At 45.6% G+C, this 56,217-nt stretch carries 58 protein-coding genes and 2 pseudogenes (2 of these 60 running past the window's edge); 21 read left to right on the forward strand and 39 right to left on the reverse strand.

The genetic code is table 11. From position 1 onward, the window contains the following. Nucleotides 1-686, forward strand: partial view of a helix-turn-helix domain-containing protein gene (locus tag R7M92_RS03220; protein WP_005373973.1) — the 3' portion only. It extends 265 nt beyond the left edge of the window; only the last 686 of its 951 coding nucleotides appear in the window; the start codon falls outside the window, past its left edge; its stop codon occupies nucleotides 684-686. A 44-nt stretch (nucleotides 687-730) separates the two neighbouring features. On the opposite strand, the gene R7M92_RS03225 is transcribed toward R7M92_RS03220, so the two are convergent. After that, complete coding sequence (locus tag R7M92_RS03225; RefSeq protein WP_005373975.1) at nucleotides 731-1,258, reverse strand: TetR/AcrR family transcriptional regulator; 528 nt, start codon at nucleotides 1,256-1,258, stop codon at nucleotides 731-733. Between the two features lie 122 nt (nucleotides 1,259-1,380). Here R7M92_RS03225 and R7M92_RS03230 point away from each other — a divergent pair, with 122 nt between their 5' ends. Beyond that, on the forward strand, nucleotides 1,381-1,602 hold the full coding sequence (locus R7M92_RS03230; RefSeq protein ID WP_017635120.1) for a hypothetical protein: 222 nt from the start codon (nucleotides 1,381-1,383) through the stop codon (nucleotides 1,600-1,602). A gap of 98 nt (nucleotides 1,603-1,700) precedes the next feature. Here the strand turns inward: R7M92_RS03230 and R7M92_RS03235 are convergent, their stop codons facing one another. Next, nucleotides 1,701-2,072: a VOC family protein gene (locus tag R7M92_RS03235; RefSeq protein WP_318132680.1), complete on the reverse strand. Its 372-nt coding sequence runs from the start codon at nucleotides 2,070-2,072 to the stop codon at nucleotides 1,701-1,703. A 59-nt stretch (nucleotides 2,073-2,131) separates the two neighbouring features. Then, entirely contained in the window at nucleotides 2,132-3,022 is an 891-nt protein-coding gene (locus R7M92_RS03240) for a LysR family transcriptional regulator (RefSeq protein WP_171344258.1), read from the reverse strand. A gap of 109 nt (nucleotides 3,023-3,131) precedes the next feature. Here R7M92_RS03240 and R7M92_RS03245 point away from each other — a divergent pair, with 109 nt between their 5' ends. Next, entirely contained in the window at nucleotides 3,132-3,743 is a 612-nt protein-coding gene (locus R7M92_RS03245) for a LysE family translocator (protein WP_213917179.1), read from the forward strand. A 131-nt stretch (nucleotides 3,744-3,874) separates the two neighbouring features. On the opposite strand, the gene R7M92_RS03250 is transcribed toward R7M92_RS03245, so the two are convergent. From R7M92_RS03250 to R7M92_RS03260, 3 genes are all read right to left on the reverse strand, one after another. Further along, on the reverse strand, nucleotides 3,875-4,084 hold the full coding sequence (locus R7M92_RS03250; protein ID WP_005373984.1) for a hypothetical protein: 210 nt from the start codon (nucleotides 4,082-4,084) through the stop codon (nucleotides 3,875-3,877). A gap of 105 nt (nucleotides 4,085-4,189) precedes the next feature. After that, nucleotides 4,190-5,788: a chaperonin GroEL gene (gene groL, locus R7M92_RS03255; protein WP_005388702.1), complete on the reverse strand. Its 1,599-nt coding sequence runs from the start codon at nucleotides 5,786-5,788 to the stop codon at nucleotides 4,190-4,192. Nucleotides 5,789-5,821: 33 nt separating this feature from the next. Further along, entirely contained in the window at nucleotides 5,822-6,112 is a 291-nt protein-coding gene (locus R7M92_RS03260; RefSeq protein WP_005373989.1) for a co-chaperone GroES, read from the reverse strand. Nucleotides 6,113-6,379: 267 nt separating this feature from the next. Here R7M92_RS03260 and R7M92_RS03265 point away from each other — a divergent pair, with 267 nt between their 5' ends. Then, a complete protein-coding gene (locus R7M92_RS03265) occupies nucleotides 6,380-6,730 on the forward strand; it encodes a rhodanese-like domain-containing protein (protein WP_064354509.1) in 351 nt (116 codons plus the stop codon). A gap of 93 nt (nucleotides 6,731-6,823) precedes the next feature. Here R7M92_RS03265 and R7M92_RS03270 read toward each other — a convergent pair whose 3' ends face one another. The 4 genes from R7M92_RS03270 to R7M92_RS03285 form a co-directional block, all read right to left on the reverse strand. Further along, nucleotides 6,824-7,222: a GFA family protein gene (locus R7M92_RS03270; RefSeq protein WP_005388696.1), complete on the reverse strand. Its 399-nt coding sequence runs from the start codon at nucleotides 7,220-7,222 to the stop codon at nucleotides 6,824-6,826. A gap of 252 nt (nucleotides 7,223-7,474) precedes the next feature. Then, nucleotides 7,475-7,738, reverse strand: coding sequence for a DUF3012 domain-containing protein (locus R7M92_RS03275; protein WP_005373992.1), 264 nt, complete (start codon nucleotides 7,736-7,738; stop codon nucleotides 7,475-7,477). Between the two features lie 194 nt (nucleotides 7,739-7,932). Then, nucleotides 7,933-8,952 carry a type 2 isopentenyl-diphosphate Delta-isomerase gene (gene fni / locus R7M92_RS03280; RefSeq protein WP_171344260.1) on the reverse strand — a complete coding sequence of 340 codons (1,020 nt, stop codon included), beginning with the start codon at nucleotides 8,950-8,952 and terminating at the stop codon, nucleotides 7,933-7,935. A gap of 238 nt (nucleotides 8,953-9,190) precedes the next feature. Next, complete coding sequence (locus R7M92_RS03285; protein ID WP_171344261.1) at nucleotides 9,191-10,990, reverse strand: cation:proton antiporter; 1,800 nt, start codon at nucleotides 10,988-10,990, stop codon at nucleotides 9,191-9,193. Nucleotides 10,991-11,430: 440 nt separating this feature from the next. Here R7M92_RS03285 and R7M92_RS03290 point away from each other — a divergent pair, with 440 nt between their 5' ends. Next, nucleotides 11,431-14,094: a DUF2339 domain-containing protein gene (locus R7M92_RS03290; protein ID WP_411974273.1), complete on the forward strand. Its 2,664-nt coding sequence runs from the start codon at nucleotides 11,431-11,433 to the stop codon at nucleotides 14,092-14,094. Between the two features lie 88 nt (nucleotides 14,095-14,182). On the opposite strand, the gene R7M92_RS03295 is transcribed toward R7M92_RS03290, so the two are convergent. Genes R7M92_RS03295 through flgB form a run of 12 tightly spaced genes read right to left on the reverse strand, consistent with a single transcriptional unit; the run spans nucleotide 14,183 to nucleotide 24,174 of the window. Next, nucleotides 14,183-15,223, reverse strand: coding sequence for a flagellin (locus tag R7M92_RS03295; RefSeq protein WP_318132686.1), 1,041 nt, complete (start codon nucleotides 15,221-15,223; stop codon nucleotides 14,183-14,185). Between the two features lie 18 nt (nucleotides 15,224-15,241). Beyond that, on the reverse strand, nucleotides 15,242-16,141 hold the full coding sequence (flgL, locus tag R7M92_RS03300) for a flagellar hook-associated protein FlgL (protein WP_005373998.1): 900 nt from the start codon (nucleotides 16,139-16,141) through the stop codon (nucleotides 15,242-15,244). Between the two features lie 13 nt (nucleotides 16,142-16,154). Continuing rightward, a complete protein-coding gene (flgK, locus tag R7M92_RS03305; RefSeq protein ID WP_318132688.1) occupies nucleotides 16,155-17,528 on the reverse strand; it encodes a flagellar hook-associated protein FlgK in 1,374 nt (457 codons plus the stop codon). Next, nucleotides 17,529-18,077, reverse strand: coding sequence for a rod-binding protein (locus tag R7M92_RS03310; protein ID WP_005384422.1), 549 nt, complete (start codon nucleotides 18,075-18,077; stop codon nucleotides 17,529-17,531). A gap of 11 nt (nucleotides 18,078-18,088) precedes the next feature. Further along, nucleotides 18,089-19,225 (reverse strand): flagellar basal body P-ring protein FlgI, encoded by a 1,137-nt coding sequence (locus R7M92_RS03315; RefSeq protein ID WP_411974274.1) that lies wholly within the window; start codon nucleotides 19,223-19,225, stop codon nucleotides 18,089-18,091. Further along, nucleotides 19,210-19,881 (reverse strand): flagellar basal body L-ring protein FlgH, encoded by a 672-nt coding sequence (gene flgH, locus R7M92_RS03320; RefSeq protein WP_017635111.1) that lies wholly within the window; start codon nucleotides 19,879-19,881, stop codon nucleotides 19,210-19,212. The genes R7M92_RS03315 and flgH overlap by 16 nt, the downstream gene beginning before the upstream one ends. Before the next feature lie 32 nt (nucleotides 19,882-19,913). Further along, a complete protein-coding gene (flgG, locus tag R7M92_RS03325) occupies nucleotides 19,914-20,699 on the reverse strand; it encodes a flagellar basal-body rod protein FlgG (protein ID WP_005374008.1) in 786 nt (261 codons plus the stop codon). Nucleotides 20,700-20,723: 24 nt separating this feature from the next. Beyond that, nucleotides 20,724-21,455 (reverse strand): flagellar basal-body rod protein FlgF, encoded by a 732-nt coding sequence (gene flgF / locus R7M92_RS03330; RefSeq protein WP_005374009.1) that lies wholly within the window; start codon nucleotides 21,453-21,455, stop codon nucleotides 20,724-20,726. Nucleotides 21,456-21,467: 12 nt separating this feature from the next. Continuing rightward, entirely contained in the window at nucleotides 21,468-22,664 is a 1,197-nt protein-coding gene (gene flgE, locus R7M92_RS03335; RefSeq protein ID WP_318132692.1) for a flagellar hook protein FlgE, read from the reverse strand. A gap of 27 nt (nucleotides 22,665-22,691) precedes the next feature. Continuing rightward, a complete protein-coding gene (gene flgD / locus R7M92_RS03340; RefSeq protein ID WP_005384410.1) occupies nucleotides 22,692-23,375 on the reverse strand; it encodes a flagellar hook assembly protein FlgD in 684 nt (227 codons plus the stop codon). Beyond that, nucleotides 23,375-23,809, reverse strand: a complete 435-nt coding sequence (flgC, locus tag R7M92_RS03345; protein ID WP_005374012.1) for a flagellar basal body rod protein FlgC — start codon at nucleotides 23,807-23,809, stop codon at nucleotides 23,375-23,377. The genes flgD and flgC overlap by 1 nt, the downstream gene beginning before the upstream one ends. A 2-nt stretch (nucleotides 23,810-23,811) precedes the next feature. Continuing rightward, complete coding sequence (gene flgB / locus R7M92_RS03350; RefSeq protein ID WP_005374013.1) at nucleotides 23,812-24,174, reverse strand: flagellar basal body rod protein FlgB; 363 nt, start codon at nucleotides 24,172-24,174, stop codon at nucleotides 23,812-23,814. A 77-nt stretch (nucleotides 24,175-24,251) separates the two neighbouring features. Here flgB and flgA point away from each other — a divergent pair, with 77 nt between their 5' ends. The 4 genes from flgA to R7M92_RS03370 all read left to right on the forward strand — a co-directional run bounded on the left by flgA (nucleotide 24,252) and on the right by R7M92_RS03370 (nucleotide 26,652). After that, nucleotides 24,252-25,049 (forward strand): flagellar basal body P-ring formation chaperone FlgA, encoded by a 798-nt coding sequence (gene flgA / locus R7M92_RS03355; protein ID WP_005384406.1) that lies wholly within the window; start codon nucleotides 24,252-24,254, stop codon nucleotides 25,047-25,049. A 136-nt stretch (nucleotides 25,050-25,185) separates the two neighbouring features. Then, nucleotides 25,186-25,467 carry a flagellar biosynthesis anti-sigma factor FlgM gene (flgM, locus tag R7M92_RS03360; RefSeq protein WP_005374016.1) on the forward strand — a complete coding sequence of 94 codons (282 nt, stop codon included), beginning with the start codon at nucleotides 25,186-25,188 and terminating at the stop codon, nucleotides 25,465-25,467. Between the two features lie 20 nt (nucleotides 25,468-25,487). Next, on the forward strand, nucleotides 25,488-25,925 hold the full coding sequence (gene flgN / locus R7M92_RS03365) for a flagellar export chaperone FlgN (protein ID WP_005374018.1): 438 nt from the start codon (nucleotides 25,488-25,490) through the stop codon (nucleotides 25,923-25,925). Then, nucleotides 25,906-26,652, forward strand: coding sequence for a lytic transglycosylase domain-containing protein (locus R7M92_RS03370; protein WP_318132694.1), 747 nt, complete (start codon nucleotides 25,906-25,908; stop codon nucleotides 26,650-26,652). Before flgN ends, R7M92_RS03370 begins: the two co-directional genes overlap by 20 nt. A 435-nt stretch (nucleotides 26,653-27,087) precedes the next feature. On the opposite strand, the gene R7M92_RS03375 is transcribed toward R7M92_RS03370, so the two are convergent. Then, on the reverse strand, nucleotides 27,088-27,606 hold the full coding sequence (locus tag R7M92_RS03375) for an NUDIX hydrolase (protein WP_005374021.1): 519 nt from the start codon (nucleotides 27,604-27,606) through the stop codon (nucleotides 27,088-27,090). A gap of 277 nt (nucleotides 27,607-27,883) precedes the next feature. Here R7M92_RS03375 and R7M92_RS03380 point away from each other — a divergent pair, with 277 nt between their 5' ends. Next, on the forward strand, nucleotides 27,884-28,150 hold the full coding sequence (locus R7M92_RS03380; protein ID WP_005374023.1) for a DUF333 domain-containing protein: 267 nt from the start codon (nucleotides 27,884-27,886) through the stop codon (nucleotides 28,148-28,150). Between the two features lie 249 nt (nucleotides 28,151-28,399). Continuing rightward, nucleotides 28,400-29,056 carry a hypothetical protein gene (locus tag R7M92_RS03385; RefSeq protein WP_005374025.1) on the forward strand — a complete coding sequence of 219 codons (657 nt, stop codon included), beginning with the start codon at nucleotides 28,400-28,402 and terminating at the stop codon, nucleotides 29,054-29,056. On the opposite strand, the gene R7M92_RS03390 is transcribed toward R7M92_RS03385, so the two are convergent. Beyond that, complete coding sequence (locus R7M92_RS03390; protein WP_318132696.1) at nucleotides 29,046-29,888, reverse strand: YdcF family protein; 843 nt, start codon at nucleotides 29,886-29,888, stop codon at nucleotides 29,046-29,048. The two genes, R7M92_RS03385 and R7M92_RS03390, sit on opposite strands and share 11 nt — an antisense overlap. A gap of 131 nt (nucleotides 29,889-30,019) precedes the next feature. On the opposite strand from R7M92_RS03390, the gene R7M92_RS03395 reads away from it, so the two are divergent. After that, nucleotides 30,020-31,390: an L-serine ammonia-lyase gene (locus tag R7M92_RS03395; protein ID WP_017819764.1), complete on the forward strand. Its 1,371-nt coding sequence runs from the start codon at nucleotides 30,020-30,022 to the stop codon at nucleotides 31,388-31,390. Nucleotides 31,391-31,511: 121 nt separating this feature from the next. Here the strand turns inward: R7M92_RS03395 and R7M92_RS03400 are convergent, their stop codons facing one another. Beyond that, nucleotides 31,512-31,748: a hypothetical protein gene (locus R7M92_RS03400; protein ID WP_005374030.1), complete on the reverse strand. Its 237-nt coding sequence runs from the start codon at nucleotides 31,746-31,748 to the stop codon at nucleotides 31,512-31,514. 248 nt (nucleotides 31,749-31,996) lie between these two features. On the opposite strand from R7M92_RS03400, the gene R7M92_RS03405 reads away from it, so the two are divergent. Then, nucleotides 31,997-32,872: a LysR family transcriptional regulator gene (locus tag R7M92_RS03405; RefSeq protein ID WP_258497979.1), complete on the forward strand. Its 876-nt coding sequence runs from the start codon at nucleotides 31,997-31,999 to the stop codon at nucleotides 32,870-32,872. 68 nt (nucleotides 32,873-32,940) lie between these two features. Here R7M92_RS03405 and R7M92_RS03410 read toward each other — a convergent pair whose 3' ends face one another. The 8 genes and pseudogenes from R7M92_RS03410 to R7M92_RS03445 all read right to left on the reverse strand — a co-directional run bounded on the left by R7M92_RS03410 (nucleotide 32,941) and on the right by R7M92_RS03445 (nucleotide 41,678). Continuing rightward, a complete protein-coding gene (locus R7M92_RS03410; protein ID WP_318132698.1) occupies nucleotides 32,941-33,810 on the reverse strand; it encodes a LysR substrate-binding domain-containing protein in 870 nt (289 codons plus the stop codon). A gap of 200 nt (nucleotides 33,811-34,010) precedes the next feature. After that, nucleotides 34,011-34,991, reverse strand: coding sequence for an OmpA family protein (locus R7M92_RS03415; RefSeq protein WP_262658190.1), 981 nt, complete (start codon nucleotides 34,989-34,991; stop codon nucleotides 34,011-34,013). Between the two features lie 455 nt (nucleotides 34,992-35,446). After that, nucleotides 35,447-36,571 (reverse strand): M14-type cytosolic carboxypeptidase, encoded by a 1,125-nt coding sequence (locus R7M92_RS03420; RefSeq protein WP_318132700.1) that lies wholly within the window; start codon nucleotides 36,569-36,571, stop codon nucleotides 35,447-35,449. Nucleotides 36,572-36,684: 113 nt separating this feature from the next. Further along, on the reverse strand, nucleotides 36,685-38,085 hold the full coding sequence (locus tag R7M92_RS03425; RefSeq protein WP_318132703.1) for an FAD-dependent oxidoreductase: 1,401 nt from the start codon (nucleotides 38,083-38,085) through the stop codon (nucleotides 36,685-36,687). Between the two features lie 116 nt (nucleotides 38,086-38,201). Next, nucleotides 38,202-38,949, reverse strand: a pseudogene (locus tag R7M92_RS03430) (IS5 family transposase). 122 nt (nucleotides 38,950-39,071) lie between these two features. Further along, on the reverse strand, nucleotides 39,072-40,610 hold the full coding sequence (locus tag R7M92_RS03435; protein WP_318132705.1) for a hypothetical protein: 1,539 nt from the start codon (nucleotides 40,608-40,610) through the stop codon (nucleotides 39,072-39,074). Nucleotides 40,611-40,775: 165 nt separating this feature from the next. After that, a pseudogene (locus tag R7M92_RS03440) lies at nucleotides 40,776-41,110 on the reverse strand (transposase); the annotation flags it as partial. Nucleotides 41,111-41,318: 208 nt separating this feature from the next. Beyond that, nucleotides 41,319-41,678: a DUF3316 domain-containing protein gene (locus R7M92_RS03445; protein ID WP_318132706.1), complete on the reverse strand. Its 360-nt coding sequence runs from the start codon at nucleotides 41,676-41,678 to the stop codon at nucleotides 41,319-41,321. A gap of 412 nt (nucleotides 41,679-42,090) precedes the next feature. Between R7M92_RS03445 and R7M92_RS03450 the strand changes: the two genes are divergently transcribed. Continuing rightward, nucleotides 42,091-43,017 carry a VirK/YbjX family protein gene (locus R7M92_RS03450; protein ID WP_005384371.1) on the forward strand — a complete coding sequence of 309 codons (927 nt, stop codon included), beginning with the start codon at nucleotides 42,091-42,093 and terminating at the stop codon, nucleotides 43,015-43,017. A 12-nt stretch (nucleotides 43,018-43,029) separates the two neighbouring features. Further along, a complete protein-coding gene (locus R7M92_RS03455) occupies nucleotides 43,030-43,581 on the forward strand; it encodes an outer membrane beta-barrel protein (protein WP_005374044.1) in 552 nt (183 codons plus the stop codon). Nucleotides 43,582-43,649: 68 nt separating this feature from the next. Here the strand turns inward: R7M92_RS03455 and R7M92_RS03460 are convergent, their stop codons facing one another. The 5 genes from R7M92_RS03460 to R7M92_RS03480 form a co-directional block, all read right to left on the reverse strand. After that, nucleotides 43,650-44,555: an EamA family transporter gene (locus R7M92_RS03460; RefSeq protein ID WP_149192178.1), complete on the reverse strand. Its 906-nt coding sequence runs from the start codon at nucleotides 44,553-44,555 to the stop codon at nucleotides 43,650-43,652. 66 nt (nucleotides 44,556-44,621) lie between these two features. Next, on the reverse strand, nucleotides 44,622-45,326 hold the full coding sequence (gene phnR, locus R7M92_RS03465) for a phosphonate utilization transcriptional regulator PhnR (RefSeq protein WP_005442366.1): 705 nt from the start codon (nucleotides 45,324-45,326) through the stop codon (nucleotides 44,622-44,624). A 9-nt stretch (nucleotides 45,327-45,335) separates the two neighbouring features. Then, nucleotides 45,336-47,060 carry a putative 2-aminoethylphosphonate ABC transporter permease subunit gene (locus tag R7M92_RS03470; protein WP_005442364.1) on the reverse strand — a complete coding sequence of 575 codons (1,725 nt, stop codon included), beginning with the start codon at nucleotides 47,058-47,060 and terminating at the stop codon, nucleotides 45,336-45,338. 8 nt (nucleotides 47,061-47,068) lie between these two features. Next, nucleotides 47,069-48,175, reverse strand: coding sequence for a putative 2-aminoethylphosphonate ABC transporter ATP-binding protein (locus R7M92_RS03475; RefSeq protein WP_318132708.1), 1,107 nt, complete (start codon nucleotides 48,173-48,175; stop codon nucleotides 47,069-47,071). 688 nt (nucleotides 48,176-48,863) lie between these two features. Beyond that, complete coding sequence (locus R7M92_RS03480; RefSeq protein WP_005384363.1) at nucleotides 48,864-49,874, reverse strand: putative 2-aminoethylphosphonate ABC transporter substrate-binding protein; 1,011 nt, start codon at nucleotides 49,872-49,874, stop codon at nucleotides 48,864-48,866. 265 nt (nucleotides 49,875-50,139) lie between these two features. Here R7M92_RS03480 and phnW point away from each other — a divergent pair, with 265 nt between their 5' ends. The 3 genes from phnW (at nucleotide 50,140) to phnX (ending at nucleotide 53,555) form a co-directional block, all read left to right on the forward strand. Further along, nucleotides 50,140-51,243 (forward strand): 2-aminoethylphosphonate--pyruvate transaminase, encoded by a 1,104-nt coding sequence (phnW, locus tag R7M92_RS03485; RefSeq protein ID WP_318132710.1) that lies wholly within the window; start codon nucleotides 50,140-50,142, stop codon nucleotides 51,241-51,243. 26 nt (nucleotides 51,244-51,269) lie between these two features. Then, entirely contained in the window at nucleotides 51,270-52,649 is a 1,380-nt protein-coding gene (locus tag R7M92_RS03490) for an aspartate aminotransferase family protein (protein WP_318132712.1), read from the forward strand. 90 nt (nucleotides 52,650-52,739) lie between these two features. Beyond that, nucleotides 52,740-53,555 carry a phosphonoacetaldehyde hydrolase gene (gene phnX / locus R7M92_RS03495; protein WP_025768032.1) on the forward strand — a complete coding sequence of 272 codons (816 nt, stop codon included), beginning with the start codon at nucleotides 52,740-52,742 and terminating at the stop codon, nucleotides 53,553-53,555. An 85-nt stretch (nucleotides 53,556-53,640) separates the two neighbouring features. Here phnX and R7M92_RS03500 read toward each other — a convergent pair whose 3' ends face one another. Beyond that, nucleotides 53,641-54,669 carry a LacI family DNA-binding transcriptional regulator gene (locus R7M92_RS03500; RefSeq protein WP_206955053.1) on the reverse strand — a complete coding sequence of 343 codons (1,029 nt, stop codon included), beginning with the start codon at nucleotides 54,667-54,669 and terminating at the stop codon, nucleotides 53,641-53,643. Between the two features lie 248 nt (nucleotides 54,670-54,917). On the opposite strand from R7M92_RS03500, the gene R7M92_RS03505 reads away from it, so the two are divergent. The 3 genes in view from R7M92_RS03505 to R7M92_RS03515 are tightly spaced (at most 59 nt apart) and all read left to right on the forward strand, a layout consistent with a single transcriptional unit that may run on beyond the window. Next, nucleotides 54,918-55,361, forward strand: coding sequence for a PTS sugar transporter subunit IIA (locus R7M92_RS03505; RefSeq protein ID WP_005384357.1), 444 nt, complete (start codon nucleotides 54,918-54,920; stop codon nucleotides 55,359-55,361). Between the two features lie 59 nt (nucleotides 55,362-55,420). Then, complete coding sequence (locus tag R7M92_RS03510; RefSeq protein ID WP_005374080.1) at nucleotides 55,421-55,708, forward strand: PTS sugar transporter subunit IIB; 288 nt, start codon at nucleotides 55,421-55,423, stop codon at nucleotides 55,706-55,708. A gap of 9 nt (nucleotides 55,709-55,717) precedes the next feature. Next, nucleotides 55,718-56,217: the 5' portion of a PTS ascorbate transporter subunit IIC gene (locus tag R7M92_RS03515; RefSeq protein WP_005384349.1), read on the forward strand. The gene runs 757 nt beyond the window's last position; the window shows 500 of its 1,257 coding nt (coding positions 1-500); its start codon is at nucleotides 55,718-55,720; the stop codon falls past the right edge of the window.

Genomic DNA, 56,217 nt, shown 5'->3' on the forward strand with positions numbered 1-56,217 from the left:
TAAATCACAGTCAGTTTAATTCAAGCCAACTTTTGCTTAGGCAAGGTGGCGCTGATTTTGAGTTAATGACACCGGAGCAGTTTTCTATCTATGGAATAGTGCTCGACAAAAACTTCGTTCACATCATAGAAAATCAACTTGAGCTTGGGAGTATCCAAAACAACACATTACACTTAACGGGTTTGACGGAAAAACACATTCAACAACTTAAATACTACTTAGGCACGTTACTTGGTTCCGCCGAGCCAAGATGGTCTGAAACCACACATCAAGCAATCTTAAAAGATATTGTGCTGGAGTTGTTCTCACTCAGTTCACTACACACGAGCCATCCGATATCAATCTCTCATCGTCAACACGTGATGCACCGTATAAAACAACAGCTACAGGATCTAGACTACCGTACACCGATAACCGTCAGTGAACTGTGTGACGCAGTACACGTCAGTCGTCGCACACTACAGTACACCTTTGAACATTGCTGTAATACTTCCCCAAAGCAGTTCATACATCGAATGCGCCTGAATCAAGTACGTAGAGTGCTACAAAGCCCTGAAGATAATCGAACAATTGCAGAAATCGCTTTTGACTTTGGTTTTTTCCATCTCGGGCAGTTCAGTCAAAGCTACAAGCGGCTATTTGGTGAGACGCCAACTGAAACGAGAAAATGGGAGCCCAGCAAATAAAATGACAGGCAGTATATTCTTTCAGATCCTGCGTTGGGGCCATGTTATGCAGTCGCAATGATTTGCTGAAACTTAGCATGAAGCTCTTCAAGTGCCGCTTCAACATCCGGTTCTGCACGGCTCAAGTGCGAGATTAACGTCATAAAATAGCAGTCAAAAATCAGCGGTATTTTTCCCTCAAGGACGGAGCTTCCGTTTACAGATTGAAACAAAGCTTGGTTAAACGACTGATAATAATCCAAATCCCAAATCACCTCTTTCAACAAAGCTCGGCTCAGCTCAACGTTCGCAAAATAGTAGCGATAGTATTTCTCCGTCAGCGCCAAACCAATGTCGATATCGGTTTTACCTTCCACACTGACTAGCGTTTCTTGGCTGATCTGTTGCAGTTGCGCCAGCATCCCTTCGCGCAAAATCGACAGTTTAGTCGGGAAATGGCTGAACACTGTGCCATCGGCTACTCCTGCTTCTCTCGCTATCTGCCTTGTGGTCGTCATGTCATAGCCATTTTGAGCAAAAGATGCCCATGCGGCTTTTAGAATTTTATCTCTGGTTTGTTGTCGCTTCGTCATTGATGTGTCTGCTTAATGAGCCTGAAAGGATCATACCTTGCGTGGTTGAGATTGACAAATTGAGCGCGCTCATTTATAAAATTGAGCATGCTCATTTTATATAAAAACAAAAGGAATCGCTCATGTACGTATTAAACAAACTAGGCCAAGGATTGATTTTCTTCCCGACCATCTTCTGCTTTTCGTATATTTTAAGACCGATATTAATGGTCATCCTTATTCCAGGAGGACTCGCACTTTTGGCGTTAATCGGTGGCGCAGAAGTCAGAGCGGAACTCAAAGCCATGCTGCTTGAGGAGTTTTTTGGCGTTAGCCCATCGCACACCACCTCGAAAAAGGCGTGAGTGCGCTACAAACGTTGGCAAGGCTAAGTAAAAAAGAAAACGCGCAGATATCGAGATCTCAATACCTGCGCGTAGATGCGGTGAAAATAAGACTGGCGTTAGTCAGTATTCATGTTCTGGCCAATTCGCCATAAAACGCCACTAGGGTCAAACAAACAACATTCGCGCATGCCCCAAGGTTGCTCGACTAGCTCTGTCAAACGCGAACCAAATTCCTCATGACCCACTTTGGATAAGTGCTGATGCCAACTTTCTGCGTCTTCTACGAGCAAGTGCATCATGAAGTTATTGCCGTGTTCTGGCTCATAAAAATTCTGTAAAAGAAACGCGCAGCTACGTTGAGAGAAGTATGCTACATCACCGAAGTCCGACGCCATTTCAAAGCCAATCGCCTCATAAAAGCGTTTTGATAGCGCGTAATCTTTCGCCGGAACAAATGATTTGATTTCAACAATATTGAGGTTTTCCATTTCCAATTTCCTAAGCCTTTTTCCATAAAACTGACTGACGTAATCTCGCTCTATGCCTTCTATTCGCCTTGCGTAATCTGCTGTGATGACAGTGGCACACACTCTGCCATTTGCGTTTGTAACCATGTGATAAATTTATGTTCGAGTTCTGTACGCTTTTTATCTTGACTCAATAAAACGTAATTGCAACTTGATGGAGAAAACCCAAATGGTGCGACCAAATTACCACGCTTAATATCGTCCATGACAAAAGGATACGATCCCATTGCGACGCCTAAGCCGTCCACCGCTGCTTGTATGCAAAAATAAAAATGCGCGAATGATTGCTGAGTGTTGCCGTTGAAAGTTTCACAACGTGTTGATTGCTGCCAATCCGCCCAAGCATTCGGTCTGGTTTGGCTATTCAACAATCGAGCTGCTTTCAAATTGTCTTTAATGGATTGCCAATACTCAGGAGAAAATACCGGCCCCACCCACTCTTCCACAAGAACGGTTTTGTCGTAATCGTGATGCTGCGCAAAATCGTCTCGACGAATCGCCATCGAAAGCCCAGTTGATCCTAATGTTACCGGGCCACCAGCCGTCGACAAACGAACATCAGCACGGTGTTCATCATTAAACGCGGCCAACCTTGGCATCAACCAGCGCATGGTTAATGTCGGTTCACAAGACACTTCAAGATGCTGATGCTTCTCTTGCATAAGCGTATTCACGCCTGTTTCTAGCGTTTGGAATGCCGTTTCTGTGTATGTCTTGAGTAATTCGCCTTCTGCCGTCAACACGACTTTCCTGCCCTCTTTGAAGAACAAAGGTTGAGACAGATATTGCTCAAGTTGCTTGATCTGCTTACTCACGGCTCCGTGGGTAATGTTCAGTTTGTCAGCCGCTTCAGTGTAGCTTGAAGAACTCGCCGCAACGTGGAAGACATAAAAAGATTTCAGGTGACGCATCTGTGAGTTTTTCTCACCAATATGGGAATGTTTTTCGATTATAGTCAGTAATAAAGACGCCTACAATTCCGCTACATCCCAGACTTCATCATTCAAACAGGAAATCGATATGGAATTTGTAACTCTTGCGTTATTAGGTGTGCTTATTGTTATTAGCCCTGGCGCAGACTTTGTTTTGGTATTAAGAAATAGCTTAAATCAAGGACGAAAAGCAGGCGTATACAGTGCGATTGGTATCAGCATGGCGATAAGCATCCACATCGCTTACTCCATGCTGGGGATCAGTTACTTAATTTCACAAAATGAATGGTTGTTTAATCTCGTGCGCTATCTTGGGGCCGCTTATCTTGTCTACCTTGGGATTAAAGGAATATTCTCCTCGCAACCTGCATCAAACTCAGAAACCGTTCAACAGAGCGAGTATTCAATGTGGCGATTTTTCATGCAGGGATTTCTGTGTAATTTACTCAATCCCAAGACGATGCTGTTTTTTCTGAGTATTTTTAGCCAAGTGATTTCTCCCGACTCTAATCAGCAACACATCGCCTTTTTTTACGGGATTTATATGATTGCGCTGCATGGTATTTGGTTTTCTATCGTTGCTGTTTTATTCACGTCATCCCAGCTACAAGCTTTCTTGTTGAAGATTAAGCATCGACTCAATCAAGCATGTGGGGCGGGATTAATCATTTTCGGCGCAATGCTGGGCTTAAAGGTGTAGTGCGCTTGCGGTCCGATTATCCCAATTCAAATTGATCATTGAACAAGTGGCAGTAATCAATTAAAAATCTACATTATCAATACTTTAAATTAGAAAAAAACAGCCAACGTACGCTGGCTGTTTCGATACAGTTAATGGATGACCCGAGCGTCCCCTTTAAATAACTGAGACAGATCGATAGTGAATATCGTCACCGTCGGACGTTTAGGCAGAGCATTTTCGATCGAAAACTCTGGCCCAGCTGGAACGAGGGGGAAGTGAATAGCAGTCGGCCACGTTGACGAAGCTTCATTACCGCCCGGCTCAGATATTGAGAAAGAAAACGCAGGTAAACGGGTCATAACACTTACCTCAAATGACTGATTAGCGGGCTCAAGCGAGCCCGCTTAGGTTTTGCAATGTTATTGTTATTTTAACGCTTACTTAATCACTAACGGTTGATGACGTTAGATATCAAGTTCTTTGTCTTCAACGTGGTTGGTGATCATCGCTTCAGTGGTGATCATCAAGCCAGCAACAGACGCTGCGAATTGAAGCGCTGAACGTGTTACTTTCGCAGGGTCCAAGATGCCCATTTCGATCATGTTGCCGTATTCACCTGTTGCAGCGTTGTAACCGTAATCGGCATCACCCGCTTTAACAGCGTTCGCCACAACAGAAGCTTCGTCACCTGCGTTAGTTGCGATTTGACGAAGAGGCTCTTCCATTGCACGTAGCGCAACTCGGATACCCACGTTTTGGTCATCATTGTCGCCTTTTAGATCCGCCAATTCTTTCGCGATCTTAGTTAGGGCAACACCACCACCAGCAACAATACCTTCTTCAACCGCTGCGCGAGTAGCGTGTAGTGCATCGTCCACGCGATCTTTCTTCTCTTTCATCTCAACTTCGGTTGCAGCGCCGATCTTGATCACCGCTACGCCGCCAGAAAGCTTCGCAACACGTTGTTGAAGCTTGTCTTTATCGTATTGAGAGGTGGTTGTTTCGATTTGTTTTTCAATCGAAGCCACACGATCAGCAATCGCGCTTGCTTCTGCTGCGCCACCCACAATGGTTGTTGTGTCTTTGGTAATGGTCACTTTCTTCGCACTACCTAGTTGCTCTAACGTTGCTTTTTCGAGCTCTAGGCCGATTTCTTCAGAGATGACCGTACCAGCAGTTAGTACCGCAATGTCTTCCATCATCGCTTTACGGTTGTCACCAAAGCCAGGCGCTTTCACCGCAGTCGCACGCACGATGCCGCGCATGTTGTTCACAACCAATGTCGCTAGCGCTTCACCTTCGATGTCTTCAGCAATGATCAATAGCGAGCGAGAAGATTTCGCCACTTCTTCTAATACAGGCAATAGCTCGCGGATGCTACTGACTTTTTTGTCCACCAATAGGATGTAAGGGTTGTCTAGCTCTACGCTGCCATTTTCTTGGTTAGTGATGAAGTATGGCGACAAGTAACCGCGGTCGAATTGCATACCTTCAACCACAGACAATTCGTTGTTTAGACCTTGGCCTTCTTCCACCGTAATCACGCCATTGCGACCCACTTTTTCCATCGCTTCTGCAATGATTTCACCGATCGCGCGATCGCTGTTTGCAGAAATGCTACCCACTTGGGTGATGGATTCTTTGTCGCTGCATGGCTTAGACATTTCACGTAGTTTCTCAACCGCCGCTTCAGTGGCTTTGTCGATACCACGTTTTAGGTCCATTGGGTTCATGCCAGAGGCTACCGCTTTAAGACCTTCATTGATGAAAGATTGCGCCAGTACGGTAGCCGTCGTTGTACCGTCCCCCGCTTCATCATTCGCTTTGGACGCCACTTGTTTCACCATTTGTGCGCCCATGTTTTCGAACTTATCTTTCAGTTCGATTTCTTTCGCTACAGACACGCCATCTTTGGTGATGGTTGGCGCGCCGTAAGATTTATCAAGCACAACGTTGCGGCCTTTCGGGCCTAGTGTCACTTTTACTGCGTCCGCCAGTAAGTTCACACCTTTCAGCATTTTTTGACGTGCGTCATTAGCAAATAATACGTCTTTTGCAGCCATGGTTATCTCCTCAAAAAACTACTACAAAAATAATTACTCAACGATTGCTAACACATCAGATTCGGACAGAATTAAGTATTCTGCGCCGTCAATTTTCTCGGTTTTCACGCCGTAACCGTCATTGAAAATGATTTGGTCGCCCACTTTGACTTCCATCGCAGCGCGTTCGCCATTTTCAAGACGTTTACCTAAACCAACAGCAATGACTTTCCCGCGGTTTGATTTTTTCACCGACTGAGAAGTTAAAACGATTCCCCCTTCAGATTTATTTTCCACCTCTTGTCTTTCAACAATTAGCTTGTCATTTAAAGGACGAATTTTCATTTTTAAGTGCCTCCTACTTGGAACCAAAAATAAAAGACAAAATAAACATCAAGATGGATTTGCGAGTCGACAGCTCGCTTTCGATGAAAATAATAAGGTCGAAAAATTAGAGTTCAAGAGGTGAATTTGATAAAAATTTTTTATTAAATTAAATAAAATTTTCTATCGAATTATCGCATTCACAACTACTTAGCATCTCTTTATGATGGAAAATATGCTCAATCAAATCTAGAGTGGTTACGTACTCTTAAAAAGGATAATCAAACAATGAAAAAGGCCGTATCTCTATTTCTTGCAACGTTGTGCGTTGGCTTCCTCTCCCCCAACGTGTCGGCTTCTGAACGCGCTGAACAAGGGTGGCAATTGATTGACAAGGGCGCGATGATTGTCGATGTGCGTACGCCGCAAGAGTTTTCTGAAGGGCATTTGGATAATGCCGTCAACTTCCCTTTATCTGAACTTGATAAACATTTTCAAGACGTCGATAAAGATCAAGCTATCGTGTTGTACTGTCGCAGTGGTAACCGCTCTGGCAAAGCGTATCAATACTTACAATCGCAAGGCTTTACGAATCTGCACAATGCAGGTGGCTTTGAAGAACTACAAGACGCCAAATAGTCGTCTCCGTTCTAATATACAAAGTAAAAGCACAGAGCGCGTCGCAAGCGTATTGTAACGCGCTCTGTTTCTAAATACTTATCTACAACAACTCTATTTTGGCCCTGCATCAAATTGAGTCAGGTTATCCGATATCTCGAGCCACGGCGCTTTCGACGCGACAAAAATATGGAAATCGGGCTTGTGAGAAGGTGTGTCATCCAAGATACCAAGGCGAATATTGACGATCCCATTGTTCTTTTTCGAATACAGACTTGATCCGCAGTGGCGACAAAAGCATAGCATGGTATTTTCGCTTTTCTGATAAGTTTGAATATCTTCTTTCCCTTGGATAATAAGCAGTTTATCCAACGCAATACCACCGGCAGATGAATAGTCAGAACCTGTGAACTTGCGGCATTCAGAGCAATGGCAATTTCCCATGTACTTGAATTCATCTGCCACTTCCAACTTTACCTTGCCGCACAGACATGAGCCTTTCAGTACTTCCATTTGAATTCCTTTTTGTTATGAATCTAATTGAATTAGATGGCTATCTCGACACCATGCCACTGCAATACGAAAAATTAAAGACAGGCAATACAGGTTTTCAAAAATGAAACGAAAATGTAAAACATTCCATTCAGAGGGAAGTGCGCTCGACACGTGAAAAATCGAGCTATTTTAGATACAAAAACACCAAGCAATAACGCTTGGTGTTTACCTCACAGAATGTCGCCTCAGAAAAGGCGCTTTCCGCTGTGCTTAAAAAATGCAGTGTTTAGTAAAGCTGGTCGCTTCGTTTGCAGTCCAGTCACCTTTCGGCTTATCTTTCAGGTTTTCACACCATTGCTCGCTGCCGACACCATCTTGCAGAACACAATGCTTTGCAAAGTCTACCGCGTTGTCTGCTGTCCATTCTGTTTTTGGCTTATCGCGCATGTCGTTACACCAGCCTTCAGTGCCCACTTCATCACTACAAGCGGTCAAAGCAGAAGCCGCCAACATCAGCATGACTAGTTTTTTCATAAATTTAAGGTTCCAGTTGCAAACAATAGTAAAATTAAACTCAATCTCTTCAACACATGCCCATTCAAGTGTCTGAATAAAGGCGTCACTAGCTGAAGTGACTTTTGTATCAACTATAACGAAATTATCAGTCTACGTGTTAAGACACCGAAAAATTATTGAGCGACTCTGTGTAAAGCGCGCCATTCTAAAAGCTATAGGCAGCGCGCTTTTGTTAGCTCACCAACCTTAAAAGAGCCAGTACCAAAGCACGCTAAACGCAGCTCTAATGCCATTTGTTCAAAGTGATCGACGACAGACTGCGTGCTGATCGTCGCAGCTTTTAATACTGCACCTGCTTGCCCAATGAGATTAGCACCCAGATGAATGGCTTTCGCCGCTTCAAGCCCATTACGAACACCTCCCGAGGCGATCAACGGTAATGTAGGATGCAGTGCGCGGATTTGAGCCAAACATGTTGCCGTCGGGACACCCCAATCGCGGAAAAGCTCGGCTGCACGCTGCATTCTCGGATTATCTTGGCAATACCCTTCAACCGCACTCCAGCTTGTACCACCCGCGCCCGCAACGTCAATTGCATCCACACCAGCATCAATTAATCGCTGCGCAACGTGTCCGCTAATACCAAAACCGACTTCTTTGATAATGATAGGAACCTTCACGCGAGATTTAAGCATCTCAATTGCCTGGAAAACACCAACCCAATTGTGGTCGCCATTTTTCTGAAACGCTTCCTGCATTGGATTAACGTGCACAAACAAGGCATCTGCTTGAATCGCCTCAACCGCACGTTGCGCATTATCGAGTTTACCTTTATCGAGCAATTGAGCGGCTCCAAGATTGGAATACAACGGTACTTCTTTCGCCAACTCACGAATGGTTTTACCCAAGCCCGAATGCTGACTTTCTTCTAAGCTAATCCGTTGCGAGCCGACGCCCATGGCAATACCTAATTCACTTGCGGCTTCAGCCAAACGACAATTGATCGTTTCTGCGTCTTTTGCTCCGCCAGTCATCGAGCTAATCAAAAATGGTAGCGCTAATTGATGACCAAGAAACTCTGTCGATAAATCGATCGCGTGAAAGTCACATTCTGGCAGCGCACAGTGTTCAAACTCGACAGACTCAAAACCCGCCGTTTTATGCTTCATGCTCATATCATGATGTAAAACAGCATCTAGGTGTAAATCTTTTCGGTTAGTTTGCGGAGCCATAATGTCACCCTAAAGTAAAATAGTCGCGCAGTATTGCGATCCTTATCAGTAACGTCAATGCGAATTTTGTGAATTTGCCGGATTACTTTTCCGAAACGAGTAATGAATCTCGACTCCCCCTGACATTATAAGAAAAGAAACTCGCTTTCCGTTTTCAACAAGCCGGCAAGTTTCTCTTCAAATTGAGATAATCAGCGTATGATACCCATGATGCAAATGGATCACATTGCTTTGTGGTTTACTTTACGCTGTCCGACAGAATTAGCGACACAACAGTGCTTGTCGTCGTTGGTTCAAACTGTTCGGGATCATCACAGAATTGAATTTTTCCTTTTTCTTCTACATGGAACAGCGGTACAACTGAACTACCTTTGTGATGCGCTAAATAGTCTTGATACGTGAAGTTATCGCTCAATTTCGTGTGTTTAACCTCTGCACCACGACTTAACATACTGGCTAGCTGGGTATAGCTTACATTGCCGCCCATCAGCAATTTACCATGGTACTCCTGAGCCACGGAGTGCTTCTCGCTGCCATTGCCGTTGGTTTTCACTTTTTGTAAGCAGTGAACTTTATCTTCCCCAAACTCGTCGACGAATTGCATGCAAGCCATAATGTTGAAATGCTGATCGGGCGTTAATGCAACCACTTGTCCAACTCCTATCAAGTTCAAGTTGTCGTCCGCGTGACTAGAAATAGGGTTGCCGTAATAGTAATCCAATCCCAACATACGAACCTGACTGATGTACTCCCAGTTTGAGTCAGTCATTAATACGCGACGGTCATAACGCGCCAGCGCCTGCCCTATCTCTCTTGCAACTCGGTTAGCACCAATCAACAAGAAGCCGCGTGGTGCTGGCTCTGCGACGCCCAATGTCAGCGCTATAGGACGTGCCGTCGCACTTTGTAACACGACCGTTCCTATGATCACCATGAAGGTCATAGGGACCAGTAAAATCGCTTCATCAATGCCGTATTCAGTCAATTTGATCGCGAAAAGAGACGAAATCGAAGCTGCAACAATACCGCGCGGTGCAACCCAAGACAAAAACAGCTTATCTTTAAGACGCAAGTTGCTGCGGAAGGTTGAAAGAAAAATCGATAACGGACGCGACACTAACTGCATAAATACAAACAACAATAACGCACCGCTACCTAGCGCAGCAAAATCATCCAGACTGATTCGAGCCGCAAGGAAGATGAACAATCCGGTGATCAGTAAAATGGTTAAATGCTCTTTAAAGTGCAGAATTTGCTGAATATTGATGTCTTTAGCGTTTGCGAGCCACATACCCATTACGGTGACGGTTAGTAACCCAGCTTCAGACTCAATGTGGTTAGAGACCGAAAATACACCTAGAACCACCATCAAAACCGCAAATGGCTGCAAATATTCCGGTAGCCAAGAACGACGCATGATCGTCGCAACTGCATAGCCTGAGGCCGCACCTAGCATGACACCGACAGCAATGATCGTCCCAAACACTTCGACGCTATTTATCGCACTGTGAGATACGATAAACTCGTAAACCATCACAACAAAAAGCGCACCGAGCGGGTCAATCAAAATCCCTTCCCAGCGCAAAATGTTAGCAAGCGTACTGTTAGGTCTTACGGTTCGTAGAAGTGGTACGATGACCGTCGGCCCTGTTACTACGGTTAAGCTGCCGAACAACATGGCAAGCTCCCAAGTAAAGCCGAGGAAATAGTGTGTTGCGATACTGGTCGCTGCCCACGAAATGATCGCCCCGATGGAAACAATGCTCCATACCGAACCACTCACGCCACGAATTTCTTTAAAATTTAAGGTCAAACTGCCTTCAAATAAAATCACTGCCACCGCTAAAGAGACCAACGGAAAGAGCAAATTACCTAATATCTCATCAGGGTTTAACCACTGCATAAATGGCCCGACGATCAGCCCTGCCAACAACAAAAATAAAATCGCTGGCAAACGCAATCGCCAAGCTAACCATTGGCAACCTAAACCAATAACCCCAACCGCTGACAGCACCAGCGCTTCATTACCCACTTGCATCAATAATTACCTGTTTTTGTCTTTTTTCGCGTGAATGCGCTATACCCGAATACATTCAGCCTTACGGTCAAATAGAAACAACCGAACGTGCAAATCAAACGACTGACCTTCGATGACATCGCTACGAAACGCACATGTTTGAAGTCATTTGGCGATCGCATCAGAACTATGAATATAGTTGACCCCCAATGACTTAACGACTCATTTTTGTTCATCAGGTTTTAAAGTGGCACACAAGTGTGCGACTTTGTCGAATTCATCATTACGCATTGAGTTTCATTATGTAGAATGATTTCTAAAGAAAGCGCGGAACCTAGCACTATATGAGGCTAAGGCATAGAGCATGAACTAAGCTTTAGCGTAAGTGCTCAAAGTTAAGAATCGTGTGTCACGCGACGTACGCAAGGAGAAATGGATTGTACGTAATACTAGCACTGTTCATGGCGTGTCTCGCCATCCTCATCGGAGTGAAAGCCGCCAACCGAGCTGCACTTTTAGAAAAAGAACTAGCCAAACTTCGTGAGGAAGTCACATCACTACGAGCCAGTGTCCATGGGGGCTCAAACCAACAAGCGCACCAACAATTCAGCATCGAAAAAGACACACCATCTGTAGCGACGTCACCTCACATAGAATCACCACAGAAAGATGTCTCATCCTCTGGGGAACATGATCCAGCTACCAACCTAGACTTGGACCAGAGCGCTGCGAATCAAGGGTACGCCCAGACAAGAGAAGTGCAACTGGATGTTTTTAGTCAAGAAAATGAGTCATTCCTTCAGAGTAAAGTTCAGAGCCTGCTTAGCAACATTCAAGAAAATTGGTTGGTTTGGGTAGGCGCATTGGCCATGCTGATCGGTGGAGGTTATCTCGTACAGGTGATTGGTAGTCACATCCAGTTTTCGCCATTTATGCGAGTGTCCTTTGCCTTTGTGATCTCATTACTTATGGTGCTTGTTGGCGAGTGGTTTCACCGTAAAGAACAACAGAATCCGCAACGGGCAGCACGAGCCCAAGGCTTTACGTATGTTCCTGCTGCTGTTACCGGTACGGGATTAACGGGCATTTACTGCACCGTCATTTTTGCCTTTGTGGTTTATCAAATGCTAACGCCGAGTATCTCGTTGATCATCTTGGCTTCAGCGGCATTTTTCAGTTTAGCATTATCATTGCGACAAGGGCCGTTAATGGCCGTGCTTGGCTTAATTGGTGGCTACACAGCACCACTGTGGATTGGGGGTAATGAACCCAACTACTTCTTGTTAGCCGGATACATCTGCGCAATTTCGTTCGCGGCGACCTTATTGATGCAAAAAGTGCGTAGGGCATGGATTACGCCAAGTATCGCGATTCCACATGTCATTTGGATGTTGCTGTTGATTGAGAGTGTACCAACAGAACGGTTGTTCTCGTGGCTCGCGATTTATCTCTCCATCACTTTGTATCTCATTTTCGCGGTTCCGAGAATGGGTTGGATGCTCAATCCTCGCTTTCGTCACTATCAAAGCAAGTGGACAAACTCGCCGACCGCTACCGCTCTCGCAACTGCTTTATTGACCTTTTCTGCCGTCACCAGAATGCCGGAGCTGAACACTCTACAAATGGCGTACTGTTATACGCTGCTTGTTGCGAGCATCTGGCTACCAGCACTTCGTACAGGCTGGTCATTACGTGTATTTTTGCCATCCATACTCGTCTCGGCAACCGCGCTGATAGTTCTTACCATCGCTTTTGATGCGCTGTATATGGTAGAGCGAGAAGCTAGCATCCTATTCGCATTGGCGGTGAGTATTGCGCTGATCTGCTATCGAACATATTGCCAATCACTTAGTGACCGTTCGCAACTCAGTGGGCTGCTTCTGCTGGTACTGGCTCCCGCGATGAGCTTAATTACGTTGTTTTATATTGACGAATTTATGCAGGGCTACCTGTGGTATTGGACTGCATTCTGCGCATTGATGGCCACTTACTACGTTGTGCTTGGTCAGCGTGCACGTTCGTTGGCATTAGAATGCTCTGCCGTTATGCATGCTTTAATCATAGGTATTGCTTTTGTTTGGTTGAGCGATACTTGGTTAACAACAGCAATCTCAATACAAGTTGCGATAATGGCCTTACAGGCTCAAGTCGGGTTATTTCGACCTGCGAGTTGGGCGATTAAAGTGGCAATGGGAATACTGGTTATCCGACTCACGCTGCTACCTTTCATCCCCGAATGGCAACCGGTAGAAGCTGGGCATTGGGCTTGGGTTCTTGTGAGTTATATGCCTTCTCTCTTCATCTTGTCTTATGCTCGTTCAACACTAAAACAAGTGGACCGAGAACTGACCAACTGGTTTGAAGGGGCGTTTTTACATGTATTCTTAATGGCATTGTTCACCCAAACTAACTACTGGTTAACGGGGCAATATGGTTACTTGGGGCACATCGACTTCACAAGTGCGGCAGTCTTTGCCAATCAAGCATTAGTTATGGGTTTGGTATACAGCTACCGCAGCCAATTTGCGCAACGCTTAAACCGTATCTACGAAATCTATAGTTACTTGCTTTGGTGCGCGTTCGCTATATTGATTATTTTGCTTAATACGGCAGAATCGCCGTTGGTGACTGATAACGTCTCGGCACAAGCACTTCCCATCTTTAACATGCTGAGTATCGGCTGGCTGTTACCAGCTTGCATCCTGCTTATCGCAACGTTTAAGCGCTGGAATACGTTGCAAGTTCATCGATTTGCGATTGCTAGTCTAGGCTTTTTACTTGCAGCCATTTGGTTGGGGATGTCTATCCGTCAATTCTGGCAAACCACATCGATGATGCTGTATCAGCCAACCAGCATGGCAGAGTTGTTCAGTTATTCAGTGGCTGGCTTGCTCGTAGGTGGATTGCTGACTTGGCGCGGCGTGACCCAACAGGGGCTGATGATGCAGCGTGTCGGTCTAGTGGTCCTTGCCTGTGTCGCACTGAAAGTATTCTTATGGGATGTGAGCTCTCTGGATGGGTTCTGGCGAGCAATAAGCTTCTTAGGCTTAGGTGCGTCTTTGATAGCACTTGGATGGCTATTCCAGAAATTGAATCGTTCGGTGGCAAAAGCACTCGAGCCCTAGACGAGTCAAAGAGAGATTCCCGACAGTGCGCTGTTTTCGTTATTGGGGGACGATAACAGTGTAAAGCCGGGAATCATTGGAGTGTTCGTTACTTCAGTAAAGCGACCACGGTATGACGACGCACGTTTGCTTGCGCATTCAATGCCTGAAAAGTCGAAGTAAACTCGCCAGACTTTTGCATGAATCCATCCAGTTTTGCATTCACCTCATTGACTGAAAGCTGTGCGGTTTTGGTTTGGATAGAACGCATTTGAGTATTCAGTTCACCATGAAAAGCTTTCGCTTCCTGCAAGCTCGTTTGAACTTGTTTCAGATGCTGATTTACTTTGGCAATCGTCTGCTTGATGCCGTCGCGTGAGCCTAGATCAAACCCGAGCTCCGCAATACCATCTGGCTCAGACTTTAAGTTCAAAACGTTAGGCTGTCCCGCAGGGAATCGGTGCCCTTCCCCCGTTACCATCACCTTTTGCTGCATTTGTTGATAAGCGTTGTCTCTGGCTTCAAATAAAATGCTGCCATCATCGGCTAATGAGGCTCGCATTCCTAACGCAATCAAGCTGCGATCCAGCATTTTGACCGTTCGCTCACCGTCTGATTGTTCATCAAACTGAATCATCACCGCTTGACCTTGAGGAAAATCCAAACGGATTTGCTCGGCCTTGTCGCTTAAGCGATGAACATTCAAACCTGGAATAGAAAAGCGACGAATATCCGCTTTATCCAGTTTTAAGTGCAGTTCGTTATTTAGGACTTTCTGGCCATCGAAACGTGCTTGCTCAACGACTTTTTGGATGGTGGCTTTAGAGCGAACCAATGTATCCTGCAAACCAGGAACATTTTGTACGCCTTGATTAATAGCTTGCGTCAAACCACGTTTAATTTGCGTGAGCTCTTTGCCAATCACCTGCAGCGATTTGGACGCGATCTGAACCGCCGTGGCTTGCTGCTGGCCCTGCGTAAGCTGAATACCAGATACAGAGTAGGCTGACGCAGTGTCAGCCTGAATTTGCGCCGGGCGCGGTTTAATTGCCGTACTTGAGTCTGCAGAACGGGTCGGCATGATAGAGGCTTGTTCTTGTCCACCTAAGCGTATGCTATGGGGTCTAACCTCTACTGTACTCATTACCATAAAAAGAACTTCCTAACCTTATAAACGGTCAAACAGCGACAAACCATCGATCTTCACATAGCTTGCTTGCGTTGCTTGCAAAGCGGCCATGTAATTACTCAATCGTACCGACGCTTCACCATAGTCCAGAGCAGAGAGGTCTCCAGATACTTTGTCAACGAACAGCTTGTTTTCACTGTGCGCGCCACCAACAAGATCTAAGTTGTTGTGTCGACCACCAATCTCAGTCATGGTCCCTAGTACGTTTGAAAAAGTATCGTCGATAGCGCTGATACTCGCCTCAACTTCAGCTCTGAAGTTGGCGGTAGGGCTCTCAAACTCTTTGATCAGCGCATCAATTTGGTTAAGCACGTTATGGCCTCCCCCAAGGTCCAATATTTCTTTTGCAGTCATATTGGAATCCATCGTGACACCTTTAGCAATTGTTACTACGCGCTTGTCACTATTACCTTCAATTACGTAGCTGCCGCTCGCTTTACTTACAGCCGCAGTATCCGTTTTAGTACCAGAGAAAAGGTAGTGCCCTTCTTCATCCTGCGCGTTAAAAGACGACTCAATAGAGTCACGGTAACTCTTAAGCTCTGTAATCATACCGCCACGACTTTCGTCAGTAAGAGAGCCGTTCGCACCCCAAAGCGCGATGTCTCGCATGCTTTTTAAGCTTTCTTTGATCGAATCTAAATGGGTTTCTTGACTCGATAGCGTCGTTTTTACGTTTTCAATGTTGTTTTTGTACTGAGCAATCGCACTGGTTTCTCGGTCTAAGTTAAGCAACTTGATCGAAGCCATTGGATCATCAGACAGCTTGGTTAAGCGCTTGCCAGTAGACATCTGTTGCAGAGCTTCGCCTAATCCCGCGCTATTGCTCTGCAAGCTGTGCAACATCATTTGACTAAATTGATTGTCACTAATTCGCATCTAAACTTTCCTCTTAGAATAACTGCAGAATAGAATCGAGCAGTTGATTTGCTGTGCTGATCACTTTCATGTTGGCATTGTGCGCATTAGCAAACATCATTAGGTTAGCCGCTTCTTCATCGCTGTTTACGGAACTAACATTATCGCGAGCTGCGTGCGCTTGCTTGTTCATGGCTAACTTCGCTTGATAATCAGCATTAGCTTGGCGTGCTTTAATTGCGCTTTGACCCACCATTGAACTAAAGGCATCGTTCAAGCTTACTGAGCCGTAACCTGATACCGCCACTGGCTTGTTGCTTAACTCGATCAATGATTGCAACGCATCTGCGTTACCAGGTGTTCCATCACTTGAGAACGCAAGCTCATCTGGAGTTAGCTTGGTAATATCCAAACTGGCTGCAGGGTTTGCTGGGTCATAGCTGAACAAAGGTTTACCTGGGTTGCCATTTAAGTCTTTGCCAGTTGCAAGCACGGCGTTGTATTCATCCGCGAGAGCTTTCGCCATGTCATTCAGAGCCAATTGGTTTGGTTTCAACACTTCGGTTTGATAGTCATTAATCGCACCTAATTTGCCACCAAGCGAGTCACCAATCGCAAAACTTTGATTCGAGAACGTGACGTGTAAGTCCGCCAAGTAAGGATCACTCGGGTCAGGAATGGCTTCCAGTTTGCCATGGTCCGTACCCATCACAAGCGGTTGACCAGAGGTTAGTGTGACCTGAACACTGCCGTCATGCTGCTGTGTTGTTTTGATTTCAATGGTTTGAGATAACTGACCGATTAACCTATCTCGTTCATCCATTAACTGTGATGGGTTACCACCTGTACCTTGCATCTCTACCAGTTGCTTGTTCACCTTCGCGATATTTTCCATAAGGCTATTCGCGTGGTTAAGCGCTGCATTACGTTGGTCGCTCATGTCTTTATGTTGATTGTATAAAGACTCGGTAAGCGTATTAAAACGGCGGGCCAAAGCTTCAGATTCGTTAATGATCTGCTGGCGGTAAGGTATGGATTCCGGCTTAACAGTCGCATCGTTAAGCGCAGCGTTTAGCGAGTCCAAGCCAGCCGATATACTGAAACCATCGGCACCAAGCGTATTCTCCAGCTGACTCATGTTACTGGTGTATCCAGATGCGTATGCCGCCATACTGTTAGTCGACCACGTTTGCTTAATCAGAAATTGATCAGTAACGCGGCGAATGCTAGTGACTTCTACCCCTAAACCTGGACTTAAGCGATTGGCTTTACCATCATCGACAGACGCCATCAACGCTTGTTGACGACTGTAACCCACGGTATTCACGTTTGCCACGTTTTGCGCGGTTACGTCTAGGGCCACACGGTTCGCGCCTAAACCTGAAAGTGCAATATTAACTAGGTTCATTTACAGCTCCATTTTTCTGATCAACGGCTGAGAAAACGCGGTAGTCATACCGGCCTCACCGAATACCTGTTTAACAGAGGCGACGGCTTGAGAAGCGGTATTAAATAGGCTTGAATTCTTCTCCACCTCTTTAGAATCTACTTGTGAGATAGATTCAGAATTCGAACCTTTACCATCGTTAGCGGATGAGATGTTGCGCGCAGCATCGAAAGCAACCTCACGCATAGACGGGCTCAGCTGCTGGATGAGCATATTGGCAATGCCTGAGCTCTGTTTCTTTGCTAGTTCCATCGCCAGCTGACCGTCATACATATCACGGAATACCCCTTGTTGCTGACTGGCAAACGGGCTGTCTTTATCAGCAAGAGCGTCACTACTGCTACGCATTTGGCGTAACACCATTTGTAGGAACATTGCCTCAAATTGACCTGCGACGACTTCAAGTGCGCCTTCTTGATCACGACTATGCTTGATGTTAGCCAATGCACTGTTGTCGTGATAAAGCATCGAATTTAACTGAGTTTGTTCATTGGTACTGTCTAGCTTCATCCTTAACTCCTTTATATCACGACCAATTCAGCGTTCAATGCACCCGCTTCACTCAAAGCTTGCAGGATAGACATCAAGTCTGTAGGCGTGGCACCTAAACTATTTACCGCATTAACTATGGTGTTAAGTTCCGTGCCTGGAGGCCAAATCACCATCTGAGCGAGATCTTCATTCACATCAAGATCCGTTTGGTTAACGACTTTCGTATCGCCATTTGCAAACGCATTAGGCTGACTAACTTGTTGTGATTCAGAAATTCGCACGGTTAAGTTACCGTGACTTACTGCTGCTTCACTCACTTTGACACTCTTACCGATCACCACGGTGCCAGTGCGAGAGTTAAAGACAATACGAGCAGGTTTACGGCCTTCAACAACGCTCATTTCTTCAAGCATCGACATCATGACGACACGCTGCTGTGTATCTTTTGGTGCACGCATATCAATGCGCGCTTTATTGATCGCAACTGCAACGTTAGGTCCAAAAGTGTTGTTAATTTCACGCGCAATATTTTTTGCTGTAGTGAAGCTAGGCTTGCGCAGGTTTAGGGTGATTTCATCACGTTGGTTGAAATCGGTTTTGATTTCTCTCTCTAAAGTCGCACCATTCGGAACGCGACCCGCCGTTGGTGTGTTCACTTCTACTTTGGAGCCACTTCGCCCCTCTGCAGATAAGCCCCCCACAACCACGTTGCCTTGCGCAATCGCGTACACTTCGCCATCAATACCACGTAAAGGCGTTAGCAATAACGTACCACCGCGAAGGCTCTTTGCATCACCGATTGAAGACACAACCACATCCAACGTTTGTCCTGGGCCTGCCATTGGATCAACGGACGCTGTCACACTCACAGAAGCCACATTTCGTAGCTTAGGGTTCATACTGTCATCAATTTGAACCCCAAACTGACGTAGCATGTTGGTAATAGATTGAGAGGTAAATTTCACTTGGTTTCGGTCACCTTGGCCGGCTAAGCCAACCACCAAACCATAACCAACCAGCTGGTTTTCTCGAATGCCGCGAACATCGACCAAGTCCATGATCGGAATTTCCGCTTTAGCACGTGAAGTGCCTGGTAGTCCCAAGGTCAACACCAATAGGAGAGACATAAAGAAAGATTGCATTGTCTTCATTAGAAAGGTACCCATGGGCTGTTGAAGAACTGAGTTAGCCACCCGGCTGCGTTGCTGTCAGCTAGCGCTCCGCGACCTGCGTAGGTAATTCTTGCATCAGCAATTCGTTGAGAAGAAACTTGGTTACTGCGGTTAATATCATCCACACGGACGATACCGGTTAGACGAATAAACTCGTCTCCTTGATTCAGACGAAGCCATTTTTCACCGCTGATACGCAATACGCCATTAGGTAATACTTCGTGTACCGTTACCGTAATGGCACCTTGAAGCTTGTTGCCTTGTGAACTTGATGCACTGCCATCGAAGTTACGTTTGCCATCCACGCTAACCCCTAGCTCATCGATAGTTTTCGTGCCTATGGTCGGCGCCACAAAGTTAATTGCTGAACTTTTACCGAACTTAGTACCCGCATTTTTACTCGATGAGGTTTCTTCTGATAGTTGAACCGTTAATACATCGCCAACTCGGTAAGCACGACGATCCTGGAACAGGGTCATCGTGTATTGGTGACGATAAAGGCTACCAGATTGGGTTTCCGGCAGCGTGTAATCGAGCGTTGGTGGTGCATATTCCTCAGCATTCGGCTCAGGCGGAATAAATTCCTGACGGCCAGCACATCCCACCAGCAACACGGCGGCTACTGCCCAACTCTTAGAAAGCCATTTCATTGCTTTTTCCTTCATCATCACCAATTTCATACTTACATTGATTGCGAAACAAACTTCAGCATGTCATCTGCAGCAGAGACCACTTTCGCATTCATCTCATACGCACGTTGAGTGGTGATCATGTCGACCATCTCTTCTACTACTTGTACGTTTGACCCTTCCAGTGCACCTTGCTTGATAATGCCGGCACCATCAGCTCCTGCAATCAGCTCATCAGCTGGACCGCTGGCTTCCGTTTCACGGAATAAGTTGCCACCCATGGCCTCTAAGCCGGCTGGATTGATGAATTTTGCAAGTGTAATTTGACCAAGCTGCTGAGGTGTTGGATCGTCTGCTGTTGTTGTAGTCACGGTGCCATCAACACCCACAGAGAAAGAGACCGCATTGTCTGGGATCTGGATTTGAGGCTCTAAAGGCAGGCCCTGACTGTTCACCATTAAGCCTTCTGAGTTTCGATGGAACTGACCATTACGTGTATACATGATCTGTCCGTCCGAGTTTTCTATTTGGAAGAAACCCTGACCCATTACAGCAAGATCCAACTCTTGCGTTGTGTTTTGGGTATTACCTTGAGTGAATACTTTTTGTGTGCCAACAACGCGAACACCGCTACCTAGCTGAATACCACTTGGTAGTTCGTTAACTTGGTCTACTTGAGCGCCTGGTTGACGCTGAATGCTGTAGAAAAGATCTTCAAATACAACTCGGTCACGCTTAAAGCCTACCGTGTTTACGTTTGCTAGGTTGTTAGAAATGGCAGTCATCTTAGTGTCTTGCGCTGCCATGCCTGTTTTACTTACCCATAATGCTGAATGCATTTTTTACTCCTTGCGGGGCGAGACTTAGCTCGCCGCCATTAATTTGTTACCAGCTTTTGCTAGAGTTTCCGCCGTTTTCATCATGCGAACTTGCATTTCAAAGTTGCGCGTCAGCGACATCACACTAACCAATTCATCAATAGCAGATACGTTACTGCCCTCAATGTGCTCAGGAGAGAGTTGCACGGTTTCATCTGCCGCGAATGGCACGCCATCTACGCTGTGCAGCAAGCTATCGCTCTCTTTTTGCAGCTGATTAATTTCCGGTTTAACCAACTTCAAAGTGCCTGCCACAATTTCTGCGCCGCCACCTGGTGGGATCACTGAGACTTGACCACGCTCGCTGATTTCAATCTTTTGGTAATCCGGCACAACCAAAGGACCATTGTCACCGAGGACAGGGAACCCATTGATTGTTAGAGCGCCAAAAGTATCGACCTGAATATTGCCTGCACGGGTGTAAGCTTCGTTACCCGCTGGGGTTTCTACAGAGAGATACCCCTCACCCATAACCGCAACGTCCAACGGACGTCCTGTTTTCACAATATCGCCAGCGTCGAAACGTGTTGAGGCAGAGTTGGTCACAACCATAGTGCGACCATCAAAACCTGGGCCTTGCATCTCTACACTACGCACACGCTCCATATCCGCTCGAAAACCCGCAGTATCAGCATTTGATAAGTTGTTTGAACGAACGTGCTGCGCTTTAAGAACTCGGCTGGCACCCGACGTTGCCGTAAATAACAAACTATCCATGCAAAACTCCCATTACACCGCGTTAAACAAAGCTTGAGTAAGCTTGTCGCTGGTAGAAATTGTCTTTGCGTTTGCTTGGTAGTTGCGTTGTGCAGTCATTAGAGCAACAAGCTCGCTGGTTAAGTCAACGTTAGAACCTTCTAATGCACCCGGAGTTAGGTCACCCATCGTACCTGACCCCGGAACACCCATAATTGGAGCACCTGAGCTAAAGCTTTGAGTCCATGATGTTCCACTCACTTTCGCTAAGCCTTGTGTGTTTGCAAAATCAGCAAGAACAACCTGACCTTGTAGCTGTGATTGGCCGTTAGTGTAAGTCGCGTAAACCATGCCGTTACCTTCAACGCGTACACCTGCAAGTTCACCTGATGTGTAACCGTTAGGGCTATTAGTACTTACGCCAAAAGCTGCACCAAATTGCGTGCTGCCTTTCAGGTTAATGTCTACACTCATCGCGTTCGCACCTGCTGCAGGGAATGAAACATTAAACGGCGCAGTTGGTGTTGAAAGCGAGCCGTCTTTACCAAACGCTACAGGCACAGTTGCTACTGGCGTCGTACCGCCATCTACTTGAACGTTCACTTCCCACGAGTTAGAAGCAGTCTTAGTAAAGTACTGAGTTACCGTGTGCGAGTTACCCAATGAGTCGTAGACTTTTGTTGTGTAAGACGAGTTAAATGAGCTTGGATCTTTGGGATTGAATGGCGTTACGGCTTTATCAATAACAGACGCGCTTGCGTCGAAGTTCGCAACAAAATCTAAGCTGTCTGTTGCTTTAGCATTCAGTGAGGAAGTCGATACCTGAATATTACCCACAGAACCTGTCATTAGGTTGTTGTTGCTATCGACACTGTAACCTTGAAGCTTTGCACCGCTGTTAGCCGTAACAAAGTTGTTCTTATCCGTTGAGAACACACCTGAACGTGTGTACAACATTTGGCCCATATTATCTTTAGTAACAAAAAAGCCACCGCCATTAATAGCTAGGTCCATCGCACGGCCAGTTCCTGTGATACTGCCGTCTTTGTCGAAGTTCTGTGAAATTGACGCGACTTCCACACCACCAGGTTGCATGCCGTTATATACAGCGGAGAATTCTGTGCGGCCACCTTTAAAACCATACGTTGATGCGTTGGCAATGTTGTGGCTGATTGTGTTTAGCTCTGTGTTGGTCGCGTCCAGACCACTTAGTGCGATGTTAAAACTCATAAATAGACCTCTGATTTCCGTATTTGGTTAAGCACCAAACTGAGTGATTTGATAGAAAGGAACGTTGCCAACGCCATGGACATTGACTAATGCTGCGCCACCGGTATTAGGAATGCGCACTTGCTCAACAGTGCCTGCCATCAGCACATTTGGACTTGCTTGCCCTTCTTGCACTTCTACGGCCACTGAGTATTTGCCTGGTTTAAGACCAAGTTCTTCAGGATTAATTGAAAAGTCGACGTCACCTTTGCCGTGAGCACCTAGTGGCACTTTAGTTGATTGACCAAATTCATCTTTAACAACTAACGTGACTTGGTTTGAGCTATGAGCGAGTTCGATTTTTCCGTTTTGTACGTCTTCACCAAGCTGAAATTCATCCGCATTGACGTAAACCGTTTGCCCAACAAGGCCCGCTGTTGACAGCACTTGCATGTTGTCCAGTAACACCATGCTCTGTTGCATTGTCTTAGACATATTCTCGGTACTTTGTACCTGCGAGAACTGAGCCAATTGACCAACGTATTCCGTACCATCAAGGGGATTAAGTGGGTCTTGGTTTTGAATTTGAGCCACCATCAAAGAAATAAACTCATTCTCCAATGAAGAAGCACTGTTCATGTCTTTAGGGTTTGGTGAGATACCGTTGCTGTCTTTTGCTTTTGTATTTACTGGAGCGTCAGACGATAAAGGGGTGTATTGTGCAATACTCATTAGCTACCCTGCCCTAATCTAAGCAGACCTTGCTGCATACTTTTTACATTGGCTAATACTTCAACATTCGTTTCGAAGCTGCGTGTTGCGGACATCATGTCTGCCATTTCAGCAACTACATCAATATCTGGGTAAAACACATAGCCTTCATCATTAGCCAGTGGGTTGTTCGGCTCAAAACGCTTCTCTGCATCTCCAGCATTTTTAACAACGTCAACAATGCGAACTTCTGCATTGGGATAAGCTCCATTTTCTGTTGTCATTTGCGTTTTTTGGTACACAGTCGCAAATACTGGCTTAAGCGCTTTATAAGCATCTTCTGGATTTGCAGATACTGCATCTGCGTTTGCTAAGTTACTGGCTACCGTATTCAGACGCACAGTTTGTGCTGTCATCGCGGAACCAGTGATCGAGTAAATATCAGTGAATGACATAATTAACGTCCCTCAATCGCTTTCGCTAAGCCATTAAATTTCATGTTGAGAAACGTCAGGCTAGTTTGAAAGTCCATGTTGTTTTGCGTGAATTTTGCTTGTTCAACACCAAGCTCTACGGTGTTGCCATTTTTGCTATTCTGGTAAGGCACCGAGTATTGGGCCTGAACCTGGAACTTTGGCACCGGTTTGTTCACACCACCTGCCGTTACTTGGTTCATTACGGTGGTGAAACTTAGGTCTTTCGCCAAATACCCAGGGGTGTCAACATTTGCTAGGTTACTGGCGAGGACTTTGGTACGCTGAACGCGAAAATTAAGTGCCTCTGGATGTACTCCTAAAGCATTTTCAAATGTGATCGCCATGCATCTTCCTTACAGTTGGCTCGAATACGCCAACATACAAACAAGATACGTGCCATAAAAAATAGCTATATATATCAATGATTTACAAACAAGGATGGAAGCCAAACTTCCGGTTCTCGGAAAGCATTAAAAACAAGAGGAAAGTGTCCACTTCCTCAACAATAATGCTGACGTTACTCGCTTTGACATCAGAACAAGCATTCGCCAACACCAATGACAAAACCCTAAGCGTTGAAGAGATAAGGTCCGTTGTAGCAACGGATTTCGAACAAGAGGTGGATCGCGTAGCGCTCTCCAATCAGTGGGGGAAGTACAAACTGGACTTCGACATGTGGGTACCCGGTTCAGCCAATCACTTGCCAGAATGTGAATCTCCTTTAGTTATCACAGGTCGTGACAACAACACGTTGCCAGTCGGTAACCTCAAGCGCTCAGTCAGCTGCGACAATATCGCATCACCATGGCGAATTAACGTTACGATAAAGTCTTCGCTGACTCTGCCTGTTTTGGTCGCGACAACCACGGTTGGCCGAAATGAAGTCGTAACGGCTAAACACATAAAGCTTGAAACCCGAACCATCTCTCGCCAAGACGATTTTTATACTCGCCCCGAGCAAGCAGTAGGCTTAGAAACCTCTCGTCGTTTGCGGGCTGGACAAGTGGTTAATCCATCCAATTTGTCGGCCCCACCTCTAATCGAGAAAGGCAATGAAGTCATAGTCATTGCGAGCAAAAATGGATTTAGTGCCAGCACAAAAGGAGTCGCCTTAGAAGATGGAGCGAAAGGGCAACAAATTGACGTGGAAAACCCAAGTTCGGGCAAGGTCATAAGAGCAGTCGTAACTGGATTAAACCAGGTTCATACTCAATTTTGATTTTTTGACTCGGGGTAACATTTTTTAATTTTGGCTCTCGTCAGTAACACTGAACTTCGAGTACAAAAAAAATATTTAATGTTTATCACATTCTAACCGCCTACTTAATTTAGAACATGATGATGAGGACCACAGCATGAAAATCGACAAAGTCGCGGGCGGTCATGTCCCACAAACAAAATTACAGCAAGCAAGCAAACAGCCTGTCGACGTCGTCGAACAGAGCAAAGTACACGAGCCTGCATTTCAAGCGAATACCGTAGCGATAGATCGCGCTCAAGCTGAAATGGCATCACTACCTGATGTTGATATGGAAAAAGTAGAACAAGTACGCAACGCATTAGCGCGTGGTGAACTTAGCCTAGATACAAAAGTGCTATCCAAGGCAATCATGCAGTTCCATACAGGTCACGAGTAATAAAACGCTAGGAAGACATCATGGCAAGCGCAGTATCGCAGCGAATTCAACAATTTGTTCGCTCTATATCTGAGGATATTAAGCTTTATCAACAACTGCTTCCTTTGCTTCAGCAGCAAAAGGTATTGTACTTAAAGTTTGATGGAGAGGCACTGAACGACAATGTTCAAAAACAAATGCCGATACTCAATAAACTCAGCCGCTCCGCCAATGACAGAAGCCAGTGTATGCGAGCGCTGGGGTTAGCGTGTAATGACGCCAGCGTAAAACGAATTTTCAATGCTTTGCCTGCCCAAATAGGTATGCAAGCTAGAAAACAATGGGCGCTATTGGAAACGTTGGTAAGTCAGTGCCAACAATACAATCAGAGCAATGGCCACAGCTCTGCGGCGTTCCATGAGTTGGTCAGTCAACTCAAACAACCTGTGCAACACACTTATGAAGATAAATCGTTCTAAACGATGTTCGTCTTGCCTACAGATTCAGTCGCCATCTCGGCTGAGTACTGTAGGCCTTTTTATTTTTATTGCCTTTCTGTCCTACCTTCCATTCACATGCCAGGCAAAACCAAATGCTGTCGATATTCAAACGCAGTATCAAGTATTAGCCCCATACAAGCCACAAATTGCCAAGCGTCTCGATTCATCCAAGCCAGTAATTAACCACATTTTCAAACAGCTTCAAAACCACTCATTACCAAATAGCCTAGCCTTAGTGCCAATGTTAGAATCTTCTTACAACCCCAAAGCCGTTTCTCACGCTAGCGCCGCCGGACTTTGGCAATTGATACCAGCCACAGCGAAACGATTCGGATTAACGATAAATACAAAACAAGACGATCGCTTTGACACAGAAGCTAGCACAACGGCCGCGCTCAAGTACCTGGCGTTTTTATACAACAAATTCGATCAAAATATGGCTCTCACTTTAGCTGCATACAATGCCGGAGAAGGACGTGTTGCACGTGCTATTCAGCGAGCAGGAAGTCGAGATTTCCAACAACTCACGCTGCCTAACGAGACTCGCCAATACGTCAGCCGCTTCTATGCATTGGAAAAGTTGATAGATATCGGTCAGTTACAATCCTCATCATTTCAACCTTTACTCTTGTTTGCTCCAGACGCTCCTATGATTTCACAACCGCTGGTCGACTTTAGCCGACTGCCTCCGCTAGTTAATTTGTGATAAAAGCTACGACAGAGCCCAATGTCAGAGAAACGTAAAATTACAAGATCCTGTTCGGCGAATTTGAAAACTCGTGATCTCTATGCAAACGTGTGCAAAAAAGTTGAGGTAAGGTATCTCAAAGATAAGAAAGAGTAGTGGTTTACTAAAAAGCGCCCCAATTACGCTTGGCAATTGGGTAGATATGCGTCACATTGTGTTTGCAAAAAAACATGAAAACCAATGGTCAGACCTAATAATTATTTACACACTAAATGTAAAACAGCTATTGTTTTCATAGTTCGAAACAAATCTAACATATCAAGATGACGCTTCGCTTGCGCGTCTGGAATAAGTCCGGGTTCCGGGGGGGAGTCCGGACTTTTTTATTGCTCTAAAATCTTTGCCCACAATAGAGCCAACAGAAGCTAAGTCGTAATGATGCAAACTAGCTGTTTATAGTAATTCTTTAGAAATCAACTGAAGTAAAAACGTTTCGCGCTCAATGCTCATGCCTTTTTTCGGGCTTTCTGCCATCGTTTTTTCATTGTGTGCAATTGCTTCGTGTATGTTCATCCATACCGGGCGCATTCCATTTTTAACTTCGTAATCTTCATACGCCGTTTCGCCTAGCTCACGTTCGATTTTACATGTATAACAATACGACACCATGTGCATCACGTCAGCGTCATCCTTGTACCACGGACGAAACTCCTCAAAGATTCCGAAAGGCTTAATACCATGTATATTTTGGGCGCCCGTTTCTTCCTCTAATTCACGGACTAATCCAGCAATGACATCTTCACCATCATCAATACCACCGCCTGGTAGCGTGTAGTCATGGTAACGTTCTGTATAGAGCAACAGCACATCTTCACCATCAAGTACAATGGCTCGCGCTGCATTGCGCTGAAAAACAATTTTGTCATCCAAATGCTCTATGTCTGGATGAACGGTCGATTTTAAATGTCTCATCGAAAATACCACGGTCAATGTTTTGTGCGCATATTACCGAATTTCACACTTTAAATCATTGTTGTAGGCCAGGTACGTTCGAGCGCTTGTCAGGAAGTGATTGATATGACCTTCACAACAATACGCCAAGAACAGAAGTGTGACGTGCTAATCAGCAATAAATGAGAATATCTAAATTCTTATACGTCCCTCTTACTTTTAACATCGATAAGACAATAATCTCTTAAAGTTGCCTATAATCAATACAATAATCGCCCACCCCATGCGGAGATAAAGAATGAAAAAGACAAATTTAATGATGGCTATGGCTGCAACATTGGTACTGGCTGGTTGTTCAACTTACGAGGGAGCGACCCGATCAACTGAGTATACCTCCGTTGCAAATCCCGCAGCCGTATACTGTGTTCAGCAAGGTGGTGAGCTGGATACCGTGTCGGAAAACGGCGAACGTGTCACTTACTGTGTGCTGTCGGACAATGAACGCGTCGAGCAATGGGAATACTATCGCGAGAATCACAAAGAAAATGAGGGTGACAACTACTAATTATTTTTATCGATACGTCACCTTCCCTCTATCACTTAGGAGCCTTTGGGCTCCTTTTTTATTTGATTTATCAAAGTGTTCTTACGTTGTTTTTACATATCTCTGACTTTACCGCACATCGACCCTATATCGAACAGTGTTCTATTCTTGACATTCCCCTGACATAACTTTCCACTTGGACAATAAAATTCCAAACACAGATCACACTAATTCACATTTCTTCCACATTTTCTGGGACAGGTGAGCAAGATGAAAACACAAATAGTAAAAGAAGCCGAGTCAGCCCCAAGCAACGTTGTTACTGAAAAATCAAAGCGCATTATTTATAAATCGAGTTTAAACGCCTTGATGATTGTCGCTATAAGTATTCTCGTTAACCTTAGTCTTCGTCTTGATTATGTCGTGTTGGGATCAAGCCTTGGCGAGCTTTCCGTTACAGAAACGCTCCAGCTTGTGATGCTTGCTATTGCATCATGGTCGTTTTTCAGCTTATCGAAACAACAGCCTCAGCTAAAGCATGCGGCTATTTTGATTGCAGGATTTTTTGCAGTACTGATTATTCGCGAAACGGACTATTGGACAGACATGATTCATCATGGCTCTTGGGTTTTCCCAGCACTTGCTGTCACCGCACTGGCTTGCGCCAAAGCTTACCAAGGTGGTAAAGGTACCATGAACGAAATGGCGACCATTTTAACGGTGCCACATATGAAGCTATTAGTTGGTGCTGTAATGCTATTATTAGTCTTCTCTCGTTTGTATGGTATGGGTAGTTTTTGGCAACAAGTGATGGATGAAAATTACATCCGTGATGTTAAAAATATCTCAGAAGAAGGTATAGAACTGCTTTGCTACTGCTTGATCGCATTAAGCGCCGTCCGCACAAAACGCGAGCTTAATGAATAGACTCAGGATCAAAGCGACGGTTCAATGCAGTCAGTATCGGATGGAAGATACTTAATGCCTTTTCCGCAGCACCTACAGATTCATCCAAGGCCGTCATTTCGACGGCCTTTTTCATTTCTTCAATATGTTGCAAAGCCTCTTTATCGAGCGGTAAAGAGAGCAATTTGTGAATAGCATCTCTTGCGATCATAAGTGGCTTTTTTCGGACAATTGATAAATCTCGGAAAAATGCGCCATGCTTGACCCCTTCTAAATAAACTCGGTAGGTTGTGAGTTCATCGAGTAGCAAGAATGTCTCCGCCATAAGCCCTTTATGTGGGTATGGCACGCTAATATGTTTGCTGATATTCAGTGGAATATTGAGGGTCACCCCCATGGATTCGCAATCGGATTTAAGTACTCGTAATAAGCCTTGCTCATCCATCAAATTCTGGATATCAATGATTCGTTCGAGGTGGTAGTCATTAGACAGCAAGATAACCTCAACCGGATGCCCCGACCATAACTCGAACAACCCACGTTTGCACAAAACTTGGGAAACATAACGCATGTTTTGAAACGTGTTCAACGACTCCGTTTCTAAGAGTATATGACGTTCAGGGAACGGATTCACAGAGTCTGTGTTTAGGGCTCTAAAATACGCGTACATCGCCTCTGCTTCAGAAACGCTTTGTCCTTGCGTTACTCCGCCACAAAAAACAATCACCGTTCGCTCTATCGGTAGTGATGCAGTCCTACAAGACAAAGCTTCGACTCTTGTTATGCCCTCAGAGGTCAACCTGTTATTGACGAGGCGTTTACCTAAAACGATGACGATGTTGTCTAACTTCATTTTAAAATCTCGCGCTTAGTTGGCAGTGTTACAAAAATCTTCTTTCACTCCCGACCCACAAGCTTTAACATCTAGTTAACAACACTGTTCTAGAGACCTTTATAAAGGTTCACTGCTAAAGGAAGTCAATTATGCTGTCGATTTTCGATATATTTAAAATTGGTGTCGGGCCATCCAGCTCCCATACTAATGGTCCTATGCTTGCCGGATTCCATTTCACTCAGCTAGTTAGCGACTCTATGGCGAAAGTGCATCGGGTGCAAGTGGACCTTTATGGCTCATTGTCACTGACAGGTCGAGGGCACCATACAGACCGAGCCACGGTCCTTGGTTTGATGGGAAATAAACCTGATACCATCAAAATGAGCAGTGCCAAAAGTGCGCTACAAAATACCATAGACAATAATACGCTCATGCTCGCCGGTACACACCAAATTGAGTTTAGCTACGACCATGACATCGTCTTTCATAGCGACAACCTTCCCTTGCATGAAAATGGCATGACGATTACGGCATTAGACGCTGCTGGAGATCAAGTAGCGTTTGAAATTTATTACTCCATTGGGGGCGGATTCATCGCCACCGCCGACGAACTAGAGAACGGCACGCAACAAGATGAGGTCGCAGTACCATTTCCGTTTACATCCGCAGATGAGATGCTGGAAAAAGCCGAGACGAACGGTTTCAGCTTGGGAGGCATGATCCTCCAAAACGAACTCGCATTTCGCTCAGACGAAGAAATTAACCAAAGAGCAGAGCAAATTTGGAAAGTGATGTCGCTCTGCATGCAACGTGGCTTCGATACGGAAGGGATTTTGGAAGGTGGTCTAAATGTCACTCGTCGAGCACCAAACCTTTTGAAAAAGCTCGAAGCCAACGCTGCAGTTGAAAACGATCCGATGGAGATCATGGATTGGATCAATCTCTTCGCCTTTGCGGTTAGTGAAGAAAATGCAGCAGGAGGGCAAGTCGTCACTTCTCCAACGAATGGTGCAGCAGGGGTGATTCCGGCGGTATTGATGTACTACCATCGCTTCATCAAAGAGCTCGATGTTAAACAGCTAAAAGACTTTCTCGCAGTCGCCGGCGCTATCGGCATCTTATATAAAACTAACGCGTCAATTTCTGGTGCAGAAGTGGGGTGTCAGGGAGAAGTTGGGGTTTCTTCATCCATGGCTGCCGCTGGCTTAACAGCGCTAAGAGGGGGCAGTAACGAGCAGATTTGTATTGCTGCGGAAATTGCGATGGAGCATTCATTGGGTATGACTTGTGACCCGATTGGCGGCTTGGTTCAAGTACCTTGTATTGAAAGAAATGCCATGGGAGCAATGAAAGCGATTAATGCATCGCGTATGGCATTAAAGCGCACAAGTAAATGCTTAATTTCGTTAGATAAAGTTATCGAAACCATGTATCAGACTGGTAAAGATATGAATAAAAAATACCGTGAAACCTCTTTGGGGGGCTTAGCTGTCATTCATATGGCACCGCCATGCGAATAATGGCAGGTGGTCATTGCGCTTAGCTTCTCACCATGCGCTTATCTGGTAATTGTGATCTGATGATATTACATATAGAAATGCCGCGTTCTTCGCGGCATTTTCTTAACAAGAAACTATTCGATTAATCACGTCGACCACGAAGTTCAATTTTTTGAGTTGCAGCATCCGAATGGATTGTTACACCGCCATAGGCCATTTCATTGCGACCCTTCAGTGTCAATTGAGAATCTGCACGCTCTACGTCAACCTGATTTTTCGTTGCCATCGTCATATCAATCGTGCCCGTGTATGACCCATCGCCAGCAAATGCTACGTTTGTTGAGCAAACCATCAAAACAAGTGCGATTAGTTTTTTCATACATCACCTCTATTATCGTTCTTACTTTCTGTCGGTGGAAAAACTGTAACAACAGAAACGCGCTCATACGAGGAAAGCCATTATTTACCAAATGGAAATCCATGCTAATAAACTGATGTAACCAAGAATAACTTATCGTTACCTTCAATAAATCAGGGATAAGGCAGCAACGTAAATTGACCGAGCGTTGTCTTTTCTTAAGAAATTCAGCGATATGATTTGTCGACAAAAGCCAAGCGAGACAATGTATGAGCGTTAATCTGGATATTCAAAATATTTTGGTATTAAAACGGATGTATGAGTTACGTAACGTCCGGTTAGTCGCAGAATCACTCGGTAAAACGTCAGGAGCAATCAGCAAAAATCTGACAAAGATGAAAACTCAGCTCAATGATCCGCTATTCGTTCAGACCAAAAATGGCTTTGAACCAACAGCTTTTGTGGAAGCGAACATTGCGCATTTTGAGCAAATAATCAACAGTATTGATTCCATCAAACCACAGCATTTTTCACCAGCTCATTTTGACGGTTCAATCACTATTTATGCCAACACATTGTTTTGGGAGTACTTTGGTGACAAGTTTTACTTGGAGTTACTAAAGCACGCCCCAAACGCAAAATTCTCATGTTTGCGCTGGGGTAGCGAAGCAAAAAAACGATTAATTGACGGTGAAAACGCCATTGCGATTCATTACTTTGATGAAGATCTGCCACAGTCAATTGTTCAGACCGAACTAGGGCGAGGAAAAGCGGTATTTTTTGTTCGACAAGATCATCCCGCTCAAAACTCCCAAGAACTAGAAGAATACCCTTTTATACTTTTTAAAACGCCGGGATGGAACGACTACCGATACCCAGTGTTGGAAAGGCTCAAACATATGGGTTTTAGAACCACACCTAAAGTGGAAATTGAGCATCCAGCGATGATTCAAAAAGTGCTTCTGCAAACGAATCATTTTGGCATAACGATGAGTGGACATGTTCCTAAGGGTTGCCGAAGTATCGCGCTTCCTGCTGGGCTAGAGCTTGATGTTCGCTACGTGATGAGCTGCCGTCGCTCTCAACAGCAAGATCCGGTAAATCAGTGGTTATTAGATGTCATTAAGCATGTCGCTCAGTCCTAGACTGATGACTTGCTACTGCTAATAATAGCCAAACCACACATGCGCTCTACTCACTCGCTGAACGAACGTTAAAGACTCTGCATTAACCATTGAGCAAAGGTGTTTACGTGTGATTTTTCGGATGCTCGAACCATCATATAATGTGCACCAGAACTTGGCATATGCCAAGTTCCAACCTGGACTAATACGCCCTGTTGCAGCTCATCCTCAACAAGAAAGTCTCTTACCAACAACACGCCAAGTTGATTAATCGCAGCATGAATAGCAAGCAATGAATGCTCAAACTCGGCGACGACTTTGCTCACCTTCCCTTGATAACCTTGGTGCGCAAGCCACTCTTGCCAAGATTCATGATAACCGCTAGTGCAGATTTTAGGCACTTTAGCTAACTGCGAGAGGTCATTTATCGGGTTTAAATGCATAAAGCCCGGGCTTGCGACAACGATCCAGTTTTCTTGGGTTAATCGTATGGCTTCTTGCTCTTGCCAATCTCCATCTCCGTTAATAATTTCGATATCCGCAATCGCACTGGCGCTTGGAACTGTACTAGCAGTAGTCGAGATTTTAAAGGAGATGTCTGGGAATTGTCGCTGAAAATCAGCCAATCTTGGCATTAACCATTGAGAGCAAAAGCTGTGAGCGACATGTAAGTTAACTTGCGTATTCTTGGGACGAGTAAATAAATGCTGCGTCGTGGTCGATAATGTTTGAAGCACATGATTAACCACTGGCCAGTATTCTTGCGCGGAGCAGGTCAGCCTAAGGTGAGTGCCCTTACGCTCGAATAACGTCGCATTGAGCTGTGACTCTAGCGATTTCACCTGTTGGCTTACGGCCGCACGAGTCACATTTAGCTCCTCTGCGGCTTTTGTAAAACTCTGTAGTCGCGCCGTGGCTTCAAAGGCTCGGAGCAAATTGAGCGGCGGTAAACTTTGCATATAATTCTCCCAAACACTTGGCTGTCATGCTATGAACTGGTGATGACAAATTGATGAAGGTGCTGAGTTTACGTATGTTGAGCACATGTCAAAGCGTCCCGATATAATTATGTTTCTACACAACTACTTAGTTTGTTAAGCGGGATCAAAAAAGCCAGCGTGATACACGCTGGCTTTTGGAACTTTATCTTAAGCAGGAATTATTCTGCTTTTTCAGTTGTTTGGTATTCAAACGCAGGAACAACCACTTCAACACGACGGTTCATTTGACGACCTTGACGTGTCTCGTTGCTTGCCACTGGGTTAGCTTCACCCATGCCTTTCACTGTCATACGCTCAGCCGCAATACCTTTTGCTTGGAACTCGTCAGCAACGGCTTTCGCACGTTTTTCTGTGAGTTGTTTGTTGTAAGCAGCAGAACCTGTCGTATCGCTGTAACCCGTGATCTCAACTTGAGCTTGTGGGTAAGTATTCATCAAATCAACGGTACCAGAAAGGTTCGACGCGTCTTTCACTTCTGCACTTTCTAAGTCGAATTGTACTGTCGCTGTTGTTTGAGCAGGATAAACGTGATCTACAATGCGTGTTGCAGGACGTGCTTCTATCACCTCTTCAACGGCTTTTTCTTGAACGACAGGCTCAGAGCCAAACTTGTAGTTGAAACCGATACCGAAGAAATCTGAATCCATGTCTTCAATTACATCATCAGACATATCTTGGTAGCGTTGGTATTCAGCACGTAGGCTCCAGTTGTAGTTGATTTGGTATTCAGCACCCAGAGAGCCAGTTGGTACGAAATCTTTCTCGTCACCAGCCATCATGTATGCAGCACCAACTTTCGCGAATAGATTCCAAGAATCCGTTAGCGGTAGGTTAAATTTAGGAGCAAGCGTCAACGCCCAAAGATCACCATCAACGGTGTTTAGGCCAGGCTTTTTGAAGTTTGCAGTGAAGTCACCAAGGTAATCAACACCATACTCTGCTGCAACGTACTTGTTGAAGCTGTAGCCTAAGTGCATAGATGCTGCAAAACTGTCGTCGTCACAAGGTTCGTTTAGGTAACACGCATCGTTTAGAGAGTTGTAACCTACTTTACCGCCCATGTAAGTGTCAGCAAGTGCAACGTTTGAGATCACACCACCAGCAAGTACAGTAGCCACTGCTATAGCGATTTTTTTCATTATTCTTTTCCTTTTTCTTGTACACAAAGCAACACACCGCGGCAGCATACTGCCGTAAAATATGAAGCCGTAACTTTCTCTTTTCTTCGAATAGAAATAGCTAAATAGCGTAGGAAAGAATCAAAAATGATATTCAAACGCCAATGACGTAAAACGGAAAAAGGTAACCTCAAGACCATCTATTCATGAGCTTCATCCGCATACCCAACCGAAAAATAAAGTTCGTTGCGTTGGTTTAGCCATAGTCAATTCGTTGCGGAGAATATCACAAAGAAGCCAACTTTCTGTGACGCAAATCACCATAAAAAGCCACTTTCTCAAATTTAAGAATCATCATTTAAGCTTGTGAATGGCAACAAATTTTTACAGGGGAGCGTGGATATGGAGAGCACAAAAAAACAGCTCATTTAAAATGAGCTGTTTTCGAAATAATGAAAAAGCGTTAACTCGTCGCGCTAAATTTTATCCGCTACGGTTAACGTTGCAGCTAATACATCTTGTCCAAACAAGACACTACGCTCAGGAGACCAACCGTAAAGTGGATCTGGGTGATTGTTGTTATCTTTAAATGGCATTTCGATTGTGTAAGACAAGCATTTGAACTGCTCTGCAACCCAATTTGAACCGACCGTCAAATTCGCTTTACCAGGCTCATCTTTATCGTAACCAATCTCATCTTGGAACTCTGGCGTAATAGTCAGTAACGCTTGCTTAAATGATGTCTCTAAAGCGGCAAGATTTTCATCGTAAGAAGGAATACCTTCTGAGCCAGCGACGAAGTTATACGGAATCGCTTCATCGCCATGAATATCTAAAAACATGTCAACACCCGTTTCCAGCATGCGCTGACGCACAAGGTAGACTTCAGGGCTCTTTTCCATTGATGGCGTTTGCCATTCACGATTTAGGTTTACACCTACTGCGTTGGTACGCAAGTGACCGCGAATACCACCGTCTGGGTTCATATTTGGTACGACGTAAAGCACCGCTTTTTCAAGCAATGCACGCGCAACCGTGTCGTTTTCATCTAACAGACGTTGGATCATACCTTCCATGAACCATTCCGCCATGGTCTCACCTGGGTGCTGACGTGCAATCATCCAGATTTTCTTTTTGCCTTCTTCTGGCTCACCGAAAGTAAGCAAGCTCATGTCATTGCCATCTAGCGTATGACCAAGCGTCTCTAGTTGGCAGTGGTGCGCGCTTTGTGCCATGTGTAACAAGTCTAAATGACGATCGTACGTGTATGGCGCAAAGTACGCGAAGTAAATTGAGCTGCGCTCAGGGATTACAGTGAAAGTCAGCGTGTCGCCATCGAACTCTGCCGGTACTCGGAACCATTCTTCACGATCGTAAGACGCAACCACATCGTAACCTTGCCATCCTTCTGGATAAGCCGATTTAGCCAAATCAAGCAATTTGATGGTGTGTGATTGCTCGGCTTCTGTCTCAAGACGGAAGTGGAACCACTGGTAGAATTCCGACATATTGTCGTTAGGAATTTTGAGTTGGATGTCGATTTTGTCGTCCGCTTTCACTACGTGAATGCTGCCGCTATCGAAGTTGCTGAATACTTTCATTTTATGACTCACCTTTTAAATCTGAGCTTGAAAGAAAGAGGCTAACACAAGGCTTCATCGCGCCCCAATGACTTTCACTGCAAACTGTCTCGTTTGTGGCTAAAGTCTTCAGTTTAGTCAAGCTTATCCGCTTTGCCTGCTGGTCCTGCAAGTTTTGCTAGCCACTTATCCCAGATAAACGGCGTTTTCTCGTTATCTTCTGCTTCCTCTTTTCGACGTACCGCGTTGCGCACTATCATAGCCCCGGTCCAGCGAAGCGGTTCTGGTGGGAAACACCCCAACGGTCCTTTGGCTAAACCACTGTTCGTCCACTCGTTATCGATTCCCAATATCAATGAAGATAAGATCTTTCCGCCCATGCGAGTCTGCGCTACACCATTGCCTGAATAACCAAATCCGTAAAAGATATTGCTCTGTTTGTCTAGCTCGCCGAAGAAAGGGAAACCAGTAGCAGAACGATCAGAGCCCCCCGTCCATGAATAAGCAAACTCCTCGCCTCTCAAACGAGGAAACAACTTATCGAACGACTTACGCAGTAGACCTTGGTAGCGCGTTGGCTTGTTGAACATTGCGTTGACTTGGTTGTTGAAAGAAAACTGATTGCCGCCTTTCCCCAACATCAAACGGCCATCTGGCGTATCTCGGTAATAGTGGACGAAGATACGTGAATCCAACACGCTAGAACCTGCCAGCCAACCAGATAGAGGTAGTGCGTCACCAAGCGGCTTGGTGATCACCATGTCGGAAGAGACCACCACGATACTGTTTTTAAACTGTTTAAACTGCTCCACCATCCATGCATTTAATGCCAATACCACCTGCTGCGCTTGAATGTTTCTTTTAGGTGTACAGACAATGGCAGGTTTTCCATAATCTAGACGCGTCATCGGCGTGTTCTCATAAACTTCTACACCCAGATCAATAGCAACACGGCGTAACCCTCTCGCTAATAATGCAGGTTGAACGCTCGCTGCAACTGGAGAGTGAAAGCCTTCTATATTGCGCGGCGATCCCGCATTGGCACGCAGTTCCTCCACCGAGCAACGACGCCAACTGTTCACTTCTAATCGCTTCAACTCGTCCACAACTGGCTGCATTCCCCCAGTTTGAACGTGGTTGGTTGCAGTGTAATAAACCCCTTTCAACGATAATTGCGCATCGATGTTGTGCTGCTGACAAAAGTCGTCAATCTCGAGCACTGCTTGTTCCGATTCTTTTACTAACCAAGCAGCATGTTCTTCACCGAATAACCGTTTCAATGTCGGGAACTTGGTAGACCAAGTCAACATACAACCGCCATTTGCGCCCGATGCACCACTGCCACACAAGCCTTTTTCAATCACGACTACCTTTTTTTCCGGAGATTGCTGCTTAATCATAATCGCGGTCCAAAGTCCGGTGTATCCGCCACCAACAATCGCAACGTCAGTATTAATGTTCTGCTGTAACGGTTGTGGCGTTTCTGGTTGCTCAGTTTCAATTGCCTGCTTGAACCAATATGAATGATGTGTCATCCGATATCCTTTGTAGAAGTGACGCACACAACCGTGCTTTGTCACCACTTTACAAACCTACCGAATATTCAACGAGCTAGAAAAACTTACGCTGAGCATTAGAAAATATTTAGATCCTATCCCAAAAGGGGTTTATTCCAAACAATGAGGCCACAAGCAAAATGCGACATGGCCTCGTAGTTTTCTATTTCTTATCCCAACGAACAAGCAATCTACGATAATGGTTTAACCAGCTATGGGTTCGCTCCACTACCCAACTATGAGCCTTAAAATCATCCGATTGTTTTAAGCTAGCTGCCTCTTCTTCTCGTGATTGAACATGAGGGATGTAGTTCAAAGTAACCAGTTCATCATGTAACCTCTGTCGAGATACAGTGGCGCTTGTAAAGGTGGTCGATAGCTTTCTAATGCATCTAAAGTTTGAAGTACCCATTTGATATCGTGAACGTTGGCACCACGCTGACTACAGCAAGTGGCAATCCATTCGCATCCGTCAACAAACTGCGTTTTATGCCTTGTTTTTGGATTCTTTGCTGTTTTTTTGAGCCAGATAAAGGCACTTTAGTTTGGCAGCCATCCATTGATATAGAGCGCCAATCAACACCAACGTAAATCATGCCATTTTGCCAAAATCGCTCAAAAACGCCTGCATCTCGCCACTCTTGAAAGCGACGATGTGCGAAGCTAGAGGTACAAATGCCCGTTGCGTTAAGCGCATTCCACTGACAACCAGTTCTAAAGACAAAAAGAATGCCGTTCATCGCATCACTATTATCGACTCGTTTTCGATGCGTACCGAAGGATGGTTAGTCTTATGAACGGGCAACAATGGCTCAATTTTTCCCAGAGCACATTAAAGATCAGGTATTATGTTGAACTCATTTACAGTATTTTCAATAGGTGTTGATTTAGCTCAGGCAACACCTATTGAGATAGGTTCTTAGCTCGAGGGCTGCGATATCACTTGGGAAGTCGACGATTGATTATTACATGGGGGTCGCTAAATAGAGTTTGTCTTTGTCTCGATCGACATACACCACATAAGGGACATTGCCAACACGAAATCCATAGGGCTCAACGGCAGCTTCTATCGGAATAACTCGTTCGATTTTACGGTTGAGTAAATCAACTCGCCAGATGCAGGCATAGGCTGATGAGTTATCAAAATAGATTTCATAACTATCGCCCCCCCAAGAAAGGTTATTGATCACCCAGTTTTCGTAGTGATCATTAATCAGAATGCTTTTATGGTAGGGGCTTTCAACGAGTAATTGGCCGTCATCGCTGCTTATTTGACTTTGTTGGTCGGCTGATACTAGCGGTACGGACGAATAGCGTCCTTTGTGCGGAGGTGGCACATAGGGAACCTGTACCAGAGAGGGGGATGCTGCAGTGAGATCTAGCTCAAAATAATCATCCTGTTTGTTTTTTATATACAGCAGTGATTCTTCGATACTATGGACATAGACCTGTTCAGGTGCTGTGAATACGGTCTTTTTGTTACCCGTTAGCAAATTAAGCGTCTTTATATCATTGCCAAGATTATAAATTAGCTCAATACGGTCCTTATATTGAGCGACAAGGAAGTTTTCCTCACTAGCCATTTCATTGATGTCGATGAGCGCTTTATGTCCCCACCAGTTGTATGGGTCGACGGTAAAATCTGTCGTTATTGTTTTTTCTAGCTCAGTAAGGTGTTCCGGTGAGTAATCATTGTCGCTTTTGCTCTGTACCATACCGGTATTGAGCTGTGCGACTTGCTGTTGCGTTGTTTCGTTGGTTTGATAAGCGCGTAATGAATAGTATTCGGTACGTTTGTTAACGGTTTGGGGTTGCAGGGGACCTTCTGTGTTAAAGACATAGGCAACCATCATAGAGCGTTCGTCGCCAAGGAAGAGAAGACGGGTCTTGCCATCGTTGGGTATAACACCGTCGAAGGGAATGCGAATTGCTTTATTTTCGGTGTCCGCCTTTAGTAAGGTTAGTGATGTCCCTTGTGTTAATGTTTTGGGGCCAATACATTCTATCGAGTCATGATTTGCGACTTTGCCTTGCCAAGATGCCGGCACGGAAAGGAAGTTTTTGTCAAAAGCACAACTTGAGCGAGTAAGCCGTGTATCAATCCGTGATTCGGTTTGCTTAAGTGAACATAGGCCAAGGTTGGTTTGTATTGCTTGGGCGATACGGGAATGTTTCTGTAACGTATCGGCCTTAACAAGGGAGGCTATATCGTCACATGCTTTTTGATTATCGCTCCGTGATGCCGCGAGAGAATAGTCGCTAAGCAGCCATAGTGTTTCTGCTGACGGTGAATGCGCCGAAAACAAAGCTGGGCAACTATCAGCATAAAGATAAGCTGCGTAGTAGGCTGCTGTGTAATCTTTTTTCTGATAATGCTTTAAAAATAGTGCTCGCGTTTTAGCAGTGGTTGTATCGTTGCATGCATTGTTTTCCGTATTGGCTTTAAGCGCAGTGGGAAGTGCAAAAAATCCAACCATGACAAGCGGTAAGATAATTTTTCTCATTAACTGGTGTAATTGTTGTTTATGGTATCAGCACTATAACAGAAAATAGTGGCAAGGTCGTGATGTTAAGTCAGCGAAACAGAGCCAGCGAAAGAGTTGAGCAGTTTCATTCTGGTTTGTGGTCGGTATGAACAGTGCTAAGAATCAAAAGGATTGTCGCTCATAGCCAGAAAAAGGTGCTTTAGTTTGGCAGCCATTGATCTAGAACGCCAATCAACACCCTCGTAAATCAGACCATTTTGCCAAAATAGCTCAAAAACGCCTGCATCTCACCACTATTGAAAGCTACGATGCGCAGAGCTAGAGGTACAAATACCCGTTGTGTTAAGCGCATTCCATTGACAACTAGTTCTGAGAACAAAAAGAATGCCATTCATCGCATCACGATTATCGACTCGTTTTCAATGCGTACCGAGAGGATGGTTAGTCTTGTGAGCGGGCAACAATGGCTCTATTTTTTCCCAGAGCGCATCGAAGATTAGGTATTGTGTTGAACTCATTTACAGTGTTTTCAATAGGTGTTGATTTAACTCAGGCAACACCTATTGAGATAGGTTCTTACGAGATATTACATTTAAGACACACATTCATCAGGAATATATATTTAATAATAAAAAGGGGAGCAAATCCTCCCCAAAAATAATAAAACGAATTCACAACAAGGATTAAAAAAGGCAATAGAGTTATAAATGCTAGCGAATAAATTAATTAACGATTACCAGGTTCACGCATGCGGTACTCGTATTGAACATTGAGAATAGGCTGGTAAACAATTTGCCCGTCACTTTGCAAGAACTCATTTACCATGACTTTTGAGTCAGTGATAGAAAACGATTGGCGATCAACATACGTTGTAAGGCTCGTAAACTCATCACGGAGTTGTCCAGATGATTTATTTTGGTAGATTTGGATCATGCCTCGGCCCATTTCATAAGCCGCTTGTTTGCTATCCATTACGTCTCCATGGATAGTTTCGGTATCGTTTGTCCACTGATAACCACCAGCAAGAGCCATAGAAGGTGCAGCAATCAGAGCAATCGTACTTGCTAAAGTTGTTAAGCGTTTCATAAACCTCTCCTTACTTACCTTTACATCGGGCCAAAATTGGCTCGATACTTATAAGGTACGTATAAAGACCTAAAACACGTCAAAACAATTTCAAATAATGTTCAATTTTCGTTCAACTTATTTCACATTAACTTAGCAACTCAACGTCATATTCAGCCGACATTCGCATTTTCTTCATTTAGAACAATGGGTTTCAACCTGACACTTCCTTACCAAACCATACAATACCTAAGGTCAATTTTCTCTTAGAATTCCAGCAAAAGAACAGTGTTCAAAACCTTACACAAACGTCGGACACAGCAAAAACCACCTCTTTTCAGTCGTGCTTTGCATTCCTCCTTTTCGGGTTCTTCGCTGCTCGTCCGTCGGTTCTTAATTGTCGCTATTGAGCACAAGTTAATCTGGAGTGAAAATGACCGCGAACAAATCCATTTTTTACCATAGCAAATCGATTTACTCAGATGATTATGCTGATGTCTACAAGCCAATTTGGACCTACAGAGCTAAGTTCATCTTACGTGCGCTTTATTACAAACGTGCGTTTAAGCACCTTTCAGACAATATTGAATCGTCATTGTTAGAGTTGCTTTGTACACGTACGCATCGATTTTTAGAGAAGCCGTTTCGTCCGTATATCATCAAAAACAACTCAGCGTTCGATCGTTCTAACTTGGTGGTTGATCACTATAAAACGATTTCAGAACTGTTTTCTAAACAAACAATCGAAGAAATCTACACAGACTCGAAAGGCCTAACATTAGCCTCTTTTGAAATTGACGAAATACTGTACTCGGTGAGATTAGTATACGAAGCACGTTATCAAAAAGAAGGCGACATGAGCCTGGTGCTGCACAGCGCTGAAGATGGCAACTTCTACACGCTCTCTTTTACGCTAGGTCACATCGAATCTGGACGCAGCATTATGATTGGCGGCTTACAAGGACCGCGAAGCAGTGAAGAAAACAACGCGAAAATTAAAAAGCTAACTCGTAAGCTTTACGGACAGAGACCAAAAAGCTTGATGGTGAGCTTGCTCACTTTGCTCGCACAAATTTGGGAAGTGAACACGATTCTAGCAGTGAAAACGCAGTCCCATACTTACGCAGCTAAGCGCTACAGCAAAGGGCGAATCAAAACGGATTACGATGCACTCTGGCAAGAATTGGGCGGCACCGAATACAATCGTCATTTTTACTCAATTGATGTAAATGCACCCCGTCGAGATATCGAAGGCATGTCGCGCTCTAAGCGTTCGATGTATCGTCGCCGTTATGAATGGCTAGACAACACCAAGATCACTTTCGAACAAATATTAAAAGGCGAGCAAGCTAAAAGCTAAGGAGAAACGTTCATGCGTTATTCATTCATTACTGCTTTAGTGCTGTCGGCTTTTTCTTTGTCAGCCAATGCAGAAACCAGTGAGCACATCATAGGTACAAACATTGGCTATGGCGATGTGAACTACGATGCTCCGACAAGCAAAGAATCAGGCGACATGTTCTTAGGTGAAATATATTACCGCTACATGCCAACACATAACTTTGGTATCGAAGCAGGTTATAAAGGCGCGTTTGACGGTATCGGCTCGATACTCGTGAGTCCGATTTCAGAAGTCACCGATACGAGCTTCTCCGGACCTCGCTTGAGTGGCTATGCTAGCTATCCTCTGGGTTCAGGTTTCGAACTGTACGGCAAGGCAGGTGTCACTCTCTACACTCTCGAATACACTTATAAAGTGAACGGTCAGAGCAAGAACATCGAACACTCAAGTGTCGGAGGTGAAGCGGCTGGCGGTATCGGCTGGAGCTATAAACACTTTGGTTTGAATGCAGAATATGTGTACTCAAAAAACAGCGATTTTGACTCTAGCGGCGTGATGTTTGGTGCGCAACTGCGTTTTTAAACAAGGCTTACAAGTTAATACAAAAGGCAGCGAGAGGCTCATTCGCTGCCTTTTTTCGTGAATATAGGTCAATACGCAAGCGCGAGAATGATCCCCGCCACGATAGAAGTAACGCCAAGCCCTCGGGTGAGATACCATTTCTCAGACAGAAACCAAATCCCCATAAACAATCCAAACACAATGCTGATTTGCCTTAGTGCCACGACCAAGCTCACGTTGTCGGTCATGGTCATCGCAAACAGCACCAAGCCGTAGGTGGATGCCATCATTACCCCTGCCATGCTGGCTGTTTTGCGGATCTGCCACGCTGTCTTAATCTCATCTGGCTTGTCCGTAACTAAGCACCACACAAGGGCAGGAATACCAATTGCCCAAAACTGCACGCCCAAATAGAAGATTGCACTGTACTGATCATTCAAGATCTCTGATGCTTGTCCTGTGAGTAAACTCAGCGCTTCTTTGTCGACCACGGAGTAACCCGTTGTGCCTATTGCGGCAATTAATGCCCAGAACACACCGACATTCAAATAAGAGCTCAGCGTCATCTGACGAAAGTTCGTCAGTGGTACCAGCATACAACCAAGGGTTATCAGCAAGAATCCAAGCCACTGCTGACTGGATAATTCATGCCCTAATGCCACACTGATTGCGCCGACCATCATCACAGGCAACGCCCGAGCAATTGGATAAACCACCCCCACGTCTGCGTGCTTATAAGCGACAATCAAACCGACTAGATAGACCATTTGTGAAATGCCGCTAATGAACAGCAATCCCCAAAACTCGCTCGGTAATGATGTCCAGCCAATGGTCGCCACATACCAAATCAAATAAGGGGTAAGAATGAAACAGGCAGAGAAGCTGGCTGCTATAGTAAACGCGAGTCCAGAGCCTGAATTGCTTTTACCAAGGATATTCCAGCCCGCATGGAGAACAGCAGAAAAAACGACGAGACCAATCGCCAACAAATCCATTTCAATGTTCCTGTCTGAATAAAATAAAGGCCCCGAGATGGAGCCTTAGATGATGAGAAAATCCACTTAACGATTGAGTTCCGCCAGAGATTCAATGCTGATGGCATCGTGTCGCCAATACTCGATATCGCAATCAATCAACTCACCGTGCTGGTTATAGTTGATGCGCTCCACCACCATCGCGGGAGTGCCAGCTGTCGCGCGCAGTGCCTGAGCCATTTCACCCAACAAAGTGCTCGTTGAAATGCGGTAGCGAATCTTTTGATACGTCACGCCATAATGATCGCGGTAAATGTCCGTCAGTGAATTTGATAAATCGTAATCCAGCAGGTTCGGAAACAGCTCTGGACGAATGTAGTTTGTTACGAATACCACAGGTCTGTCTTCAAGGTATCGCACACGGTCGACTCGATACACATCCGAGAAAGGCTGCAAGTCCAGCAAGCGCGCGGCTTGTTTGTTTGCCAACGTTCCTTTTGCTGCAACCAACTCCGTTTTGGGCACACGATTTTGCGCTTTCGCCATGTTCGGGAAGTTTAGCGTTTGGGTTGGGTCGTAACGCAATGGCTCAGGTGAGATAAACCAGCCTCGACGATCTTCGCGATAGATTCGACCTTCCGCTTCTAGCAATGATAAAGCTTCACGCAGAGTGACGCGTGTAGTATCGAACGACTCCGCCAACTTACGCTCTGCTGGCAGTTTTTGACGCGGCGATAGCATGCCCGCTTCAATCTGTTCAACAATCGAATCTTTAATTTTTACGTATTGCACGAAGTGTCCTTATCTTTTGCGCCAAGCTTGTGTGCGATTTTCTAACAATTTACCCAAAGTCATCTGAACAATCTTCGCAATCGCGGCAGCCATCATGATCATCACAGCCATCGCTGCTGCAGCGCCAGTTTGACCTGCATCGTCCATATTCAGAATCGAGACCGAAGCCGGAATCGTATCAGTTGAGTAAAGGAATACTACCGCAGAAGTGGTGGTCAATGCATTAACAAACAAGTAAGTCGCAATGTCCAAAATCGCAGGTAAACATACAGGTAATGTCACTTTAAAGAACAACTTGTATTGAGGAAGCTTCACCGATGCCGCTGTGGCTTCAATCTCCGATGGCAACTGCTTTAGCGCTGTCAGGGCGGTCATGTGACCCACTGTGTAGTAATGCACTACCGTGTTAATCACCAAGAACGCCATGGTGCCATAAAGCACATTCAGAGGATTATTCGCATCATTGAAGTAAAAGATGTAACCCAAGCCAAGCACCATACCCGGAACCGCCATTGGCACCACGCTAAGCATTTGCATCACCTGACGAATTGGACCAAACGCACGCCCTTTCTCAATGCAGTAAGCACCGACAAAGATGATGGCTGTACCAATAACCGCCGTCCAACCTGCAAGTGTTAGCGAGTTGAAGAATGGGCTCCAACCGTAGGTGCTCATTTCAGCAAAGTTGTAGTTGTTTAGCGTCAGCGCTTTGTTCCAAGGCCAGAACGTAACTAACGAGCCATACACCGCCATGCCAAGCACTGCCAGCACTGCGATAGAAATGATGCTGCAGTAAACCAAACAAATGCTGTCGCGCGCTTTGTTAGGTTCTGGCTGATAAGGCACCGAGCGAGTGTCAAATAAGCTCTTTTGCTTTTTCTGAACCCAGCGGTCTGCGCCGAACGCCATTACCGCAGGGAATAGAAGCATAATGCTGGTCACCGCACCCATGGCAAAGTTTTGCTGTCCCACGACTTGCTTGAAGATGTCAGTCGCCAGAACGTTGTAGCTGCCACCAATCACTTTCGGCACACCAAAGTCCGTGATAACCAGTGTAAAGACGACGATAAGCGTACTGATCAAACCGTATTTCGCCGCAGGTAACGTCACCATAAAGAAAGTTTTGATGGGTGAAGTTTTAAGTGCGCGGGCTGCTTCATACAAACGGGCATCTGAAGTGCGCAGTGAAGTGGTTAAGATCATCAATGCATGAGGAAAGGTCCAGAAAATCAAACCCATCGAGATACCAATCACGCCGTAAATCGAGTTTCCTAACAGCATCTCTTTGGCAATGCCTTGATTACCGAAAAGGAAGATCAAACTGATCGCTGGTAACAACGAAGGCGCAAGGATTGGCGCAGTGCCTAGAATTTGAAACAAACCTTTAAACGGCATGCATGAACGAGTCAGCGCGTAGGCATAACCAAACGCAAGCACACCCACTACCGAGGTCACAATCACGCCCAAAGTGAAGGTGTTGCCCACCGACACCCACAAGCTTGAAGAGGAAAAGTACGTCGCAAAGTTTGCCAATCCGACAAATTCGCCATTGGCATTTTGCACACTCTTGGTCAACATTGCCCAAAGCGGCATTAAGATGAACAGCACCATCATGGTCGACAAACCAGCAAGCAAACCAAACAACACAAGGTTGTCGCGGCTGACACGTCCGAGTAGTGATTTTGCTTTGTCTTGTGTGGTCAGGCTATTCATCGTCATTGTCTTCGCATCCATGTTTACACCTACGCCGCTAGCGCTTTATCAACCGAGGGCACGGCGTAACCATGCAGCCCTTCTTCAGCAAACTGGATGTAACGTACATCGCCCGCCTTGATATTGAGTTTTTGAACCGTTTCCACAGGCACATCCACGACGATGGTTTTCGTTGAGCTGTCGTTTTGCAATACGCAATCAATGCGGAAAAACGCCCCTAGAAACTCGGTTGCGGTAACTCGCACAGGTAAAGAGTTGTTGTAGTTTTCAACGAACTTGATGCTTTCAGGGCGCACCGCAAGGTCGAAGCGGTCACCACGTTGGATCTCACGATTGGTCAAGCTTGGCGCTGGCATTAGGGTTTCTGCAATGCGTACTTGGGAGTCCGTTGCTACTGAGGTTTCTATAAAGTTCATGCTGCCGACAAACTCAGCGACAAAGCGCGTTGCTGGTTGTTGGTAGATTTCTTGAGGTGTGCCAACTTGCTCAATCACGCCATGGTTCATTACCACGATACGATCCGCCATCGACAACGCTTCATCCTGATCGTGCGTAACCATGATGGTGGTAATGCCAAGCTTGCGTTGCAGCTTACAAATCTCGTCACGTAAGTGAACACGTACTTTTGCATCCAGCGCTGACAGCGGCTCATCAAGTAACAGTAGACCCGGAGATAGCGCCAATGCACGAGCCAAGGCAACACGCTGCTGCTGACCACCAGAAAGTTGGTTAGGAAATTTCTCGCCAGAGGTTGGAAGACCAATGGTTTCTAACCAATAATCCACCTTCTCTAACGCTTCTTTGGTCGACATACCTTGGTTCTTCAAACCCACCGCAATGTTCTCTTGCACAGTTAGGTTCGGAAACAGCGCGTAAGATTGGAATACGATACCGAAATCGCGCTTCTCTGGTGGTAGGAATGTGGTCTCTTGACCGTTTTGAAAAATCGCACCAGACGTTGGCAAGTCTAAACCTGCAATGGCACGTAGCAGAGTGGTTTTACCGCAGCCAGAAGGACCAAGAAAACAAACAAACTCGCCCTTCTCAATCGCTAGCGAGATTTTCTTTAATGCAGTGAACTGTCCGAATTGCTTCACTACATCTTCGATATTTAGGTAATGTTGGTTAGTTGACATAACACATGCTCCAAATGGTATATACCAACTTTAGTTTTGGAGTGTTACGTTCCAATGACAAATTTATAGCCAGAAGATGACAAATAGATGAAGGGAGATGAGGTTTGTTTAAGTGGTAATTAGAGATTCCCGACTCACTCCTCCGTCGCTCTCGAGAATGACGTGGTGAGTGTGGTTCATAAATTCTGAAATCACACTCATTGCCAAGAATTACGAGCTTTGACTTTCACGCCATACGCTTAAGATCGTCATTCCGGACGCGCCTAATCGAGCCATCCAGAATCTCTTACAAGCACTATATTCTGAGATTCCCGACTCACTCCTTCGTCGCCCTCGAGAATGACGTGGTGAGTGTGGATTATAAATTCTGAATCACACTCATTGTCTAGAATTACGAGCTTTGACTTTCACTCCATATGCTTAATATCGTCATTCCGGACGAGCCTAAGCGAGCCATCCGGAATCTCTTACAAGCACTATATTCTGAGATTCCCGACTCGCTCCTTCGTCGTTCTCGAGAATGACGTGGTGAGTGCGGATAGAAGCTCCCAACTTTTTAAGTCCGTCATTCCAGCGAACCTAGGTGAGACTAGGAATCTACTTTCAGCAAACTCTGAAATAACAGAGAAAACAAAAAAATCCACCTCAACCGAGGTGGATTTCAGTATTCAACTCAAAGCAAATTCAATTAAGACTTTGGCTCTGATTTCGCGTCAAACTTCTCAGACCATGCCGCTAGAATCTCTGCACGCTTGCTGCCCATTTGCGCGAAGTCCATCTTCGCCATGTTCTCTTGAACATTCGGGAAGTTAGATACTGTCGCTTTCACTTCTTTATGTGCAACCACTGGGTACATTTCTACGTAAAGCTCGTTTGCCGCTTTAGAGATTGACCAGTCGACAACGCGCTTCGCTGCATCCGACTCTTTTACTAGACCAACAGCTTCTGATTCCCAGCCGATACCTTTTGGTGTGATAACCGCTAGTGGTGCGCCTTGTGTTTTCAGCTTCGCGCCGCGGCTTGCCATCGAAATACCGATAGCCACTTCACCCATGCCCGCTTGAACACATGGCTTAGAGCCAGAGTGCGTGTAGTGTGCAATGTTCTTGTCTAGGTCACGCATGTAGTTCCATGCCTGATCTTCACCCATGTTTTGTAGCCAAGCAGAAACCTGCATGTAGCCAGTGCCTGAAGACGCTGGGTTCGGCATTGCAATGTGACCTTTGTAAACCGGCTTCGTTAGGTCTTCCCAAGACGTTGGTTTCGGTAGGTTAAGTTGTTTCGCTACCGCTTCGTTAAAACAAACTGCGTTGAAGAACGCATCGTTACCGAACCAAGCTTGGTTTGATTGAGGGTCGTTTAGGTTCGCGTGCAGCTCTTCCAAACCTTTTGGTGTGTAAGGCTTAAGAAGACCTTCATCTTTAAGCAGTGCCATTGACGAGCCAGCAAGACCCCAAACCACTTCCGCTTGAGGGTTGTTCTTTTCGGCCAGCAATTTCGCCGTCATGATACCGGTGGAATCGCGAACCCACTTAATCTTGATATCTGGGTTATCTTTCTCAAACGCAGACTTGTATTTAGCAAGAATGTCAGTTTCGAAAGCGGTGTAAACCGTGACTTCCTGTGCTGCCATTGCATTCGTAGCTAGCAGAGAGACAAGTGCAGCCAGCGATCCTTTCATCAAACGGTTTTTCATCATTTTCTCCAGTTAATTTGGCTAAGTTTCATTTGGTCTGTACCAGTTGACGATATACACCCTACTGAGCCTTTGTGACGAAATCATGACCATTAAATGGCAGTTTTACGAAAATTTGCGATGAATAATCGTTCAATCGATCCGCCATTTTCTGGATATTAAAGTTTTATGAAATTGGAGATTCGCCTATTTACTGCCCTTTTCTTCCTCGCTAGAGTGAAGTCGAAATTTGGTGTAGACCAACTAGCCTATTCTGATGGAAATCGAGATGAAAAACGAATACCTACTACTGACTCCAGGTCCTCTATCTACTTCTGAAACGGTACGTGAAGCCATGCTTAAAGACTGGTGTACTTGGGATGATGAATACAACAAAGACATTGTAGAAGTGATCCGCACTAAGCTTGTAAAACTGGCGACGGAGCAAGACGGCTACACCAGCGTACTAATGCAAGGTAGTGGCACCGCATCAGTAGAAGCGACGATTGGCAGTGCCATTGGCAAAGATGGAAAATTGTTGGTTGTCGACAACGGCGCTTACGGTGCGCGTATCGCTCAGATCGCTGATTACCTAAATATTCCATGCCATGTAGTTTCCCCAGGCGAAACATCACAGCCACACTTGAACGAGGTGGAAACTGCATTGGCATCGGATCCTACAATCACACACGTGGCGATTGTTCATTGCGAGACAACCACTGGCATGCTTAACCCAATTGAGACATTTGCTTCTGCAGCGAAAGCACACGGTAAAGTGGTGATTCTCGATGCCATGTCGAGCTTTGGTGGCATTCCTATCGATATTGCTGAGCTAGGCATCGATTTTATGATCAGCTCTGCAAACAAATGTATTCAAGGCGTACCGGGTTTTGGCTTTGTGATTGCGAAACAAACTGAGCTAGAAAAGTGCCAAGGTCAGGCGCGTTCTTTGAGCCTTGATCTTTACGACCAGTGGCACTGTATGGAAGTGAACCACGGCAAATGGCGTTTCACGTCTCCAACGCACACAGTTCGCGCTTTCTACCAAGCCTTGTTAGAACTGGAACAAGAGGGCGGCATTGAAGCGCGTCATCACCGTTACCAAACTAACCAGAAAACACTGGTTGCAGGAATGCGTTCTCTGGGTTTCGAACCACTACTGAGTGATGACCTTCATTCGCCAATCATCACTTCTTTCTACTCTCCGACGCACAGTGATTACCAGTTCAAAGCGTTCTACACACGTTTGAAAGAGCAGGGCTTCGTGATCTATCCGGGTAAGGTATCGAACGCAGATTGCTTCCGCATCGGCAACATTGGTGAAGTTTACCCAGCAGATATCGAGCGCTTAATCGGTGCGATTGAAAAAGCAATGTATTGGCAAGTTGCGTAAAGCAGCCTTCTGATTGAGAGAGCGTTATGACTCAGAATATCAAACCGACCCATTTCCGCAGCGAAGGCGATGTCAACACAACACCAGCGCGCCAAGCTTGGAATGCATCGATGGACGACAAACGCACGCAAGCATTATTGAAGCGTGATTCAGAGGTCTTTCTTCATCAAGCTATGTCGACACCTTGCTTGGATACATTGGAAGCAGCAGAAGGCATCTATATCCAAGATGCTACCGGCAAAAAGTACATGGACTTCCATGGCAATAACGTCCATCAGCCGGGCTACGGTCATCCGCATGTGATTAAACGTGTGCAAGAGCAAATTGCCAAACTGCCGTTTTCACCACGTCGTTTTACCAATGAAACCGCGGTTGAATGTGCCGAAAAACTCACCCAAATCTGTGGCGGCGAGTTGAATCGCGTGTTGTTTGCTCCGGGTGGCACATCTGCGGTTGGCATGGCGCTTAAATTAGCACGCCACATCACGGGCAATTACAAGGTGGTGTCGCTGTGGGATTCCTTCCACGGCGCATCATTGGATGCCATCTCAGTAGGTGGCGAAGCGTGTTTCCGCCAAGGCATGGGACCATTAATGGCAGGTGTTGAACGCATCCCACCAGCGGTGTCTTACCGAGGTGCTTTCCCTGTCGCGGACGGCAGCGATGTGCATTACGCCGATTACCTCGAATACGTGATTGAGAAAGAAGGCGGCGTGGGCGCGTTTATCGCAGAAGCAGTTCGTAATACCGACGTACAAGTGCCGAGCAAAGCCTACTGGAAACGCATTCGCGAAATCTGTGACAAACACAATGTCATGTTGATCATCGACGACATCCCGAATGGCATGGGTCGCAGCGGTGAATGGTTCACATACCAAGCCTACGACATCGAGCCAGATATGCTCTGCATCGGTAAAGGTTTGGGCGGAGGGTTAGTGCCTATCGCAGCCATGGTAACCAAAGACAAATACAACACAGCCGAGCAAATCTCAATGGGTCACTACACTCATGAGAAAAGCCCTATCGGTTGTGCTGCAGCACTGGCAACCATGGAAGCCATTGAGCAAGACGGCTTGCTAGATAAAGCCAAAGCCGACAGCCAGTTCATGCGTGAAAAGCTGCTAGAGATGAAAGCCAAATACCCAGTGATTGGTGATGTGCGTGGCATCGGCATGTTATGGGGCATTGAACTGGTCACTGACCACGAAAGCAAAGCACGCGCGTATGACGAAGCGGAAGCTGTGTTGTACCAATGCCTCAACAACGGCGTGAGCTTCAAGGTATCGCAAGGTAACGTGATTCAACTCAGCCCACCGCTGATCATCACTCGCGAACAACTAACAGAAGCATTGGCAATTTTCGAAGAAGCCATCGCCAAAGTGTGTAAAGACTTTAACTACTTTTAGGGTCAATAGACCTCAACAAAAACCAATTTATCCTGAGCGCAGTTCCAACGTGTAGACAAGCGCTCTAGCAAGCAAGAAAAAGGATTGAACATGAGCAACTCACCAATTCAAGCAGTGATCTTTGACTGGGCTGGCACTATCGTCGATTTCGGCTCTTTTGCGCCAACCAGCATCTTTGTGGAAGCGTTCAAACAAGGCTTTGATTTTGATATCGATCTTGAAGAAGCGCGGGAACCAATGGGGCTTGGTAAGTGGGATCACATCCAAGCTGTGGGTCGCATCCCTGCAGTTGATAAGCGTTGGAATGAGAAGTTTGGTCGCTCAATGACCAGCGAAGACATCGACGCTATCTACGCAGCATTTATGCCTCTGCAAAAAGCAAAAGTGGCTGACCACGCAGAGCCAATCCTCAATGCAATTGAAGTTGTGAACGGTCTGAAAGACAAAGGCATCAAGATCGGTTCTTGTTCTGGTTACCCTCGCGAAGTGATGGACGTACTGATTCCAGTGGCAGCGGATTACGGCTACAAACCAGATTACGTGGTAGCAACGGATGACCTGCCTCAAGGTGGTCGCCCTGCACCATTTATGGCATTGAAGAACGTGATTGAGCTGAATGTAACCGACGTTAATGCGTGCATCAAAGTGGATGACGCTGCACCGGGCATCGATGAAGGTCACAACGCCGGTATGTGGACCGTTGGTTTGCTGCTTTCTGGTAACGAAGCAGGTCTAACATTTGAAGAATACCAAGCCGCAGACGAAGCAACGCTTAATGCCGCTCGTGAAAAAGCGCGTGCAAAATTGCTCAAGAGCTCGCCGCATTACCTCATCGACACCATTGCTGACTTCCCAGAAGTGGTTGCGGATATCGAACGTCGCCTAGCAGCAGGTGAGCGTCCTTAGTCGACAGTCACTATTCTCACGCATAAAAAAACCTCTCAGCATCGAGAGGTTTTTTGTATCGCGTTTTGTCGCTAACCAAATCAAATTAGTTGATCGCAGTACTTGCTCGGCGTTTTAGCTTAAAGCCCATGTCCGTTGCGTGCTCTACAGGCTCACCTTTAATGGCTTGCAGTAACTTGTCTGCAGCTTTCGTCCCCATGCGTTCGTAGTCGAATTCCGCACAGGTCAAACTTGGATAGGCGTGCTCACCCATGGAAGAGCCTTCCAAACAAATAATCGCAATGTCGGTCGGGACTTTCAGCACTCGGCGATGACACTCAAACAATGCGCCAATCGCAATCTCTTCATGGCTACATACCAGAGCATTCAAACTTGAGTCGCGCAGCAATAGTTTTGCCAATCCTTCCGCACCTAATTGTGAAGATGGCGCTTCGTGGGTGGTTAAGAAATGGTCCGGTGCAAGGTAGTTCTCAATCATCGCGCTTTGCCAGCCGTGTAGCTTACGTTGCAAAGTGGAGTGATCCCCACGCGCACCAATGAAGCCCACGTTCTTGAAGCCTTGCTCAATCACATGCTTGGTACAGGCTTTACCCACCTCAAAATGGTCAACACCGATATTGAGGTAACTGGCTTTCGAACTTAACTCAGCAATTTCCAATACTGACGTGTTCGAGGCTTCCAAAAGTTGATTAGTACGTTGGCTGTGTTCATTACCAAACAGCACGACTCCGGCTGGGCGGCTCTCAAGAAATGTCGAAAGCAGTTTCTCTTCTTGCTCTACCGAGTAGTCGCTGTAGCCAAGCAGTAACTGATAACCCGCTTTGTTCAACGCTTGTTGAAAGCTCGGTAAGAAAAGCGCGCACGCTTTTTCAAACAGGGAAGGAATGATAAGAGCGATGGAGTAACTTTCAGCAGACGCCAAAGCCCCTGCCGCTTTATTCGGGATATAGCCGAGCTCATCAACCACTTGTTGAATCTTTTCTCTCAGCTTGTCAGATACTAGCTCGGGCGTTCGTAATGCTCGCGACACCGTCATGGTGCCTACGCCGGCTTTTTTAGCGACGTCCGCCAAGGTGACATTGCCAGTACTTCTTCGTTTGCGAGGTTCGCTCATTGTTCTTATTTAGTGTTCTCTATTTTCTGCCGCGACATCTTACCACAGCGTTTTAGTGGTTTTGATATTAGCGCATTAGAAGTCGATCACAAGCATATGAAACTCGGATGACAGATAAAAATGGTAGCGCTATCACAATTTATGATAGCGCTATCAGATAGCGCTACCATTTGTGATCATTCTCAGGTTTTTCTGACAAATTGATCGATAAAGTACCCATCAACAAAACAACAAACCGGAAAGATCCAATGCTACGTGAACTGATTACCTCTGATGTGATTCGCATCCATTCTGATGCTACTGACTGGAAAGATGCGGTGAGCAAATCCTGTGAAGCACTGATTGAAAATGGCGCGATTGAGCCAAGCTACGTGGACGCTATTTACCGCTCACACGAAGAGCTCGGTCCTTACTACGTGGTAGGTCCTGGTATGGCAATGCCACACGCTCGCCCTGAAGATGGCGTTAACCGTTTGTCTCTTGCAATCACGGTGATTCAAAACGGCGTGAACTTCGATTCTGAAGGTAACGACCCAGTGAAAATGCTGGTTACGCTAGCCGCGACAGACAGTAACTCGCACGTGGATGCGATTTCTAAACTGGCTGAGTTGTTTATGAATGAAGAGCATGTAGAAGCCATCTGCACCGCTCAAAACACACAAGATGTTCTCGCGATCATCGAAAAATACTAACTCCTGATGTGCCCTTAAAAAATGGGCATACACCCCTATAAAAAGAAAAGGTCTGAATTATGAAAATTATGGTTGTTTGCGGTCACGGTCTTGGTACTAGCCTAATGATGGAAATGAGCATCAAAGGCATCGTGAAAGAATTGAATGTAAACGCAGAAGTGGATCATATCGATCTAGGTTCTGCAAAAGGTACGGATTGTGACATCTTCATCGGTACTAACGACATCGTTGAGCAGTTGAACGCACTTGGCGTTGAACCTCGCATCGTTGCGCTTGATAACATGGTCGACAAAGTGGCAATGAAAGAGCGTCTATCTGTAGCACTTCAAGAGCTTGGCGCTCTATAAGGTGGCGTTATGGAATTTTTCAGTTTCTTAATGAACGATGTCCTATCAGAGCCGGCGGTTCTGGTAGGTCTTATCGCCCTAATCGGCTTAATTGCCCAGAAAAAACCGGTCACCGAGTGCATTAAAGGCACGGTAAAAACCATTCTTGGTTTCATCGTGCTTGGTGCGGGTGCGGGTCTGGTTGTAACTTCTCTGGGTGACTTTGCGACGATTTTCCAACACGCGTTCGGCATCACTGGCGTGGTTCCAAACAACGAAGCTATCGTCTCTATCGCGCAAGAAGCGTTTGGTAAAGAGATGGCGATGATCATGTTCTTCGGTATGTTAGTGAACATCTTGATCGCTCGCTTCACGCCATGGAAATTCATCTTCCTAACAGGTCACCACACGCTATTTATGTCGATGATGGTAGCGGCGATCCTTGCTTCTAGCGGCATGAAAGGTGTTCCACTGATCGCACTTGGCTCTCTGGTTGTGGGCTCTGTGATGGTGTTCTTCCCTGCGATTGC

Source organism: Vibrio sp. Vb2880 (assembly GCF_033337975.1).
Lineage (GTDB): Bacteria > Pseudomonadota > Gammaproteobacteria > Enterobacterales > Vibrionaceae > Vibrio > Vibrio alginolyticus.

Excerpts from the sequence above, each read along its gene's own strand:
- phnX (WP_025768032.1), top strand. The coding sequence starts at position 52,740 with ATGAGCAACTCACCAATTCAAGCAGTGATCTTTGACTGGGCTGGCACT.
- flgG (WP_005374008.1), bottom strand. The coding sequence starts at position 20,699 with ATGCATTCAGCATTATGGGTAAGTAAAACAGGCATGGCAGCGCAAGAC.
- R7M92_RS03235 (WP_318132680.1), bottom strand. The coding sequence starts at position 2,072 with ATGGAAAACCTCAATATTGTTGAAATCAAATCATTTGTTCCGGCGAAA.
- R7M92_RS03475 (WP_318132708.1), bottom strand. The coding sequence starts at position 48,175 with ATGTCAACTAACCAACATTACCTAAATATCGAAGATGTAGTGAAGCAA.
- R7M92_RS03460 (WP_149192178.1), bottom strand. The coding sequence starts at position 44,555 with ATGGATTTGTTGGCGATTGGTCTCGTCGTTTTTTCTGCTGTTCTCCAT.
- flgB (WP_005374013.1), bottom strand. The coding sequence starts at position 24,174 with ATGGCGATCACATTTGAAAATGCTTTAGGAGTACATCCAGAGGCACTT.
- R7M92_RS03290 (WP_411974273.1), top strand. The coding sequence starts at position 11,431 with ATGGCGTGTCTCGCCATCCTCATCGGAGTGAAAGCCGCCAACCGAGCT.
- R7M92_RS03265 (WP_064354509.1), top strand. The coding sequence starts at position 6,380 with ATGAAAAAGGCCGTATCTCTATTTCTTGCAACGTTGTGCGTTGGCTTC.
- flgN (WP_005374018.1), top strand. The coding sequence starts at position 25,488 with ATGGCAAGCGCAGTATCGCAGCGAATTCAACAATTTGTTCGCTCTATA.
- R7M92_RS03505 (WP_005384357.1), top strand. The coding sequence starts at position 54,918 with ATGCTACGTGAACTGATTACCTCTGATGTGATTCGCATCCATTCTGAT.
- phnW (WP_318132710.1), top strand. The coding sequence starts at position 50,140 with ATGAAAAACGAATACCTACTACTGACTCCAGGTCCTCTATCTACTTCT.
- R7M92_RS03250 (WP_005373984.1), bottom strand. The coding sequence starts at position 4,084 with ATGACCCGTTTACCTGCGTTTTCTTTCTCAATATCTGAGCCGGGCGGT.
- R7M92_RS03225 (WP_005373975.1), bottom strand. The coding sequence starts at position 1,258 with ATGACGAAGCGACAACAAACCAGAGATAAAATTCTAAAAGCCGCATGG.
- R7M92_RS03380 (WP_005374023.1), top strand. The coding sequence starts at position 27,884 with ATGAAAAAGACAAATTTAATGATGGCTATGGCTGCAACATTGGTACTG.
- R7M92_RS03375 (WP_005374021.1), bottom strand. The coding sequence starts at position 27,606 with ATGAGACATTTAAAATCGACCGTTCATCCAGACATAGAGCATTTGGAT.
- R7M92_RS03285 (WP_171344261.1), bottom strand. The coding sequence starts at position 10,990 with ATGCAAGTGGGTAATGAAGCGCTGGTGCTGTCAGCGGTTGGGGTTATT.
- R7M92_RS03245 (WP_213917179.1), top strand. The coding sequence starts at position 3,132 with ATGGAATTTGTAACTCTTGCGTTATTAGGTGTGCTTATTGTTATTAGC.
- R7M92_RS03490 (WP_318132712.1), top strand. The coding sequence starts at position 51,270 with ATGACTCAGAATATCAAACCGACCCATTTCCGCAGCGAAGGCGATGTC.
- flgH (WP_017635111.1), bottom strand. The coding sequence starts at position 19,881 with ATGAAATGGCTTTCTAAGAGTTGGGCAGTAGCCGCCGTGTTGCTGGTG.
- flgE (WP_318132692.1), bottom strand. The coding sequence starts at position 22,664 with ATGAGTTTTAACATCGCACTAAGTGGTCTGGACGCGACCAACACAGAG.
- R7M92_RS03275 (WP_005373992.1), bottom strand. The coding sequence starts at position 7,738 with ATGAAAAAACTAGTCATGCTGATGTTGGCGGCTTCTGCTTTGACCGCT.
- R7M92_RS03370 (WP_318132694.1), top strand. The coding sequence starts at position 25,906 with ATGAAGATAAATCGTTCTAAACGATGTTCGTCTTGCCTACAGATTCAG.
- R7M92_RS03470 (WP_005442364.1), bottom strand. The coding sequence starts at position 47,060 with ATGGATGCGAAGACAATGACGATGAATAGCCTGACCACACAAGACAAA.
- R7M92_RS03425 (WP_318132703.1), bottom strand. The coding sequence starts at position 38,085 with ATGACACATCATTCATATTGGTTCAAGCAGGCAATTGAAACTGAGCAA.
- R7M92_RS03310 (WP_005384422.1), bottom strand. The coding sequence starts at position 18,077 with ATGAAGCTAGACAGTACCAATGAACAAACTCAGTTAAATTCGATGCTT.
- flgD (WP_005384410.1), bottom strand. The coding sequence starts at position 23,375 with ATGAGTATTGCACAATACACCCCTTTATCGTCTGACGCTCCAGTAAAT.
- R7M92_RS03510 (WP_005374080.1), top strand. The coding sequence starts at position 55,421 with ATGAAAATTATGGTTGTTTGCGGTCACGGTCTTGGTACTAGCCTAATG.
- flgM (WP_005374016.1), top strand. The coding sequence starts at position 25,186 with ATGAAAATCGACAAAGTCGCGGGCGGTCATGTCCCACAAACAAAATTA.
- fni (WP_171344260.1), bottom strand. The coding sequence starts at position 8,952 with ATGGCTCCGCAAACTAACCGAAAAGATTTACACCTAGATGCTGTTTTA.
- R7M92_RS03390 (WP_318132696.1), bottom strand. The coding sequence starts at position 29,888 with ATGAAGTTAGACAACATCGTCATCGTTTTAGGTAAACGCCTCGTCAAT.
- R7M92_RS03240 (WP_171344258.1), bottom strand. The coding sequence starts at position 3,022 with ATGCGTCACCTGAAATCTTTTTATGTCTTCCACGTTGCGGCGAGTTCT.
- R7M92_RS03385 (WP_005374025.1), top strand. The coding sequence starts at position 28,400 with ATGAAAACACAAATAGTAAAAGAAGCCGAGTCAGCCCCAAGCAACGTT.
- flgA (WP_005384406.1), top strand. The coding sequence starts at position 24,252 with ATGATTTACAAACAAGGATGGAAGCCAAACTTCCGGTTCTCGGAAAGC.
- R7M92_RS03450 (WP_005384371.1), top strand. The coding sequence starts at position 42,091 with ATGACCGCGAACAAATCCATTTTTTACCATAGCAAATCGATTTACTCA.
- R7M92_RS03405 (WP_258497979.1), top strand. The coding sequence starts at position 31,997 with ATGAGCGTTAATCTGGATATTCAAAATATTTTGGTATTAAAACGGATG.
- flgL (WP_005373998.1), bottom strand. The coding sequence starts at position 16,141 with ATGCGAATTAGTGACAATCAATTTAGTCAAATGATGTTGCACAGCTTG.
- R7M92_RS03400 (WP_005374030.1), bottom strand. The coding sequence starts at position 31,748 with ATGAAAAAACTAATCGCACTTGTTTTGATGGTTTGCTCAACAAACGTA.
- R7M92_RS03230 (WP_017635120.1), top strand. The coding sequence starts at position 1,381 with ATGTACGTATTAAACAAACTAGGCCAAGGATTGATTTTCTTCCCGACC.
- R7M92_RS03410 (WP_318132698.1), bottom strand. The coding sequence starts at position 33,810 with ATGCAAAGTTTACCGCCGCTCAATTTGCTCCGAGCCTTTGAAGCCACG.
- R7M92_RS03260 (WP_005373989.1), bottom strand. The coding sequence starts at position 6,112 with ATGAAAATTCGTCCTTTAAATGACAAGCTAATTGTTGAAAGACAAGAG.
- R7M92_RS03420 (WP_318132700.1), bottom strand. The coding sequence starts at position 36,571 with ATGAAAGTATTCAGCAACTTCGATAGCGGCAGCATTCACGTAGTGAAA.
- R7M92_RS03445 (WP_318132706.1), bottom strand. The coding sequence starts at position 41,678 with ATGAAACGCTTAACAACTTTAGCAAGTACGATTGCTCTGATTGCTGCA.
- flgK (WP_318132688.1), bottom strand. The coding sequence starts at position 17,528 with ATGAACCTAGTTAATATTGCACTTTCAGGTTTAGGCGCGAACCGTGTG.
- R7M92_RS03480 (WP_005384363.1), bottom strand. The coding sequence starts at position 49,874 with ATGATGAAAAACCGTTTGATGAAAGGATCGCTGGCTGCACTTGTCTCT.
- R7M92_RS03500 (WP_206955053.1), bottom strand. The coding sequence starts at position 54,669 with ATGAGCGAACCTCGCAAACGAAGAAGTACTGGCAATGTCACCTTGGCG.
- groL (WP_005388702.1), bottom strand. The coding sequence starts at position 5,788 with ATGGCTGCAAAAGACGTATTATTTGCTAATGACGCACGTCAAAAAATG.
- R7M92_RS03395 (WP_017819764.1), top strand. The coding sequence starts at position 30,020 with ATGCTGTCGATTTTCGATATATTTAAAATTGGTGTCGGGCCATCCAGC.
- R7M92_RS03435 (WP_318132705.1), bottom strand. The coding sequence starts at position 40,610 with ATGAGAAAAATTATCTTACCGCTTGTCATGGTTGGATTTTTTGCACTT.
- R7M92_RS03270 (WP_005388696.1), bottom strand. The coding sequence starts at position 7,222 with ATGGAAGTACTGAAAGGCTCATGTCTGTGCGGCAAGGTAAAGTTGGAA.
- flgC (WP_005374012.1), bottom strand. The coding sequence starts at position 23,809 with ATGTCATTCACTGATATTTACTCGATCACTGGTTCCGCGATGACAGCA.
- flgF (WP_005374009.1), bottom strand. The coding sequence starts at position 21,455 with ATGGATAGTTTGTTATTTACGGCAACGTCGGGTGCCAGCCGAGTTCTT.
- R7M92_RS03295 (WP_318132686.1), bottom strand. The coding sequence starts at position 15,223 with ATGGTAATGAGTACAGTAGAGGTTAGACCCCATAGCATACGCTTAGGT.
- R7M92_RS03455 (WP_005374044.1), top strand. The coding sequence starts at position 43,030 with ATGCGTTATTCATTCATTACTGCTTTAGTGCTGTCGGCTTTTTCTTTG.
- R7M92_RS03315 (WP_411974274.1), bottom strand. The coding sequence starts at position 19,225 with ATGGGTACCTTTCTAATGAAGACAATGCAATCTTTCTTTATGTCTCTC.
- R7M92_RS03415 (WP_262658190.1), bottom strand. The coding sequence starts at position 34,991 with ATGAAAAAAATCGCTATAGCAGTGGCTACTGTACTTGCTGGTGGTGTG.